The organism is Streptomyces sp. NPDC001068 (assembly GCF_042897315.1).
GTDB lineage: Bacteria > Actinomycetota > Actinomycetes > Streptomycetales > Streptomycetaceae > Streptomyces.
The window spans coordinates 43,258-98,978 of sequence record NZ_JBIAYD010000008.1 but is presented as its reverse complement, the minus strand read 5'-3'; the positions used below and the strand labels follow the sequence as shown (position 1 = coordinate 98,978).

The window sequence follows — 55,721 nt, the reverse complement described above, 5'->3', positions numbered from 1 at the left end:
GGCGTTGGCCTGGTCGGCCAGGATCCGTACCAGGGTGTTGCGGGTGGTGGAGCGGATCTTGGCGATCGTGTTGAAGATCGACCCGTGCGTGACCCGCAGGATGTTGGCGAAGTCCGTGTCGAACTTCTTGCCGCTGTCCGCGCTCAGGGTGTTGACGAATCCCTGCTGCTGCGGGGAGGGCAGGTTCGGGATGCTGATGTTCAGCATCGGCGCGATCTTGCGGCAGCTGGCGTCCAGTGCCGCGTGCCCGTCGATCAGGTGCTTGCTCGCGGTGATGACCGCCTGGCTCTGCCCCTTCTTCAGACCGAGCTGGCCCACGGGGTACTCCCACAGTCCGGCCGCGCGCACCTTCACCACGAAGTCGCGGTCGCCCTCGGTCAGCGGTCCCCACTGGGTGTTGGCGATCACCCGGTTGGTGTCGCTGGAGACGGTGTTCACGCCCAGCATGCTCGGGTAGGCGAGTGCCGCGAGGGTGATGCTCAGCGCTCCGCCCACGAAGAGCGTTCCCGTCGCGTTCCGCGAAAAGCGCACCGGTGCCTCCTGCCGGTAAGGGATCCCGCGCAGGGGCGGGGTAGGTCGCCGATGAATACGGATGAGGGAACGGCCGGAAACCTTTTGATTTGGCAAAGAAACTGTGAGGGCTTGCTCTGCCCGGGGGGCCGTCTTCCCATGTCTTGGCCAGAGGAAGGTGATGACTTCACCTGGTGAGTGTGGCCATGACAAGGCTGCGCCTAGCTTCGCCGCATGCCCCCACAGCCCCCCTTCCCGCGCGTTCCCCACGGCGGCGCCCCCGGCCGTGGGCCAGGCCGCGGACCCGGACCAGGTCCCGCCGCGCTGCCCGTACTCCCCTACCGCAAGCCGACCAGGGGCCGCGACTACTGGGTGTTCGACGACGTCCTGCCGGACGTGGACGCCGTGCGCGAGCGCTGCCTGGACAGGGACGACTGGGTCCAGGGATACCCGTACACCGCGGAGACCTGGCCGGGCCTGCGCACCATGCCCGGCCTGGAGCCCGACGAGATCGCCGTCGTGGAAGGCCTGGTGCGGAAGGCGACCGGCGCCGGGAAGCTCTGGGTGCAGCGGGCGCCCGGCGGCGGCACCCTCAACCACAACTGCGTCCAGGTCGTCGGCGCGGGCGAGAGCGAACCGCGTCCGCACACCGACTCGCGGGCGCTGTGCCGGTACGCGGCGGTCCTGTATCTCAACCCCGGTGTCGCCAAGGACTGCGGCACCGCCTTCTACCGCCAGTCGCTGCCCGGCGGCCGGCTGGGCGGCAACATCGTCCAGGCTCCGCACAACAACCTCGTCGAGGCGCTCGGGACACGGTTCGTCCCGGCCGACCACTTCGAGGAGGACGTCCGCGTCCCGCACCGGTACAACCGGCTGCTCCTCTACAACGCCAACCTCGTGCACAGCGCCACCGGTTACGCCGGCAGGACGCTGGAGGAGAAGCGGATGACGGCGGTCTTCTTCTGGATGGCCTGACGGCGCGCGGCGAACCGGGCCGCCTGACTCCGTAACGGCGGGCGTGACACGACCACGACGGTGCCGTGACGGCGGACCCCGAACTTCCCTGTCCGGGGCCGCATCGAAAGGGGTGTCCGGCAGAGAGCCGGGAAGGCACACCACCGCTGGGGACCCCATGTCGAACCGTCACCGCAACCTGAGCAGGACCGCCGCCGCGCTGACCGGTGCCGCCGCGCTGGCGGGCCTGCTGACCGCCTGCGGCGGCGGCGCGTCCGGCTCCGTCGCCTCCGAGGGCGGTACGGCGGTTCCGGCCGCGGGCGACGCGGCGAGCGGCACGGGCACCGGCACGGCGAGCGGAACCCCCGGCCGTGCGGCGGGTTCGGGCGGCACGGCCGGGACCGGAGCGACCGGGACCGGAACGAACGGCTCGACGGGGTCCGGGGCCACGCCCGACGGGAACACCGGGTCGGGGAGCGGCACCGGCGGGAGCACCGGCTCGTCCGCCGCGGGCGGTTCCTCGGCGGCCGGCGGCACGGCCGGCGCCTGCCAGGCCTCCGGGCTCGGTTACTCGTGGGCGGACACCGGCAGCGGCAGCGGCCAGCGGCACGCCGTCGTGGCGCTCACCAACAAGAGCGGCCGCACCTGCACGCTCTACGGCTTCCCGGGCGTCGACCTGGTCAACAGCGGCCGGCAGTGGTCGCTGCGGCGCACCGACGCCACCCCGCAGCGGGTCACCCTGGCGAGCGGCGCCGCCGCCCACTTCACCCTCACCTACCTGACGTCGGACGCGGACGACTCCACGGCGTTCACGCCGACCACGGTCGTCATCACGGCGCCGAACCAGCGCACCTCGTACGACCTGCCGTGGCGCGGCGGTGCCGTGGTGCTCCAGGACGGTGCGACCCACCCGGGCACGTACGTCGGCCCGGTCGGCAGGTGAGGGCCGGGGTGCGGGGCCCGCGTTCACCCGTTCGGAGCAGCCCCCGTGGTGAGGGGCCGAGGGCGGCCGGATCGTCGTACCCATGACACAGCAGACGCATCCGGCGCCGGCACCGGCGCCCGCACCGACCAGCGGCTGGGCCACCGGCGGGGTGGTCTTCGCGGGGGTCCTCCTGCTGATGAACGGCATCTTCGCCATCCTGCAGGGCATCTCCGCCATCGCCACCGACGACGTGTACACCCGCATCCACGACTACATCTACAAGATCAACCTCACCGGCTGGGGCTGGATCCTGGTGATCCTGGGCGCACTCGGCGTCATCGCCGGCGCGGCCCTGCTCAGGGGCGCCCCCGGCTGGGCCCGCGGCGTCGGCATCTTCCTGGCCGCGCTGAGCATGATCGCCCAGTTCCTGTTCCTGCCCTACGCCCCGCTGTGGGCGCTCATCATGATCGGCATCGACTTCTTCGTGATCTGGGCGCTGGCGGTCCACCGGCCCGAGCACGCCTGACCGGGCGGCTCCCCGCGCGCTCAGCCCGCGTCGCGGACGCAGCGGAAGCCGGTGTGACCGGTCGAGCTGTCGGGGGTGTTCGCGGTGCGGGCGGCGACCCGGTAGCGGTTGCAGTAGGAGGCGTGGCACAGATGCGAGCCGCCCCGGACGACCCGGGCGGCTTCGTGCCCGGTACCGGGGGCGTGCCCGGCCGTCCACCGGTCGGCGCACCACTCCCACACGTTGCCCGACATGTTGTGCAGGCCGTACCCGTTGGGCGCGAACGCGTCGACGGGAGCGGTGCCCGGGTACCCGTCGGCCGCGGTGTTGCGGGTGGGGAAGGTCCCGCGCCAGATGTTGCACCGGTACTCGCCGTCCATGTCCAGCTCGTCCCCCCAGGGATAGCGGGCCTGCACCAGACCGCCACGGGCCGCGTACTCCCACTCCGCCTCGGTGGGCAGCCGCTTGCCGGCCCAGGCCGCGTAGGCGGCGGCGTCGTACCAGGAGACGTGCACGACGGGGTGGCGGCCGAGCCCGTCCAGCCCGCTGCCGGGCCCGCCCGGCTCGTGCCAGGCGGCTCCCGCGACCGCGCACCACCAGGGCGTCCCGGGCGGCCGGGGCGCGTCCCGGGCGCGCGCGGCGGGCAGGAAGCCGGCGAACACGTAGGACCAGCCCAGCCGTTCGGCGTCGGTGACGTACCCGGTGTCGGCGACGAACGCGGCGTACGCGTCGTTGCTCACCGCGCAGGCGTCGACGAGGAACGGCGCCACGCGCACGGTGCGCACCGGCCCCTCCCCGTCCGCGGGAAAGCCCTCCGGGTCCTCGGCCCCCATGAGGAAGTCACCGCCGGGGAGTGCCACCATGCCGCCGCTCTCCCGGGCGTCTCCGGAGGCGAGGTCGGCCGCGTCACCCGTGCGGGGACCGGTGTCGGGGTCGGCCGTGGTGTCCGCGGAGGTTCCGGTGGCCGGAAGGGACCGTGCCGCCGGGTGGCCGGCGGGGGCGGGGGGTGTGCAACAGGCGGACGGCGGACGGGAGGAGGGCTCCATGTGCGGAGTGTGCCGCAGGGGTCCGCGGCGACGCGACGCCGGGTCCGCGGGACCCGTCCGCGCCGTACGACGGGACGCGGTCCGGACCGCGCGGTCGCGCGCCCGCCCCCTCCGACCGGCGATAATCCCCCACATGGCACTTCCGGCACCCCTCACGGCAGTCCGACCCGCCCGCCGCGCACCGGCCGCCTCGTGAACGTCGGCCTTCCCGAACTCCACCGCCGGCTGCTGCCCGACCTGCTGTCGGCCGGTGCCGCCTACCCCCTGGCCCTGACCGGCGACTACGCGGCCCTGGCCCACGGCCTGTGCGACCGCCCCGGCCGCACGCTGGAGGCCGCCACCCAGCACCCGGCGCCGATGCGGACGATCGCCGGGACGGTGTCCGCGGTGCTGCGCGACCGGGGCTGGAGCGTGGACCCGCGCGAGACGGACCCGCTCTCCGCCCGGCTCCTCGTCACCGACGCGGTGTCGGAGGAGTCGGCCGAGGTCGACCTCCTCAAGGAGGCCCTCTGGCACCCGCCGGTCCGCACCGGACTCGGCCTGACCCTCTCCGCAGAGGACACGGTCGGCATGCGGGTGTGGGCACTGACCGACCGCGGCCTGCCCGGCGACCTGGCCGTCGTGCACGCGGCCGCGGACCGCTGGAGCCTCCCCGATCTCGAGGACCTCGGCCGCCGCCACGCCCGCGACACCTTCGACCTCGCCGACCTCCAGTCCCGTCTCACCGGCACCGACTGGATGGACGACCGCCGGTTCACCGCCCAGGGCCTGGACGACCAGGCGGTCCTGAACCTGCGCCGCTGGGCCCAGACCTGGGCTGACGACATCGCGGAACGCCTGATGGAGGCCCGGCCGCCCGAGGAGTGACACCGCACTAGGAGGAGTGACACCGCACTAGGGCGCGGCCGGACGCTCCCGCTCCGCCAGGAACTCCACCACCGCCAGCGCGAACAGCAGGCACAGCGCGATGCCCACCACCACCCAGCCGGTCGGATACGACCACAGCAGGTAGACCAGGAGGGACACCGCGACCAGGAGCCGGCCGATCCAGGCGCGGTGGCGGCCGACGAAGGGTCCGACCGGACCGGTGCGCAGGCCCGCGTGGTCGGCGGTGGCACGCACCGCGCCGATCCCGGAGGACCACAGTCCGCGTACCAGCCCGGCATACCGGCCGGGGCCGGTGAGCCAGGCCCCGACGGCGACCACCACGGCCAGGGCCACCACCATGCGCACGGTGGTGCGCAGGAAGCGGACCAGCGCGTCGTAGACGGCGGCGGCGGCGTCCGGGGAGACGTCCGCGGGCAGCCGGTCGAGATAGATCGCCCGGAACACGCTCAGCCCGACGCCGAGGAGCCCGGTGGCGACGGCGACGCCGACGCAGCCCGCGACCAGGGCCCGCCGGCGCCGGACCGCGAGCAGCACCCCGGCGGCGACCAGCAGGACGGCCAGCACCGGCAGCCAGTTCCCGGCGAGTTGGAGCAGCCGCACCCAGGTCCTGACCTTGCCGATCTGGTCGGACCTCACCAGGGTGAAGTCCGCGTGCACGGCGGGGATGTGCTCGGCGGGGGTCAGACCGGCGTCCACCAGCCGTTGTTTCACCTGGTCCACGAGGGGGCCGAGGTCGAGCGTGACGGCGTCGCCGGTCAGCCGGACCGCGCCGCCGCCGCTGCCGGTGAGGGCCTTGTCGACGCTGCTGTGGATCCGGCGGTTGGCGTCGGTCCAGACGGTTTCGAAGGCGCGCGACGAGGCGACCTTGAGGGCCTGGTCGTGGACGAAGCCGCGGACGGCCCCTCCGAGTGCGCCCCCCAGCCTGCCGCCGAGCGCCTGCTGCAGCCGGGGCCGGTCCGCGGGGGTCACGTCGGCGAGGAGGGCCGGCAGGTCGAGGCGGGTCATCAGCGCGTCGGTGGCCCGGTTCGCGACCGCGTCCCGCACGGCGGGGTCGGAGGCGAGCGGGGCGACGGTGGCGACGTAGCGGTCGGTGTCGCCCACCACGTCGGCGGCCCACGCCGCGACCACGGAGAGCGGGGCGAGGAGGCAGCCGAGGACGACGAGCACGGCACCGAGGAGGGACCTGCCGTGATGCCGGGAGACCCGCAGGGCCCGCTCGTTCTCCAGCGCCGTCAGACGCCCCCTCAGCTCCGCCAGCTCGTCCCGCGGCGCGCCGTCGCCGTCCTCCATCGGTGCCTCCTCCCGGCCGCCGGCCGGACCGCGGGCCCGGCGTCGGTCGGAGGGCCGCGCACGGGCGTGGCGCACACCGCGCCGACACGGCGGGCGCGGCCACTGCCACCCTCACCCGGCGCGTCCGCGCCCACGAGCGCACGAGGGCCGGACGGGTGACACGGCCCTCGTCGCCCGCCCGTGTGTCGTCGCGGGGGGTGCCGGTACGCGCACGTGTGAAGTCCGGGGCCGCGCGGTACGGAGCTAGTGCTGTGACCGGAAGGGTTCGCTGGAAGGGTTGGCCGGAAAGTTCGTGCCGCGCCGGGCGTCGCGAGCCGGTGGGCCTTTCCGGTCGCAGCACCGGGTACACCTCGCCGTTCCAGCCGTCAGGAGTCACGTCGTGAGCAGTGTCGCCATCGTGGGTGCCGGGCCGGGTCTGGGCGCCGCCGTCGCCCGGCGGTTCGGGCGGGAGGGGTTCGGTGTCGCGCTGCTCGCCAGGGACGCGGACCGGCTGGCCGCGATCGCCGGGGAACTCGCCGGTCACGGCGTCGACGCGCGCGGGTACTCCGCCGACGTACGGGATCCGCTCGCCCTCACCGGTGCGCTGGAGCGGGCCGCCGAGGAACTCGGGACCGTGGAGATCCTCCAGTACAGCCCGGTGCCGCAGCGGGACTTCATGCGGCCGGTGCTGGAGACCGGCTACGCGGACCTGCTGGGCCCGGTCGAGTTCTCGGTGTACGGGCCCGTCGCCGCGGTGCGGCAGGTGCTGCCCGGGATGCGCGAACTGGGCCGCGGGACCGTCCTCCTCGTCAACGGCGGGACGGCGGTCATTCCGCATCCGGACCGCGCCGGGACCTCCATCGCCTTCGCGGCCGAGAGCGCCTACGGGCATCTGCTGCACGACCGGCTCGCCGGCGAGGGGATCCACGTGGCGCAACTGGTCATCCCGGGGGCCATCGTCGCGGGGCACGCGCGCAAGGATCCCGCGGTGCTCGCCGAGACGCTCTGGTCGATCCACCGCGACCGGCACGGATTCCGGCACTACGCGGACGACCTGGACGGATAGCCGCCGCTCCGGCGCGGGCCGTGGCCTCCGCCGAGCGCGCCGGGCCGATCTGCGCGAACATCATCTGTGGGTCAATGTGATGTTCGGCCCGATTGATCCCCTCGGGGAACCGGCGACGGCCAAAGGGGGCCAGCGATGGCGGTGGAAATATCTCCTCTCCTCAAGCCCTCCCGACTCAGAAGCCGTGGGGGGCTGCTCGGTGAGTGCATGGCCGAGTTCCTCGGGACCTTCGTCATCGTCTCGTTCGGCGCCGGTGTCGTGGCGATGGCCGTCGCGGCGCTGCCGGGGTCGGGGCGTGCCGCGACCGCCACGACGATCTTCCTGGCCGCCGGTGACTGGCTCCTGATCTGCTGGGGCTGGGCCCTGGCCGTGACGTTCGGCATCTACGTGGCCGGCGGTGTCAGCGGCGCCCATCTGAACCCGGCGGTGACCCTGGCCTTCGCCGTGCGCCGCGGGTTCCCGTGGGCGAAGGTGCTGCCCTACTGGGTGTCGCAGGTGCTGGGCGCCTTCACCGGGGCCGCGTTGGTCTTCCTGGTGTACCACGACGCGATCAACGCGTTCGACGCCTTGTCGAAGCCGCCGAAGGTGGGCGGGCACACCGAGGCCACCTTCTCCATCTTCGCCACCTTCCCGGCGCCGTACTTCCACGGCGGGATCTGGGGTCCGCTGATCGACCAGATCGTGGGCACCGCGTTCCTGGTCATGTTCGTCGTCGCGGTCATCGACCTGCGCAACACGGCCGCGGGGTCCAACCTCGGCCCGTTCGTCATCGGCCTCGCCGTCGCCGCCATCGGCATGTCCTACGGCGCGAACGCCGGCTACGCCATCAACCCCGCCCGCGACTTCGGGCCCCGCGTGCTCACCTGGCTCGCCGGGTGGAAGAGTCTGGCGTTCCCCGGGAACGGCGCCGGTTTCACCGACTACTGGTGGATCCCGATCGTCGGCCCGCTGGTCGGCGGTGTGATCGGGGTGCTGGTCTACGACCTGTTCATCGGCGACGTCCTGCACGCCCGGCTCAAGCGGGGCGAACTGCCGGAGCCGGGCCGGGTCCGCCCCAGGCCGCCCGACAAGTCGTCCTGAGGGCGCGAAAGGAGCGCTCGGGCGTTTCCCGCGACAGGTGACGGTGGAGACTCGACGGGCAAGCACCGCCACCCACGCCTGGAGACGACGCCATGAGCATCAGCCCCCTCCTGACCGGACTCGCCGGGACGCTCCCCGGACTGCGTGCGCTCTACGAGGACCTGCACGCGCACCCGGAGTTGTCCTTCGCGGAGGAACGGACCGCGGGCGTGGTCGCCGAGCGGCTGCGGGAGCAGGGCTGGGAGGTCACCGAGGGGGTCGGCGGCACCGGCGTGGTCGGGGTGCTGGCCAACGGGGACGGGCCGGTCGTGCTGCTGCGGGCCGACATGGACGCGCTGCCCGTGCGGGAGGAGACCGGACTGCCCTACGCCTCGCGGAACGACGGGGTGATGCACGCGTGCGGCCACGACATGCACGTCACCTGGCTGTTGGGGGCCACCGACCGGCTGGCGGCCGTGCGGGAGGGGTGGCGCGGGACGGTGGTGGCGGTGTTCCAGCCGGCCGAGGAGGTGGGCGGGGCGCCGAAGATGCTGGCGGACGGGTTCGCCGAGCGGTTCCCGCGGCCGGACGTGTGCCTGGCCCAGCACGTGGCGGCCGCGCCGGCCGGACTGGTCGGGACCCGGGCGGGGGCGCTGATGGCGGGCGCCGACAGTATGCGGGTCACGCTCTTCGGGCGGGGCGGGCACGGATCCACCCCGGAGGCGACCGTCGACCCGGTGGTGCTGGCCGCCGCCGTGGTGATGCGGCTGCAGACGGTCGTCTCGCGTGAAGTGGGCGCGGGCCAGCAGGCGGTGGTGACGGTCGGTTCGATCCACGGCGGCACCAAGGAGAACATCATCCCGGACACCGTCGAGCTGAAGATCAACGTACGGTCCACCACGGCGGCCGTGCGGGAACGGGTGCTGGCGGCCGTCGAGCGGATCGTGCGGGCCGAGGCGGTCGCGTCCGCCGCGCCGAAGGAACCGGAGATCGTCCCGATCGAATCCTTCCCGGTCACCCACAACGACCCCGCCGCCACCGAGGCCGTACAGGCGGCGATGGCCGCCGCGTTCCCGCACCTCACCTTCGAGTTGACGTCGCCGGTCCCCAACAGTGAGGACTTCGGGGCCTTCGGCACCGCCCTCGGGGTGCCCTCGGTGTTCTGGTTCGTCGGCGGCGCCGACCACGGCCTCTTCGCCGACGTCGACCTGGAGGCCCTGGTCCGGGACGGGATCCCGCCGCAGATCCCCTCCAACCACTCCCCGCACTTCGCCCCCGTCCCGGACCCCACGATCGAGACAGGCGTACGGGCGCTGCTCGCGGCGGCGGGCCACTGGCTCGCTCCCTGACACCGGGCGGCCGCTCGCCGGGGCGGCCGGCCTACGGCTGGGGCGCGCCCCGGTCCAGGGTCGGGCGCAGCTCGGCCCGCCGGCGGATGCCCAGCTTCTTGTACGTGTGGGTGAGATGGGTCTCCACGGTACGGCGGGCCAGATGGAGCAGGGCCGCGATCTCCACGTTGGTACGGCCCTCGGCGGCGAGCTCGGCGATCCGGCGCTCGCTGTCGGTCAGCGAGGCGGTGCCGGTACGGCGTCCGGGGGAGCGGGAGCCGCCCTTTCGCAGCGTCTGCTCGGCCAGCTCCACCAGCCGTACGGCACCGGCCCGTTCGGCGAGTGCCATGGCCTCCCGCAGGCTGGCCCGGGCCCGGGCCGCCTCGCCCACGGCGCCGAGCCGGTGGCCCAGGGCGAGCAGCGCGCGCGCCGGTTCGATGCCGGCGGGGGCGCCGTCGGTCAGCAACGCGACGGCCTCCTCGGTGAGTTCCAGACCCCGGCGGCCGCCGGTCGCGGTACCGAGGACGCGCAGGGCCCGTCCCACCGTGCGCGGAGTGCCCCAGACCCTGGCCAGCCGCAGTTCCTCCTCGGCGAGGGCGATGGCCTCCAGGGGGCGGCCGAGGGCCAGCCGGCACTCGGCGGCCGCCGTGCGCCAGGGAGTGACCACCGGGCTGGTCACCTCACGGGCGGACTGCCGGCGGCCGCACTCCAGGAAGTCGTGGAGCGCCGCCGCCGGATCACCGGCGGCGGCCCGCACCACCCCCCGCGCGTAGAGGAACCGGTTCAGCTCCCAGGAGTCCGCCGCCTCCCGCAGGTCCAGCCCGGCGACCAGGCGCTCGGCCTGCGCGGTCCGGCCGGTCTCCACCAGCTCGACCAGGACGTGCGCGTGGGCGTTGTCCGGCGTCACCGACTCGGGCACGCGCGTCGGGCGGGTGTAGTCGGCGCGGGCGGCCGCGATGTCCGAACGGCAGTTGAGCAGGGCCTGGTGCATGGGGTGCAGCAGGTCGGGGCGCTGGCCGGCCAGCCCGCGGTCCACCAGCCGGCCGGCCTCGTCGAGTTCGTCGGCCCACTGGGCGACCGTGGCGGCCGTACCGACCAGGAACGGCTCGGTGAGCGGGTCGCCGGGTTCGGTGAGCAGGGTGCGCAGCCTCCGCATGGCGTCCCGGGCCGAGACGAGGCCCGCCGACGCGGCGTGCCGTACCAGCAGGGCCTGCCCGGCGGGGCCGACCAGTTCGGGGGAGCGTTCGGCGGTCTCGGACAGCCGGCGGTACACCTCCTGCCGTATCTCCTGGTCCTGGTCGGAGAGGAGGACGGTGGCGGTGTGCAGGGTGCGCACCAGGTCGGGGTGGTCGATCAGCTCGCCGTCCACGGACCGCAGTACCTCGACGGCCTTGCGGGTGCGCCCCCGGCCGGTCAGCGCGGTGCCGAGGGCGACGACGGCGCGCACCCGGTCCTGCGGGGCGGCGGGCAGCCGGACCGCCTCGGCGAGCCGGGGGATCGCCGCGGAGGAGCGGGGTGCCGCGTACTCCAGCGAGCCGAGCTCGGTCAGCACCCGCTGCCGGCGGTCGTCGGAGAGGGGTTCGTCCAGGGCCCGGCGCAGATAGCCGACCGCGTCCGCGTCCCGGCCGTCGAGGAGGGCGAGCGCGGCCGCGTCCTGCAGCAGGGTGACCGCCCAGGGGGCGGTCACCGGTCCGGTCGCGAGCAACTGCCGGGCCACCGCCTCGGCGGGGGCGTCCTGGCGCAGCATCGCCTCGGCGGCCGCCCGGTGCACTGCCCGGCGGCGGCTCGCGGGGACGCCGGCGAGGACCGCGTCCCGCAGCAGGGGATGCGGATAGTGCGGCCGGCTGTCGGGGCCCGGGGTGAGCAGCCCGAGGTTGGTCATGGCGGTGAGCCAGCCGGCCACCCGGGTGGGGTCGGCGCCGGCCAGCTCGGCGAGCAGGGGGGTGATGTCGGCCTCCGGCAGCGCGGCGGCGTTCTCCTCCAGTACGGCGAGGGCACGCGCGACCTCGGTGGTGGCCGGTCCCGCACTGTCCAGCCACCAGTGGACGGCGGCCGGGTAGGCGCCCGGGTACAGCGCGGCGGTGGCGGTGGGCACCGAGGGCTGCCGGGCCTCGCGGAGGTCGTCCAGCAGGGCCCGCAGCAGCAGTGGGCTGCCGGCGGCGGCCCGCACGCAGTCGTCCACCCAGGTCCGGTCCGCGCCGGGGAAGACGTCCCGCACCCGGCCGGCCGCGGCTTCCGGGGTGAGCGGGGCGAGGGTGTGGGTCCGTACGAGCGCCGGGGGGAGGGTGTGGGCGAAGCCGGGGCCGGGCGGGTCCAGGTCGTACTGGCTGCGTTCGCCGACGACCAGGAGGATGGGTAACCGGTCTATGTGGCGGGCGGACTCCACCAGCCAGCGGTGCGAGGCCGCGTCCGCGAGGTGCACGTCGTCCACGGCCACCAGCAGCGGGGAGTCGTCGGCGTAGGAGCGCAGCACCCGCCACAGTCCCGCGGCGGTCGCCCGTTCGTCGCCGTCCACCGCGAGGTCGGCGAACTCCGGCACCGCGCCCAGCAGTTGCAGGACGGTGGAGAAGGAGATGCCGGAGTCGGCGGGCGAGCAGCGGGCGCGGAGGGTGACGAGACCGAGGGCGGACGCCTGCTCGGCGACGGCCTCCAGGACGGTGGTCCTGCCGGTTCCGGTGGCGCCCCGCAGCAGCACGAGTCGGCCGGTCCCGGACCGCGTGCGCGCCGCTTCATCGGCCAACAGGTGCATGGCGTCGACGAGTTCAGGGGACGAATGCATCATTCCTGGCTCCTCGCGGTGCGCTGGTGGGTTCGGGGGGCGTTCGGGGGGTTAGAGGGGGTGCCGGCGGGAGAGGTTGTGGGGAGCCGTGACGACCGCCGGGTTTGTTGCCGGGTCGGCACAATTCGGGGTGGGACCAGTCGCCCGGCCTTCTCGGGGCGCGGGGAACTGCGCGAGCGACCCCCACCGGCCCGCGGTCACCCACCACCCTCGCCGCCCCCCACATCTCGTGGTCCACCTCGTGGTCGTCCACGATTGTCGTTGCCCCTTTGGACCCATCAGGCTGGGTACTCCCGCCCGTCACCATTCCCTCAGGGGTGACGGGCACGTGGACATTGGGGAAGAGGTTGGTCATCAACAGCTCGTCGGCGCCGGGCGTCCGCACGCCCGTCGCGGTGTACGCACCGGACCCGATATCCCGTGAGGGTGCGCTCAGCCAGCTGCGCCGGCACCCGGAGATCGAGTTGCGCGATGAGTCCGAGACCGGCCCCGGTACGGTCGCCCTGCTCATCAGCGACAGCCTGGACGAACCGGAACTGACCCGGCTGCGCCGCGTCGTGCGCAGCGAGGGCGCGCGAGCCGTGCTGGTGGTCGGGGCGCTGCGCGAGACCGAACTGCTCGACGTCATCGAGTGCGGGGTCGGCGCCATCGTCTGGCGGCACGAGGCCACCGAGCTGCGGCTCGTGCAGGCCGTGCTCGCGTCCGCCCGCGGCGACGGCGACCTGCCGGCCGACCTGCTCGGCCGGCTGATCAACCAGGTCGGTACGTTGCACCGTAACGCCGCGGGCCGCCCGGGCGCCCCGGCCTCCGGGCTGTCCGCCCGCGAGGTCGACGTACTGCGGCTGGTCGCCGAGGGACTCGACACCGGTGAGATCGCCAGCAAGCTGTCCTACTCCGAGCGCACCGTAAAGAACGTCATGCACGGGCTGACGACCCGGCTGCACCTGCGCAACCGGGCACACGCCGTGGCCCATGCCCTCCGGGAAGGCTACATCTGACCGAACGGGCAGCACGCACCGGTTCCCGGGCAGCGTGGTCTGCCCGGCCGTTCCTGCGGGTGCGGCGGGCGTGAAGGGCAGGATGGGGACGAGTGCGTACAGGTCCATGGGGTGGTGAGTGAGGCGTGATCCACGAGGTGGACCAGGTGTTGCGGAACCTGCTGACCGGCGGTGCGCTGGCGGGTTCCGGTATCGACGTCGCCTTCGACGCCCCGACCCGCGACTGGGCGGCCCGCCGCAACGGCCCGGTGATCAACACCTATCTGTACGACATCCGCGAGGACGTGAAACGGCGTCAGCGCGGGCACATCGACGTCCGCGACGACCGGGACGTCGTCGTCAAGCGCAGGCAGCCGCCCCGCTGGTTCCGGCTGTCGTACCTGGTGACGGCGTGGACCAAACGGCCCGAGGACGAGCACCGGCTGATCAGCGCCGTGCTGGCGACCCTGATTCCGAGGGAGCTGATCCATCCCGGCGAACTGCCGCCCTCCCTGCGCGAACTGGGGCTGACCGTGCAGCTGTCGGTGGCCGGTATCCAGACCGAGGCCCGTTCGCTGGCGGAGATCTGGTCCGCGCTCGGCGGTGAGCTCAAGCCCTCCCTGGACGTCGTCATCACGGCCCCCTTCCCGGCCTACCCCGAGTACGACGCCGGTCCGCCGGTCACCGAGGGCGCCGCCGTCCGCGTCCGCTCGGGGCTGGAGGAGGACGCCCCGGTCCTGGAGGAGCGGGCCCACCGGCCCGGCCAGATCGAGCAGGCCAAGGCCGCCCGGGGGACCCGGGCGTGACCCTCGACGTCTCCCTGACGCCGGCCGCACCGCTGCTCACCAGGCTCGCGGAGCTGCGGGACCGGGTCGCCGCGCTGGTCGCCCACCGGTCGGCCGACGATCCCACGGCCACCGACCCGCTGCGCGGCCTCTACCTGTCCGAGGACGCGGTACGGCACTTCCTGCGTCCGGTGACCCCGGCCGAACTGCCGGACCTGAAGGCGGACTTCCCCGACCGGCTGGCCGAGCTCGCCGCCCGTCTCGGGCTCACCCCGCTCGACATTACGATCCTGCTCATCGCGCTCGCCCCGGACCTGGACCGCGCCTTCGAGCCGTTGTACGGCTACCTCAACGACGACGTCGGCCGCCGCCGCGCCACCATCGCCCTCGCCCTCGACCTGTTCGGCGTCCCGGCCCACCTCGCCGAGGCGCGCGCCCGCTTCCACCCCACCGCCCCGCTCACCGCGCTCGGCCTGCTCGTCGTGGAGGAACCCGAACGCCCCTTCCTCAGCCGGTCGTTGCGCGTACCCGACCGGGTCCTGTCCCACCTTCTCGGCGACGACACCCCCCACCCGGCGCTGGCCGGGCACCTGCGCGTGCCGTCGTACGACGGTGCGACCGCCGTCGAGGAGGACGCGGAGTTCGTCGGGCGGCTGGCCGCACGGATCGCCGCCGGGCCGTTCTTCGGGTACCTGCGGGAGCGCCGGGAGGGCGAGGGCCTCGGCTGCGCGGGCGCCGCCCTGCGACTGGCCGGCCGTGAGGCCCTGCACTACACCGGCCCCGAGGAGCACGTTGCGGAGCTGCTCCGGGAAGCCCGCCTCGGCGGCCGCGCGGTACTCGTGGACACGGCTCGGCCCCGGCCGTTCGCGGTGGAACTGAGCGGCCTCTCCGACGTGACGGTGCTGATCACCACCTCGCACCCCTACGACCCCCAGTGGTGCGACCACCGCGACCCGCTCGTCCTGGAGGTGCCGTCCCGGCGCGCCGTCGCCGTGGACGCCTGGGCGGCCGCACTGCCCGACTCGGCCGGGTTCGACCTGGCCGCCACCGTCGCCCCGTACCACCTGGGCGGCGACCGGCTGGCCCGCGCGGCGCGGGCGGCGCGGGCGCTGGCCGCCTTCGACGGCACCCCGCTGTCCGCGAACCACCTGCGGCTGGCCGCCCGCCAGCAGTCGGCGTCCGGGCTCGAACAGCATGCCCGCCGGATCCGGCCGGCCGTCGACTGGCGGGACCTGGTCCTGCCGGAACGCCCGCTCACCGAGCTGCGCGAACTCGCCCTGCGGGCCCGGCACCGCGACCGGGTGCTCGGTGACTGGCGGCTGAGCGCGGGCGGCGGCCGGGGCCGTGGCGTCCTCGGCCTGTTCGCGGGCGACTCGGGCACGGGCAAGACCCTGTCGGCGGAGGTGGTGGCCGCCGAGCTCGGACTCGACCTGTACGTCGTCCAGCTCTCCTCGGTGGTCGACAAGTACGTCGGCGAGACCGAGAAGAACCTGGAGCGCATCTTCACCGAGGCCGACCGCACCGACGCCGTGCTGCTCTTCGACGAGGCGGACGCCGTGTTCGGCAAGCGCTCCGAGGTCAAGGACGCCCACGACCGGTACGCCAACCTGGAGTCGGCCTATCTCCTCCAGCGACTGGAGGCCTTCGACGGCATCGCGCTGCTCACCACGAACCTGCGCGCCAACATCGACGAGGCCTTCACCCGCCGCCTGGACCTGGTGATCGACTTCCCGTTCCCCGAGGAGGAGCAGCGGCTTGCGCTGTGGCGGCACGGGCTGGTCCATGTGCCGAGCGAGCCGGACATCGAACTTGGCCCGCTGGCGCGTGACTTCGAGCTGGCCGGCGGTGCCATCCGCAGTGCCGTGGTCACCGCCGCCTACCTGGCCGCCGGGTCCGGTCAGCCGGTCTCCGCGGCGGATCTCCTGGAAGGCGCCCGCCGCGAATACCGCAAGGCGGGCCGCCTGGTGCCGGGCACCTGGTGACGGGCCGTCTGGTGCCGGGCACCCGCTGACGGGCGCCCGGTGCCGGACCTAGGGCGCCGAGGGGTGCACGATGTGCCACTCCTGGTCGTCGCTGACCGAGCAGTTGAACAGGGTGAGGTCGGTGTCGTTGCCGCCGGTGCTGGAGCCGGCCACGTCCAGGCAGAGGTTGTCGCTGGCGAAGTTGCGGATCCAGTAGGCGCCGCTGGGTGTCTTCTCGATCCACCAGAGCTGGTTGTCGTTCTTGGTGCCGTCGCACTTGAACTCGGTGATCGGTGTGGACAGTGCCGCCGGACCGTTGTACGGCAGGTCCATGCAGAGCTGGTCCTTCACGTTGCGGATCTGGAAGAGCGCGGCCGAGCCCGGTCCGTCCTTCGGGTAGCGCACCTCCAGGTTCCACAGCTGGTTGTCCGCGGTGGTCTCGTTGCAGGTGTACTCCCGCACCGGTCCGTTGCTGGTCCCCTTCTCGTATCCGGGGATGTCCACGCACTTCTTGGTGGTGGTGTTGCGCAGCAGGACGTTGTACGCGGTTACGACGGGCTTCGGCGCCTTCTTCTTCGTGGCCTTGGGGGACGGCTGGGCCTGGCCGCCGCCGCCCGCCTTGGTCCCGGACGGTGCGCTGTCCTCGTGGGGCGGCTGCTCGACCGGTGCCGGTGAGGGCGGCGGCGCGGCGGCCAGGGGTGCGTTCGGGGTGGCACTGGGCGGGAGCGAACTGACGACCCCCGTCTCCTGGACCTCCTGGGCGAGGGTCTTCACCTGGGGTTTGTAGGCGAACCAGATCAGGGCGAAGGTGATGGCGAGTGCCAGCAGGGTGCCGAAGAGGGTGGCCAGCCAGCGGGGCAGGAAGCCGCGCTGGACGTACGTCCCGTCCACAGGCTGTGGACTGACTCCGGTGCGCAGCACGGTGAGGACGTAGGGCCGCTGTTCCTTCGGCCCGAACCAGATGATCTTCCGGGGCTTGAGGGTGGCCTTGATGAAGGCGGCGCGGCCGGGTTCGATCTGGACGTTGCTCGGGTGCAGGTCGTAGGCGAGCTGGTCGCCGTGGTCGCTGCCGCTGACGGAAGCGGTGAGCCTGGTGTTGCCGAGGTTGTCGATGGCGAGCTTCGGACGGCCCCGGAAGCGGCCCTTGACGACGGGCGGGACCAGCTCGGCCCGCAGCTCGGTGAAGGGCGTGATGGTCAGGTTGCCCTCGGGGACGGTGACGGCCTCGGGGTGTTCGGTGGGGGTGATGCGGACCGCGTACGGGTTGGGTCCCGCCGCCGCGTCCGGAGTGCGGGGCGGGGCGAAGGCCAGCTCCACCGTGCCGGTGGTGCCGGGGTAGAGCCGGAGCGTCCGCGGCTCGACGGCCGTCCAGGGGGAGACCGGCCCGACGGGCTCGAAGTGGTACTCGTCGACGACGTCCCCGGTGTTGCGCAGCCGCAGCCGCACCCGCGTGCTGCCACCCGGGTCGACGGTCGCCGAGGCGGGTTCGAGGGAGGTCCACAGGGTCACGGGGTCACCGTCAGCTTGAAGGCTTCCAGCCACAGCGTGTTGTCGAGGGTGCCGACGAAGTCGAGGTCCGGGCGTGCGCCCTTGCACCACTGGTCGCCCCAGTCGTGGTCGCGGACCTTCGCGTAGTTGCAGCCCTGGCCGTTGCCGACGTTGAAGGCGAAGCCCTCGATGTAGGGATCGGCCGCCTTGGTGCCGCCGATGTAGTTGTCCTTGCCGTCGGGGACGATCGCCGTCCAGTTCGGCTTCCACCTGCCCTGGCCGTTGGTGGACTGGGGGTCGTAGACGAAGGCGTTGGCCGCGGAGCCCTGGACGCCGTACACCGCGATGTTGATCGCCTTGATCGGTACGTTCTTGCCGACCGTGCCAGCCATGGTGCCGTCGCAGACGGGCTTCTGCCAGCCGCGGCCCTGGACGTAGGCGCGGTAGCAGATGTGCCGGCCGGACGGGTCGTCGGCGGCCAGGCGGTTCACGGCGGTGGCCGCGGTGTCCTGCTTGGGCTTGGCGGTCACGGTGGCCGTCGCACCGCCGCCACCGCCACCCCCGCCGCCTCCGCCGTTGCCGCCGCCGTCCCCGGCGTCCGGGGCGACGGGCGGGGTGGAGGCCGTGAAGCTGGGCGCCGGCGGCGGGGTCGGCGTGGCCGAGGGGCTGGGCGCGAGCGAACTCACCCCCGCCTCCTGGATCTGCTCCTCGGCGAGGGTCCTGACCTGCGGCTTGTAGTTGAACCAGATCAGGGCGAAGGTGATGGCGAGTGCCAGCAGGGTGCCGAAGAGGGTGGCCAGCCAGCGGGGCAGGAAGCCGCGCTGGACGTACATCCCCTCCACGGGCTCCGGCTTGAGGCCCGAGCGCTGGATGGTGAGCCGGTACGGCCGCTGCTCCTTCGGCCCGAACCAGATGATCTTCCGGGGCTTGAGCGTGGCGTCGACGAAGACCGCGCGGCCGGGTTCGATCTGGACGTTGCTGGGACGCAGGTCGTAGGCGAGCTGGTCGCCGTTGTCACTGCCGCCCACCGAGGCGGTGAGCCTGGTGTTGCCGAGGTTGTCGATGGCGAGCTTCGGGCGGCCCCGGAAGCGGCCCTTGACCGTCGGCGGGACCAGCTCGGCGCGCAGCTCGGTGAAGGGCGTGATGGTGAGGTTGCCCTCGGGGACCGTGACGGCCTCGGGGTGCTCCGTGGGCGTGACGCGCACGGCGTACGGGTTCGGCCCGGCCGTCGCGTCGGAGGTCCGCGGCGGGGCGAAGGTCAGCTCGACCGTGCCGGTGGTGCCCGGATAGAGCCGGAGCGTGGCAGGCTCGACGGTCGTCCACGGGGAGACGGGACCGACCGGTTCGAAGCGGTACTCGTCGACGACGTCACCCGTGTTCCGCAATCGCAGACGGACGCGGGTGGAGGACCCGGGGTCCACGGTCGCGGAGGCGGGTTCCAGGGAAGTCCACAGGCTCACGCGTCGACGCTATGCGGGGCGCGAAGCGGACGCAGCGGACCACGGGGCAGACCGCGGTGCCGCAGGGGCCGGGCTCGTTGCCCCCGCGGCCGGTCCAGGGGCCGGATCGCCCGCCGGCCGGGTCCCGGTGGAGGGCCGCCCTCCCCTCGCCGGCCGCCGCCCCGGCGAGTTCGGCCCTCCGGGCCGCCTCCGGGTCCTCGAGCGGGGGTCCGGCCGCCCGGCCCGGTGGTCTCGGTCCCCACCTGAAGTGCCCCGCCGCGAGGCCCTCGGCAAGGGCGTCCCTCCTCCGTACCCGGCGGGCGCCGGACACCGGAAGGTCCGCACGGGCAGCCCCCGGGGCAGTTCCGTCCCCCGGCCGGGCAGGGGGAACGGGGCACCTGCCCTTGGGGGCAACGACGTTGCCCGCGAACAGGCACCGGAGGACGTTTCGGGATGCGCGCTTCGCGCGTGAGGGTGGGAATGTTCCTGTCTCGTACCCCGAGGAGAGCAGAGCATGCCGTCCTACCTGTCGCCCGGCGTCTACGTCGAGGAGGTGGCCAGCGGCTCGCGCCCCATCGAGGGGGTGGGCACGTCGGTGGCGGCCTTCGTGGGCCTGGCCCCGACCGGTCCGCTGAACGAGCCGACGCTGGTGACCAACTGGACGCAGTACGTCGCGTCCTTCGGTGAGTTCACCGACGGGTACTACCTCGCGCACTCCGTCTACGGCTTCTTCAACAACGGTGGCACGGCCGCCTACGTCGTCCGTGTCGGAGGCACCAAGGAAGGCGCCGAGGGCGCCGTCGACGCGCCCGCCGCCGTGTCCGGTTCGGCCACGCCGGCCGCGCTGCCGCCCGGCGAGGCCAAGCAGCTGGGCACCTTCACGGTGAGCGCGGTGGCCTCGGGCGACCTGAGCGTCGAGGTCTCCGACCCGGAGGGCGAAGGCCCCGCCGAGCGCTTCAAGCTCGTCGTCAAGGACGGCGGCAAGGCCGTCGAGTCCTTCGACGTGACCGCGAAGAAGGGCGGCCGCAACTACGTCGTCACGCAGGTCAAGGAGCGCTCCAAGCTCATCACCGTGACCGAGGCGGCGCCCGCCGCGCAGCTGGCCCGTCCGGACAACCAGACGGTGGCCCTGGTGGCCCCGACCCCGTCCCCGGCGTCCGCGTCCCCCGTCGCGGACGCCGGCTCCCACCCCGGCCCCGCCACCTACCTGGGCGACTCGGCCGACCGCACCGGCTTCGGCGGCCTGGAGGCCGTCGACGAGGTGTCCATGGTGGCCGTGCCCGACCTGATGGCCGCCTACCAGCGCGGCGCGATCGACCTGGAGGCCGTCAAGGCCGTCCAGCTCGGCCTGATCGCGCACTGCGAGCTGATGGGCGACCGGGTCGCGGTCATCGACCCGCCGCCGAGCCTCAACGCCCGCCAGATCCGCGTCTGGCGCCAGGAGACGGCCGGCTACGACTCCAAGTACGCGGCCCTGTACTACCCCTGGATCAAGACCTTCGACCCGGCCTCCGGTCAGTCCCGGCTGATCCCGCCGTCCGGCCACGTGGCCGGCGTCTGGGCCCGCAACGACGCCGAGCGCGGTGTCCACAAGGCCCCCGCCAACGAGGTGATCCGCGGCGCGGTCGACCTGGAGCTCCAGATCACCCGCGGCGAGCAGGACCTGCTGAACCCGATCGGCGTCAACTGCATCCGTGCCTTCCCGGGCCGCGGCATCCGCATCTGGGGCGCGCGCACGCTCTCCTCCGACCCGGCCTGGCGCTACCTGAACATCCGCCGGTACTTCAACTACCTGGAGGAGTCGATCCTGATCGGCACCCAGTGGGTGGTCTTCGAGCCCAACGACCACAACCTCTGGGCCCGCATCCGGCGCAACATCTCCGCGTTCCTGGTCAACGAGTGGCGCAGCGGCGCCCTCTTCGGGCAGCGGCCCGAGGAGGCGTACTACGTCAAGTGCGACGAGGAGACCAACCCGCCGGAGTCCGTCGACGTCGGCCGCGTGATCTGCGAGATCGGCATCGCGCCGGTCAAGCCCGCCGAATTCGTGATCTTCCGGCTGGCCCAGTTCTCCAGCGGCAGCGGCGAACTCCAGGAGTAGCGGACCCCCGGGTCCCCAACCCCTTATTTTCCAGGCATCTTGAGAAGAACGGGCAGTAACACATGAGTCTCCAGCCGGGTGACGCCCTCACATCGCACAATTTCGGCCTGCAGATCGACGGCGTGATGGTCGAGTACCTCGCCGAGGTCAGCGGCATGACGATGGAGCAGGACGTCATCACCTACCAGCAGAACACGCCGGACGGGAAGAACCACGTCCGCAACCTGCCGGGCGTGAAGAAGAACGGCACCTGCACGGTCGTACGCGGTATGACCCAGTCCTCGTCGTTCACCCAGTGGATCAACGAGTCGATCAACGGCCAGATGGCCACGGCCCGCAAGAACGCCTCCATCATCATGATGGACTTCGAGAACAACCCGGTGAAGCGCTACAACCTGCGCAACGCCTGGTGCAGCAAGATCGACACCAGCACGGTCAAGGCGGGCGAGGCGTCCGCCCTGACCGAGTCGGTGACCATCACGTTCGAAGAACTGGTCATCGAGTAATGAGGCGTTCGGCTGTCAGGGCCCAGGGCGTGGGCGCGCCGCTCGCATCGGAGGAGCCCGCGCCCCAGGCCCCTCAGCAACCGGAGACACCCGTCGAGGTGCTGCGCACGGAGTTCCCGTTCCAGCTGCCCCGCGGGTACGTCGACGAGCAGGGCACCGTCCACCGCGACGGCGTGATGCGGCTGTCGACGGCGCGGGACGAACTGATCCCGCTGCGGGACGTGCGCGTCCAGGAGAACCCCGCGTTCCTGTCGGTGGTGCTGCTCGGCCGGGTGATCACCCGGCTGGGCACGCTCGCCTTCGTCCACGACGGGGTGGTGGAGAACATGTTCGCCTCCGACCTGGCGTTCCTGCAGGACTTCTACCGGCAGATCAACGCGGAGGGCCACACCCGGGCCGCGGTCAACTGCCCGCACTGTTCGGAGCCCTTCGAGGTGGAACTCGGCGGGAGCCGCCTGGGGGAATCGTGACGTACGCGACCGACCGGCTGCACGAGGAGATCGCGTACGTCGCCTACCACTTCCACTGGAGCCTGGAGGACATCCTGGACCTGGAGCACGCCGATCGCCGCCGGTACACGGCGGAGATCGCGTCCCTGGTGACCCGGGCGTCCTCCGCAGGGGCGGAGGGCTGAGCAAGTGGGCTTGTGGGAACGGATGCGGGGACGCGGGGCGGCGGAGAGCACGCCCGAAGCCGTCGTCGAGACGCCGCGACCCGCGCAGGCGGCGCCACCCGTGGTGGCGGCGGCCTGGTCCGGGCTGCCGCCGATCCAGCGTGCGCTGGGGCGGGCCGGCGGACCGGTCGCCGACTCCGGGTTCGGCGGCAGGCTGCCGACCTGGCAGAACCCGTCGTTCATGGGCACGCGTTCGCACGCGGTCCTGGACGGCGAGTCGAGCGCGGGCCTGTCCGGCCGCGGCCGCACCGGCCTGACGGGCACGGGAGCCGTGTCCGGCCTGGAACGCCCGGTGCAGCGGCTGCCGGTGTCCGGCCCGGCCGGCCCGGCCGCCGCGACGGGCCCGGTCGCCGGCCGGGCGTCGACCGTCCCTCTGGTGCCGCTGCGGGCGGTACGGGCACCGTCGGCGACGCCGGCCGCGACCGGCGGCCCGGCTTCGGCGCCGGGACCTTCCGCCCCGGCCGGCCCGGCCGGCGGCGGGCGTTCCGCCGGTGGTGCGGGTGCCGTTCCGGGGGTGGTCGCGAGGTCGGCCGCCCCGGCGAGCCCGGCCGCCGCGAGTCGTCCGGGTGCCCTTCCTGCGGTGGCCGCGAGGCCGGTCGCCTCCGCGAGCCCGGTCACGTCCACGCGCCCGGCGGCCTCCACGCGCCCGGCCGCCTCCGGTGCCGGGAGTCCCGGCACCGTCCCGTCCGGGACCGCGGCTACGACCACGGCGGGTGCCGTGCGGTCGTCCGGGTCCGCCGGTGGCAGCGGGTCCGCCGGTTCGGCCGGTGGCAGCGGGTCCGCCGGTTCGGCCGGTGCGGCGGTCCAGCGGGCCGTGGCGGTGCAGCGGGTGCCGTCGGCGGGGCGACCCGCTGGTGGCGCGACCGCGGGGCCGACAGCGGCCGGAGCGGGCGCGGGAACGGTACAAAGCGGGGGGAGCACGCCGTCCGCGTCCTCGTCCCCGGCGCCTTCGGTCCCGTCGGCGTCCGCCACACCGTCCGCCTCGTCCGCCTCCTCGGCTCCCACGGGACCCTCCGCCGGGCCGGTCTCCTCGGCCCCGTCGGTCCGGTCGGCGTCCGCCGCCGCCTCTTCCTCCTCTTCCGGCTCGCCGGCCTCCACCGGCTCGCCGGCCAACACCGGCTCGCCGGTCTCCGCCGCCCCGTCGGCCTCCGCGGCACCCGGCGTCCCGAGGAACTCAGGGGCCGGGACGCGGGCGGTGCCGGCTGTGCAGCGGGCCGTCGCTCCGGCAGCCGTGCCGGTGGCATGGGCGCCGCAGTCGCTTCCCGTCGCGCCCGCTCCGGCCACCGGCCCGCGGGTCGCGGCCGCGCCGCCCGTCCCGGCTCGCCGGGGCGCCCTGACCCACGCGCCGGTGGGCCCGGCCGTGACGGCCGTGCAGCGGCGGACGCTGCCGTCGGCACCCAGGAGGCCGGCCACCGAAAGCGCGGTGCCGCCGTCCGGCGAGGGCGACCGAACCGGAGGCGTACGGCGCGCGGCCGACGCCGGGGAGCCGGCGGTGAGCGACGGCCGGCCCTCGCCCCCGGGCGGCGGCGGTGGTACCTCCGTAGGCACCGACCCGGTGACGGCACCGGCACCGGCCGTCGTACAGCGCTCCCTTGGCGCTGCCGCGGTGTCGGCTCCCGAGGTTCCCCGGGATCCCGGGGGAACGCGGAAGCCCGGGGGCGCGCCGTCCTCCCCGCCCGCGCCGGCATCTCCGCGCCCGCCGTCCCCGACGCCCGCGCCCTCCACCGAGTCCCCGGACCGTGGTGGGCCCTCCGGCATGTCCGGCGCCGGGACGCTGCCCCCGGTCCAGCGCCGTACGGAAGCCACCGCCGCCGTCCCGCACCGCCCGGCCACGGCGAGCCCCGCACCGCCGCCGGTGACCGGCACCGCCGCCGAGGCCGCGCCTGCCGCCGGGTCACCGAGTGAGCGCGCCGCGGCCCCTCGGGCCGCGATCCGTGGCCGCGGGACGACCGTGCAGCGCCGGGTTCCGGAGAACCCGGCCGTCCCCGATGCCGTTCCGGCTGCCGTGCCGATGCCGTCGCGTGGGCCCGACCGGGCCATGCCGTCCGGCAGTTCGACGTCGTCCCCGGCCGGGGTTCCGGCTCCCGGCGCCCCCCGCCCGGGTCTCGGCGCTCCCGTCGCGGGTCCGGCCGGTGCCTCGGTGACGGACGGCGGCAGGGACGGCGGGGGCGGAACGGCCGCGACCGTGCAGCGGCGGCGGACGACGGGGAACGCCTCGGTGCCCTCCTCATCCGCTGCCCCTACCCCGGCGCGTGCGCGGGCGGACGTCCCGGCCGCGACGACCGGGCCGACCTCCGTGCCGCCGTCCCCCGTTACGTCCACCCCCACCACGTCGACTCACACCACGTCCGACCCCGTATCGACGTCCGCACCGGTGTCCGGTCCGCCGTCCGGTCCTCCGTCCGGCCCGGCCCCCGTGCAGCGGGCCGTGCCGACCGCGGCCCGTGCCCCCCGCCTCGGTCTCGGCGCCCCCGTGGCCGGTCCGGCCGCGAGCGCGGCTCCCGCGCAGCCGGCCGGTCGTGGGGCCGCGGTTCCGCCCGTGCAGCGCAGGCAGGCCCCGGGCGGCCCCGTGGACCGGCCGGCCACCGTCCCCGGTCCGGCTTCCGAAGCGCCCCGGCGGGAACCGCGGGCCGCCGCGGCAGGTCTGCCGGGTCCGGCGCCCGAGGCCGTCGGACCCGCCCCCGCCGCTCCGGTGAAGCCGCCGACCCCGTCTCCCTCCGCACCCGCCACGCCAGGTCCCTCGCCGATGCCCCCCTTCGTCCAGCGTGCCGCGGCCGATGCCGCGGGCGGTCGCCCGGCCGCCGCTCCGCGCGGTCCGCTGCCGGCCCCGCCCGCGACCGCGCCGCCGTCCGTCGCCGGACCCGGGCCGGTCACCCGGTCCCCCTTCGTGCAGCGGGCGGTGGCTCCTCCCGCCGCGTCGCCCGTCGGGCGGGCCGGCACCGCCACGCCACCCGCGCACCCCGTGGCCCTGCGCGCCACCACCCCGATCTCCGCCACCGCGCCGCTCCCGGTCGCGCCCCTCGGCCGTCCGACCGTGCAGCGCGACGCGCTCCCCGTCACCGCCGTGAAGGAGCCGCCGGTCACCGTCGCGGGTCCCAAGGCCACGGTGACCCGGGCCGAGCGGCAGCCGCCGCACCCCAACGGTCCGCCACCCCCGTTCCCCGGCTCCGGGTCCGGATCGTCCGGGTCGTCCGGGTCGTCCGGCTCCTCGGCCGAGGAGCCCCCGCCCGGGTACTCGGCGGTCGAGGCGGGCGGCTTCGATCCGCGTGCCCTCACCGAGTTCCAGGTCGACGCCCTGGTCCACCGGATCATCGACCGGATCACCCGGCACGTCCGCACCGAACTCCGCCGCGACCGCGAACGCGTGGGAAAGCTCCGCGACTTCCGCCCCTGACCACGACTTCAGCGCACCCACCCCACAGAAAGGCCCCCGATGGATCGCCAGGACCCGGGAACCACGGTCTGGTTCAGCCTCTCCATCGACGGCGAGGACCTCGGCTACTTCAACGGGTGCGAGGGACTGTCGTCGCAGGTGGAGATCGAGCAGCGGCAGGAGGGCGGCAACAACGGGTTCGTGTGGCAGCTGCCGACCCGTGTCACCTTCTCCCACATCCGGCTGACCCGTCCCCTCACCCCGGACACCTCGAAGGTGGCCAAGTGGATCTCGTCCGTGCAGACGGGGATCGAGCGGCCCACCGGGCAGATCACGGCGCTGCGCGCGGACGGTTCGGAGGTGGCCCGGTGGGGGCTGCTGGACGTGCTGCCGGTGAGCTGGCAGGGGCCCTCCCTGGACGCGGGCAATCCGTCCGTGGCCACGGAGGTCCTGGAGATAGCCCACCACGGCTTCACGGACTGACACAGAGGCGGACGGAGACATCATGGCCAGGAGCAGCCGGGGCGCCGGCAAGAGCCTCGTACGGGCCACCCTCGCGATCCATGAACCGCCCGTGGGCACCAGCACCAGCCCGGGCGGCATCATCAAGACGTTCGGGTTCGAGTTCAACCCGGCGGAGCTGTCGATCGGCCGCCGGGCGGACTGGAAGTCGTCGGCGGCGCCGATCGAACGGGACGGCGCGCTCCCGGAGTTCCTCGGCACCCACCCGCGTCAGATGAGCGTGGAGATCTTCCTGGACCGGTCCGACGACCCGGACAGCAACGACGTGATGAAGAAGGTGGAGTCGCTGCTGGCCTGCTGCGAGGTCACCGGCAAGAGCATCGCCGCCAAGCAGCCGTCGCCGCCCTGGGTGGTGTTCCAGTGGGGTTCGTTCTCGACCGCCCACTTCACCGCGTACGTGGCCTCCGTCGACGTCTCCTACTCGCTGTTCGGGACCAGCGGGATGCCGATCAGGGCCAGTTGCCGGCTCCAGCTGCACGAGATCCCGAGCAAGACCGCGGGCCAGAACCCGACCTCGGGCGCGCTCACCGCGCAGCGCGTGCACCGGGTCGTGGCCGGGGACTCGCTGCAGTCGCTGGCCTGGCGGGAGTACGGCAACGCGGCCGCCTGGCGGGCCATCGCCGACGCGAACGGGATCGACGACCCGGGGTGGCTGCCCACGGGGACGGAACTGGTGTTGCCGGCCGCCGAGGAGGTGCGGTCCTGATGGTGAAGCACGCTTTCTCGAACGTCGTCAAAGTCGTCATCGGCGGCAAGGAACTGACCGCCACCTCGGAGTACGGGCGGTATCTCGTCGACGCCCACGTGGACCAGGGCGTCGGGGTGCCCGCCGCCTTCCAGCTGACCTTCCGCGACCCGGGGCGCAAACTGCTGGGCAAGCTGGGCGTCCAGTTCGGCACCCCGGTGGTCATCACGCCGGTGTCCGACGGCCAGGGCACCGGCGACCCGCTGCTCACCGGCGAGGTCACCGGGATGGAGGCCGAGTACGACGGCACCGGCAGCTACGCGGTGGTCCGGGGCTACGACTACGGGTTCCGGCTGATGCGGCAGCGCCGGGTGGTCGCCTACCGCAACCAGACCGCCTCCGACATCGCCCGCAAGCTGGCCGCGCAGGACGGGGTGCCGATCGGGCGGATCCAGGCCACCAAGACCGTCTACGAGTTCATCTCCCAGTCGAACGTCACCGACTGGGACTTCCTGGCCAGGCTCGCCGACGAGAACGAGATGGTCATGTCGGTGGACGCCGACGGCAAGTTCCAGTTCGTGAAGCAGAAGAGCGCCTCCGGGGCGCCGTCGCCGCAGACCGACGGCGACAAGAGCCCGTTCGTGCTGGAGGCCGGGCACGACATCCTGCGGCTGCGCACCGCGGTCACCGCCTCCGACCAGGTGAACAAGGTCGAGTCGCGGGGCTGGGACGTGCGGACGAAGAAGACGCTCACGGCGACCGTGACCCCTGCCTCCAACACGAGCTACAGCATCGGCACCACCCCGGGCGCGGCGGCCGGCGAGTTCAAGACGACGAAGCTGGTCGAGACGCGCACGCCGTACGACAAGCAGTCCGAGGTGAAGTTCGCGGCCGACGCCCTCTCCGACGACGTCACCTCGACGTTCGCCGAGGTGGAGGTGGTCGTGCGGGGCAACCCGAAGCTGCGGCCGGGGGTTCCGGTGGCGCTCGCGGACGTCGGCGACCCCTTCGAGGGGAAGTACACGGTCACCTCGGTACGGCACGTCTTCGGCGACGCCAAACACTACGAGACCTGGGTGACGGTCAGCGGCCGCCAGTGGCGGTCCCTGTACGGTGTGGCCTCCGGCGGCGCCTCGGACGCCGGGACCGACCGGCAGCTGAGCGTGGCGCAGGCCCTCGTCACCGACGTGCAGGACCCGCTCCAGCAGGGGCGGGTGAAGCTCAAGTTCCCGTGGCTGGACGACACCTACGTCAGCGACTGGACGCGGAGCATGCAGTGGGGCGGGGTGCGCGGCGGCGGAGTGTTCCCGATGGACGTGGGGGACGAGGTGCTCGTCGCCTTCGACCGGGGCGCCCTCGACCACGCGTACGTCATCGGCGGCCTCTACAACGGCAAGGACAAGCCGACCCGGGTCAAGGACGTGCCGCTGCACGACGGCATGCGCGGCCGGGCCACCCGGCACACCGTCTCCGACCGGACCGGCAACCGCATGGACCTGCTCGACCAGCGGGGCCGTAAACAGGGCGTCCGGCTGGCCAGCGGCGACGACAGGCTCACCGTCTTCCTGGACCGGCAGAAGACCGAGATCACCGTGGACAGCAAGGGCAGCGTCTCCATCAAGGGCAGCAGGTCGGTGTCGGTCGAGGCCGGTGCCGACCTGTCCCTGAAGGCGGGGGGCGCGCTGAACATCACGAGCGGGGGACCGCTGTCCCTGCGGAGTGCGGCACTCGTCGACATCAAGGCGGGCGGCGCGGTCTCCATGACCGCCGGCGGCGCCGTGAACATGACGGCGGGCGGTGCGGCCTCGCTCACCGCGGGCGCCACGGTCCAGCTCACCGCGGCCCTCAACGTCGGCATCAAGGGCGCCACCTATCTGCTCATGGGCAAGGGCAGCGCCAACGGCCTGCCGCTGCCTCCGCCCTTCTGAGACGACCGACAGATCTGAGACGCCCCCGAACTCGAAGGAACACACATGGCAGAGCAGTTCGTAGGCTCCGGCTGGTCCTTCCCCCTGCGTATCGGCCCCACCGGAGGCATCGCCCTGGTCAGCGGGGAGAAGGAGGTGGAGGAGGCCATCCGCCTCATCCTCTCCACGGCCCCCGGCGAGCGCCCGATGCGGCCCGAGTTCGGCTGCGCCATCCACGACCTCGTCTTCGCGCCGGTCAACGAACAGACCGCCGGCCGTATCCAGCACGAGGTGCACGCGAGCCTCGACCGCTGGGAGCCCCGGATCGAGGTCGAGGACGTGGAGGTGACCACCGGCGCCGACCCGAGCGTGCTGATGATCGACGTCCGCTACTCGATCCGCGGCACCAACAACCCGCGCAGCCTGGTGTTCCCCTTCTACGTCATCCCCTCCCACGACGAGCCGGACCTGCCCCCCGCCTCCTCGGACTCCTCCGAAAGCGACCGCTGATCCCGATGGCCCTGCCCTCCCCGAACCTCGACGACCGCCGCTTCCAGCAGTTCGTCGACGACGCCAAGCGTTACATCCAGCAGCGCGCCCCGGAGTGGACCGACCACAACGTCTCCGACCCCGGCATCACACTGGTGGAGACGGTCGCGCACATGGCCGACCAGATCGTGTACCGCCTCAACCGGGTCCCGGAGAAGAACCACCTGGCCTTCCTGGACCTGGTCGGCATCACCCTGTTCCCGCCGTCCGCCGCCCGCACGGAGGTGACGTTCTGGCTGTCGGCGGCCCAGGAGGAACCGGTCCCGGTGCCGGTCGGCACCGAGGTGGCGACCCGCCGCACCGAGACCCAGGAGGCGGTGGTCTTCGCGACCGAGCGTGAACTGACCGTCGTGCCGAGCGAGCTGCGGCACCTGCTGCGCCAGCAGGAGGGCTCGGCCGTCGTCGACCTCACGCACGAACTCGCCGAGGGCAAGGACCTGTTGTGCTTCACCGAGTCGCCGAACCCCGGTGACTGCATGCTGCTCGGCCTGTCCGCCGCCGTCCCGCACTGCGCGGTCGCCCTGGACCTGGACAGCCGGGTCGACGGTGTCGGCGTGGACCCGCGGCAGCCGCCGCTGGTCTGGGAGGCGTGGACGGAGGACGGCTGGAAGGAGTGCGAGGTCGACCGGGACGGCACCGGCGGCCTGAACCGGCCGGGCGAGGTGGTGCTGCACGTCCCCGGCGGTCACGTGCTGTCCCGCAACGGCGGCCTGGAGGCCAGCTGGCTGCGCTGCCGGGTCACCGAGCCCCGCGCCGACCAGCCCTTCTACACCACCTCCCCGACGGTCAGGTTCGTCGAGGCCTGCACGGTGGGCGGCACCACCCGCGCCGTGCACGCGGAGACCGTGGAGGACGAGGCGCTCGGCGAGTCGACGGGCCTGCCCGGCCAGCGCCTGCGGCTCGCCCACGCCCCGGTGGTCGGGGACACCCCGCCGCTGCTCCTGCAGACCGCCGAACACGACGGCGACGGCGGCTGGGTGGACTGGCAGGTCGTCCCGCACTTCGCGGCCTCGGGACCGCGGGACCGGCACCTCACCCTCGACGCGACGACCGGTGAGATCGCCTTCGGCCCCGCGGTCCGGGAACCGGACGGCTCGCTGCGCCAGTACGGCACGGTGGCCCCGAAGGGCGCGGTCATCCGGGCCCGCCGCTACCGCACGGGCGGCGGCCGGGACGGCAACGTGGCCCGCGGGGCCGTGCAGATCCTGCGCTCCTCCATCCCGTACGTGGCGGAGGTCGTCAACCGGGAGGCCGCCCGCGGCGGGGTGGACGGCGAGACGGTCGCCGAGGCGAAGGTCCGCGCGCCGATCACGCTGCGCGCCCAGGAGCGTGCGGTGACCCTGCGCGACTACGAGGAACTGGCTCGCCGCGCCGCCCCCGAGACGGCCCGGATCACCTGCCTGGAGGGCGAGGAGAGCGAGCACGGGTCGTACGCGGTACGGGTGCTGGTGGTGCCGCAGGCGGTTCCGGACCCCGGTGGCCGGCTCCGGTTCGAGCAGCTGGTCCCCGGTGACGCCCTGCTGGACCGCATCACCCGCTACCTGGACGAACGGCGCCTGATCGGGACCCGCCTGGCGGTCGGGCCGCCCTTCTACCAGGGCGTCACGGTCGTCGCCACGGTCCACGCCTTCCGTGGCGTGGACGTCGACCGGGTCCGCCGCCAGGCCCACGACGCCCTCTACCGCCACCTGGACCCGCTGACCGGCGGCGCGGACGGCAAGGGCTGGCGGTTCGGGCGTCCCGTGCAGTCGGGCGAGGTCTTCGCGGTGCTGCAGCGCGTCCCCGGCATCGAGCTCGTCGACGAGGTGGTGCTGCACCCCGCCGACCCGCTCACCGGCAAGCGCGGCGACCCGACCGACCGCATCGACCTGGACGCCCCGTCCCTGGTCTTCTCCTACGACCACCGGGTCCGGGTGATCGGCGAATGACCGCGAACGACCGGATGGGAGTCGTCCGTTGAGAGGTTCCATCGACGGTCTCGGCTCCTCCGTCCCGATCGGTGCGATGCTCCCGGCGGTCTTCGCCGACGACGACCTGGCGCTGCGCTTCGTCGCCGGCCTGGACGACGTGATCGCCCCGATCCCGAACGCCCTGGACTGCCTGCCCAGTTACTTCGACCCGGCGCTGGCCCCGCTGGACTTCGCGGAGTGGCTCGGCACCTGGGTCGGCGCCGAGACGGACGGCACCGAATCCGAACCGCTGCTCCGCGCGGCCGTGGCGGCGGCCGCCTACCTGCACCGCATCCGGGGCACCCGGCTGGGGCTGTCCGAGACGGTCCGCCTGGCCTTCGGGGTGACCCCGGACATCACGGAGAGCGGCGGCGCCGAGTGGAACGCCCGGCCGCTGGGCTCCTTCCCCGGCCGGCCCCGCCCCGGCCTGCACGTCCACCTCGCGCTGCCTTCCCCCACCCCGGCCGACGAGGTCCGCCTGGAACACCTCGTGGCGGCCGCCCGCCCCGCGCACATGCCCTACACGGTCCAGGTGACCGCATCTTCTCCGTCCGCCGAAAGGACCCCGCAGCAATGACGACCAACCGGAACTGCACGGAGTGCGGCACGGTCGCCGACCCGGGGCAGTCCTTCTGCGACGCCTGCGGCTCGGTACTGACCTGGGCCGTCACCGGGGAAGACGCCCCGAAGCAGTCGGCCACCCCTGAGCCGACCCCGACCCCGACCCCGGCTCCGGCTCCGGCTCAGACCCCGATCCCGACCCCGGCTCAGACCCCGACTCCGGCTCCTGCCCCTACCCCGGTTCCCGCTCCGGCTCCGGCTCCGGCCGCCCCGGTCTGGGACGGTTTCGCCCGCCGGGACGCGCTGGCCACGGCCACGGCCGCGCCCCGGGAGGGTCGTGAGGCCGACCCGGAGGCGCGGCTGCCGTCGCGTGAGCGCGACCAGCCCGCACCCGCCGTGACCTCTCCCACGGCGGAGACCACTCCCATCCCCGCGCCCGCCCCGCGGGCCGCCGACACCGTTCCCCAGCCCACGCAGCCGCAGGGTCCCACCGAGGACGAGCAGGACCGAGCCCGCCGTCTCCTCATCCCCGTGACGGACCCCACGCCGCCCGCACCGGCGCCCGCCTCCGTCAGCCCCGTCCTGCCCGGCCGCCCCACACCCCAGCGGCCGCAGACGGTCCGTGCCCCCGGCGAGGACCTCGGCGCCCACGGCGGCACGCCCTGTCCCTGGTGTGCCACTCCCAACCGCCCCGACCGCCACTTCTGCACCCGCTGCGCGATGCCCATGGCCGGCGGCGGACCCGACGCCGCCACGGCACGCCGGCCGTGGTGGCGCCGCATCTTCGACTGGCGCAACCGGGAGACCCCCTGGGCCGGCGACCGTCCCCGGCTGCGCCGCACCTTCGACCGCGTGCTGACCTGGATCGGTGCGGCCGTCGCCCTGACCCTGGTCACCGTGCTGGCGATCAACATCCCGAACGCGGTGAGCGCCACCCGCGACCACTTCGCCAAGCGCGCCTCGGTCTCCCCGGACAAGGTCAGCGCGTCCCGCTCCTACGCCGGTCACAAGCCGGACCTGATGTTCGACAAGCTGAGCAACACCTGGTGGGGCCCCGGTGTGAACGAGGGCGGCCAGGGCGAGTGGGTCGAGGCCCGCTTCGACGAGCCGACCCGCCTGCTCAACGTCATCGTCACCTCGGGCGAGTCCAACCACTTCGACCAGCTGAAGAAGTCGGCCCTGCCGCACCGGATGGAGGCGGTCATCAAGACGTCCGACGGCAAGACGGAGACCCGGGAGATCGTCCTCGACCAGGTGCCCGGCGGGCAGACCCGCAACTTCCGCGCGCAGAACGTCCTCTCGGTCAGGTTCACCGTCGAGTCCTCCTACCAGGCCTCGCCCAAGACCCAGGTGGCCATCGCCGAGATCGAGTTCTTCGGCCCGTCGAGCGCGAACTCCTCCTGATGTCATAATCCGGCCATGGCCGAAAAGGACACGGGCGGGCGGCGTTTCGCGCGCACACTCCGGCGCAACACCTCGCTCGCCCACGTGGCCTTCGTGCTCGTGACCCTCCCGATGACCAAGTTCGTCGTCGCCGTGGTGTCTCTCGCCGTCGGTGCCGTCCTGGGGCACGGGTTCTCCACGGGGAAGCTGCTGCACGACGTGGGTGACCTGGTGGCCGGTCTGGTGTTCGCCTGCCTGTTCGTCCTGGTCGCCGTCCCCGTGCGGTCGAGATGGCGGAGGCGGCGGCCGGTCCCGGAGGGGTGAGGATCCCTACTTCCTCATCAGGGACCGGTAGACGGCCGTGGACCTGGGGTTGCCCCGGCAGCCCCACACCCCGTGCGGGCAGTAGTCGGTGATGGTCTGGTACAGCGGCCGGTTGGCGGCGAACCACTCCACCATGCCCCTTATGTACGCCGGGTCGTCGCCGTTCTCGAAGAGCCCCCACTCGGGGTAGGAGACCGGCTTGCCGTGCGCGCGGGCGAAGTCGACCTGCGCCCGCAGCCCGTACGGCTCGGTCACCTGTTCCGCGAAGGGCAGGCCGCGCGGGGAGTCGTAGGCGTCCATGCCGATGACGTCGACGAACCGGTCCCCCGGGTAGCAGCGGGTCCAGGGGATTGCGTCCCGCCCGCGGTTGGGCGCGAAGTCGAACCGGAACCGCTGGCCGGGCACCGACCGCATCGCCGTGACGATCCGCGCCCAGTAGGCCTTCCAGGCGGCCGGGTCCGGTCCGCAGCGGTGCGTGTACGTCACCCCGTTCATCTCCCAGCCGAGCACCACCACCGTGTCCGGCGCGCCGACCGACACCAGCCGCCGGGCCAGTGTCCGGAAGTGACCGTCGTAGTCCCCCGCCGCACCGGAACGCAGCCGGCGGCGCACCTCCGCGTCCGGCAGGTGCGCCTCGGTCCCCTCCAGCATCGGCACGTTGAGCACCAGGAGCCGGTCCGGCGCGGCCCGCCGCCACTGTGCCCACAGCCGGACGAAGCCGGGGGCGCCCTCGATGTTCCGCCACACGTCACCGGGGAGGTAGGTGTGCCCGACCCGGGGTTCGTCGCGGCCCAGCCAGCTGCCGAGCGCGCTCACCCGGCGCACGCCCTCGGCGCCGTAACCGAGGTACGCCCCGAACGGGCCGGGTGCCGCGGGCCGGGCGGTCTCCGGGCGGGAGACGGGGAACAGGAACAGCGCGGCCAGCGCGGCGACCAGGAGCAACCTCAGACGTGCCATGGGGTGCAGTCTGGCCGCTCGGGCAGGGCGAGTTGCCCGTTGTGGGCATCTTGGACTGCTGTGCGAGGGCCGGGGTCGTGGCGGTGGCGCCGCGGTCACGGCGGCACGCGCACCCCGTGCCGGCGCAGCCACGGCAGCGGGGGCACCGCGGAGCCCATGGCGGGGCCGGTGCGGACCTCGAAGTGCAGGTGGGGGCCGTCCGCGTTGCCGGTCGAGCCGGCCGAGCCGATGCGCCGGCCGGCCCGGACGATGTCGCCGGGGCGGACGCTGATGACGGACAGGTGGGCGTACTGGGTGTAGAACCCGTCCGGGTGGTGCAGGACGACCTGGTTGCCGTAGCCGTCGCCGCAGGACGCGGTCACGACCCGGCCCGGTCCGACGGCGTACACCGGGGTGCCTGCCTTGACCGCGAAGTCCTGCCCGGTGTGCCGGTGTCTCCAGTGACGGCCCTCGGCGGAGTAGCCGGCGGAGAGCCGGTAGTGGACCGTGGGCGCGGTCCAGCGGCCGGCGGAGGCCCCGGCGGACGGGGGACTGAGCGGCCCGAAGGCGCAGTGTCCGGTGCCGAGGGCGGGGTCGGTGCCGAGGCCGGCCCGGAGATCGGAGTAGGGGTCGGTGCCGAGGCCGGCGCGGAGATCGGAGTAGGGGTCGGTGCGGAGACCGGTGCCGAGGCGGGAGCGGAGGCCGGTGCGGACATGGGTGCCGGTGCTGTGGCCGGTGCGGACACCGGTGCCGGTGCGGAGGGCCGCGGGGGCGGCCTTCGCGGGCGGGATGAGGAAGGCGCCCGTCATGAGGAGGACGACCGCGGCCGTCACGAGTCGTTGGTCATCCGTTCTCATTGTCGGATCCTCGGACGGACGGCCGGGCCCCGGGCGGCCTCACACGCCGGGTGCCGTCACTTTCGCCCGTTCGGGTCCGGCGGTCAGATCGGCGTGTGGTGGCCGACCAGGGCACTGGCGAGCAGGGAGAGCGTGCCGCGCTGGTCGTCGGTGAGGTGCGCGGTGAGTTCCCGGATCGCGCGCTCGACCTCGGCCTCGCAGCGCCGGATCAGCTTCCGCCCCTCGGGGGTGACCGAGACGAGGGTGCTGCGTTTGTCGTGCGGTGAGGGGGACCGGCGGACCAGGTCCCGGCGTTCGGCGCGGTCGACCAGGCCGGTCATGGACGACTTGTCCAGGCCCAGGTGGTGGGCGAGTTCCTGCATGCCGGGGGTGCGGTCGCGCAGCACGCCGAGCAGCCGCAGCTGGACGACCGACAGGCCGTGCTCCGCCGCCACCGCGCCGAGCGCGGCCTGCACCAGGAACGACAGCTGGGCGAGGCTGTCCACGATCCCCAGGTCCGTCACGTTCTCCGGTTCGTCCGACATGGCAGTCATCCTACGAGGATTAGTACGTGGCGCCAACCACTTGACTCGGTACGTGACACGAACTAATTTAATTGGTGTCACGTACTAAATCTGGAAGGGGTCGTCATGCACGCAGCCGTGGTCCACTCGTTCGACCGAGCCCCCCGGTTCGAGGAGTTCGCCGCTCCCGAGCCCGCCGAGGGCACACTGCTGGTGGAGATGGTCGCCGCCGGCCTGCACCCCCGGGTGCGCTCGGGCGCCGACGGTACGCACTACACCAGCGACGGCCGGCTCCCCCTGGTCCCCGGCGTCGACGGCGTGGGCAGGCTGCCCGACGGGCACCTCGTCTACTTCGTCGCCGGCGACGAGGGTCCGGGAACCATGGCCGAGCGGGCCCTCGTCGACCCCCGCCGGTCCGTCGCCCTCCCCGCCGACGCGGACCCGGTGACCGTCGCCGCCGCCATGAACCCGGCGATGTCCTCCTGGGTGGCACTGCGCCGCCGGATCACCTTCAGGTCCGGGCAGAGCGTTCTGGTCCTCGGCGCCACCGGCAACGCGGGCCGGATGGCCGTACAGATCGCCCGGCACCTCGGCGCCGCCCGGATCGTCGCCGCCGGCCGCGACCCGCGACGGCTGGAACTGCTCCCCGGCCTCGGCGCCACCGACGTGGTCCCGCTGGCCGGGGACCCGGACCAGGCCTTCGCCCGGCTCGGTGAGGCCGCCGCGGACGTCGACGTCGTCCTCGACTACACCTGGGGCGAGCCCACCGAGCGGGCCCTCCCGGCCGTGCTGACCCGGCGCACCGACCGCAGCGCCGCTCTGGACTGGATCCAGATCGGCTCCCTGGCCGGACCGGAGATCACCCTGCCGTCCGCCGCGCTGCGCGCCGCCAACCTGCGGCTCATGGGCAGCGGCCAGGGCTCGGTCACCGCCCGCGGGATCGTCGCCGAACTGCCCTCCCTGATCACCGAACTCACCCGGGGCACCCTCACCGCCGACGCCCTGCCGATGCCGCTGTCCCAGGTCGAGGAGGCCTGGACCGCACCCGTCGAGCCCGGCCGGCGGATCGTCCTGACCATGACCGGGAACTGAACACCGGCCCCCGCTCCGACCGTACTTGCGGGGACAGCGTTCGTCCGCAGATCGGAGTCCCCCGTGCACGCATCCGCAGCCATCGGCGTGACCGGCCTCGGAGTGATGGGCCGCAACCTGGCCCGGAACTTCGCCCGGCACGGCTACCCGGTCGCCGTCCACAACCGCACGCCCGCCCGCACCCGCGCCCTGGTCGACGAGTACGGGCACGAGGGCACGTTCGTCGGGGCCGAGACCGCCGCGGACTTCGTCGCCGCCCTCGAACGCCCCCGGCGAATCATGATCATGGTGCAGGCGGGTGCCGCCACCGACGCCGTCATCGACGAGTTCGTACCGCTCCTGGAACCCGGTGACATCGTCATCGACGGCGGCAACGCCCACTTCGCCGACACCCGCCGCCGCGAGGCCGCCCTGCGCGCGAAGGGCCTGCACTTCGTCGGGGTCGGGGTGTCCGGCGGCGAGGAGGGCGCGCTCAGCGGGCCGTCGGTCATGCCCGGCGGTTCCGCCGAGTCGTACGCCGTCCTCGGGCCGATGTTCGAGGACATCAGCGCCAAGGTCGGCGGCGAGCCGTGCGCCACGCACGTCGGAGCGGACGGTGCCGGGCACTTCGTGAAGATGGTCCACAACGGCATCGAGTACGCCGACATGCAGCTCATCGCCGAGGCGTACGACCTGCTCCGCCAGGTCGGCGGGTACGAACCCGCCGAGATCGCGGACATCTTCCGCCAGTGGAACGGCGGCCGGCTCGGCTCGTACCTCATCGAGATCACCGCCGACGTGCTCGCCCACGTGGACGCCGCCACCGGCGAGCCGTTCGTCGACGTCGTCGCCGACGCGGCCGGGCAGAAGGGCACCGGGCGCTGGACCGTGCAGACCGCGCTGGACCTCGCCTCGCCGGTCACCGCCATCGCCCAGGCGACCTTCGCCCGGGCCGCCTCCGGCCGCCGCGAACTGCGCGCCGCCTACGCCGGGCTGCCGGGCGGCACCACACCCCCGCTCAGCGCGACCGAGGCCGACCGCTTCGCCTCCCGCGTCGAACACGCCCTGTACGCGTCGAAGGTCATCGCCTACGACCAGGGCATGACGATGATCCAGGACGCGGCCGCCGAGTACGGCTGGAAGATCGACCTGGGCGCGGTGGCCCGGATCTGGCGGGGCGGCTGCATCATCCGGGCGTCCTTCCTGGACCGGATCCGCGCGGCCTACCGGGCCGACCCGGACCTCGTCAGCCTGCTGGCCGAGCGGGAGTTCGCGCGGGAGATGGCCGACGCGCAGGTGCCGTGGCGGGAGACGGTCGCCTCCGCGGCCCGCCGGGGCATTCCGGTGCCGGCGTTCTCGGCGGCCCTGTCCCACTACGACACCCTGCGGTCACCGCGCCTGCCGGCCGCCCTCCTCCAGGGCCAGCGCGACTACTTCGGCGCGCACACGTACGGCAGGATCGACCGCGCCGGGTCCTTCCACACCCACTGGGCGACGGCGGGCCGCCCCGAGACAGAGGGCTGACAAGCGCCCCCGCCTTTCAGGGGCGCGGGGAACTGCGCGGCGAACCACGACGGACCCGCGGTTCGCCGCGCTCCCCCGGGGCGCCGATTCAGACGCGGACGCCGAACATGAACGGTCCGCCGATGGTGCTCATCGACTCGTAACGGACGACCGTGCCGGTACGCGGGGCGTGCAGGATCTGCCCGCCGCCCGCGTACAGGCCCACGTGGTGCAGGTCGTTGAAGAAGAAGACCAGGTCGCCGACCTGGAGCCCGGACGTCGAGTAGATCCTGGTGCCGATCGTCGTCTGGGACTCGGAGGTGCGCGGGATGGAGACCCCGGCCTGCGCGTAGGCCCAGGAGGTCAGGCCCGAACAGTCGAAGGAGGACGGACCGGTGGCGCCGTAGACGTACGGGGTGCCGATCTTGGACTGGGCGGCGGCGAAGGCGGCGGCGGCCCGGCCGGTGGCGGAGGTGGCGTTGCCGAGGTCCACCCGCTCGCTGGAGGAGCGGCTGGCGCGGTCCTGCTCGGCGGCGAGCGCGGCCTTCTCGGCGGCGGTGAGGCTGTTCAGCAGCTTCTGCGCCTCGGCCAGCTTGGCCTGGACCTCCTTCTTCTTCGCGCCGAGTTCGGTGCGGGTGGCGGCCAGGTCCTTGAGCTTGCCGGTGGCCTCCGCCCGCTGCTGCGCCAGCTCGCGCTGCTTGGCCTGGATCTTCTTCAGCGTCTCGACCTGCTGGCCGCTCAGCTGGTCCAGCGTGGACGCCTTGTCCAGGTAGTCGTCCGGGTCCGCGGAGAGGAACAGCTGGAGCGACGGGTCGATGCCGCCGCTGCGGTACTGGGCGGTGGCCATGGAGCCGATGCCGTCGCGCAGTTCGTTCAGGTCGTCCTGACCACGGGCGACCGAGTCCTGCAGCGCGGATATCTGCTTCTGGAGCTTGTCCTGCTTCTCCTTGGCCCCGTTGAACCTCTCGGTGGCCTGCTCGGCCTGCTCGTACAGCTTGTCGACGCGGGACTTGACCTCGTCCTTCTTGGGCTTGGCGGCGGGCGCGGCCTCGGCCGCCTGCGAGGAGAGGACCACGGCGGCAGCGGCGGCCGTGGTGAGCACGGTGACCCGAGCACGGCTCGGCTGCTTGGGACGACGGTGGAACGCCACGGAGGCGATCTCCTTCCGAGCAGAGGTTCGGGTAACAGACCTTAATGACTCTCTTATGGTCGGCTCAAATCTTCGCATGAAAATTCCAGACCGGAACTGACCGGAGAGGTACGTCACTTGGCGCCGTAGCGAACGGTCGGGTCTGGGGATCGCAAAGAACCTTGACAGTCAATTGGTCTAGTCCAACTATGGGCGTCCATGAGACGCACTCGTGCACTGCAGGCCGCCCTGACCGCAACCGCCCTGTCCACCGCGCTCGTTGCTCTCGGAACGGGCGCCGCGCACGCCTCCCCGCACCACACCGCGAAGCCCATGCCCGCCCGGGTCGCGGCCCCCTACTTCGAGGCCTGGACCGGAGAGAGCCCCGCCGCGCTCGCCGCCGAGTCCGGCAACAAGTACCTCACCCTCGCCTTCCTCCAGACGCCCGCCGCCGGCTCCTGCGCCGCCGACTGGAACGGCGACGCCACCACACCCATCGGCCGGTCGGCGTTCGGCGCCGACATCACCGCCCTCCAGGCCCGCGGCGGCAACGCCATCCCCTCCTTCGGCGGCTACGCGGCCGACACCACCGGCACCGAACTCGCCGACAGCTGCACCGACGTGGACGCCATAGCCGGGGTGTACGAGAGCCTCGTCACGACGTACGGCATCTCCCGCATCGACCTCGACATCGAGGCGGACTCCCTCGCCGACACGGCGGGGGTCGACCGCCGCAACCAGGCGATCGCCAAGGCCGAACGGTGGGCCGACCGCACCGGCCGCCCGCTCCAGTTCTCCTACACCCTGCCGACCACCACCAAGGGCCTGGCGCCCAGCGGCCTGGCCGTCCTGCAGAACGCCGTCACCCACCACGCGCGCGTGGACGTCGTCAACATCATGACCTTCGACTACTACGACGGCGCCACCCACGACATGGCCGCCGACACCAGGACCGCGGCCGACGGGCTGCACGCACAACTGGCCGCCCTCCACCCGCACAAGAGCTCCAAGGAGCTGTGGGGCATGGTCGGCGTCACCGAGATGCCCGGCATCGACGACTACGGTCCCGAGGAGACCTTCACCACCCGGAACGCCGTGGACGTCGAGCGCTGGGCCGTCGCCCGGGGCATCGACACCCTCTCCCTCTGGGCGCTCCAGCGCGACAACGGCGGCTGCGTCGGCACCGGCGGTGCCAACTCCTGCTCCGGAATCGCCCAGGACACCTGGCAGTTCAGCCGCACCTTCGCCCGCTTCGCCCGTTCCTGGCGGTAGGCGACCCGTCAGCCACAGGAGTTCACCCCGTTCCCGTACAACCCCGGCCCCCCTCCGGAGGTCTTGGCATTGCCACGGCACCACACCCGGTCTGGACCGACCCACGGGGGACCCCTTGCGTACGCGTACCGTTCTGCTCGCCGCCGCGCTGTTCGCCTCCGGGCTGACGCCGCTGGCGCTCACCGCGCCGGCGGCCGCGGCCACCGCGAAGTTCCCGGACGACTTCAACGGCGACGGCCACCGCGATCTCGTCCTCGGCGACAGCACCGCCACCGTGGGCGGCAAGAAGGAGGCCGGGGCGGTGGTCGTCGTCTGGGGCACCGCCCACGGCCCCGACTTCGCCAAGCGTTCGGTGATCACCCAGAACACCCCGTACATCGCGGGCACCGCCGAGACGGACGACTTCTTCGGCACGAAGGTCACCGCGGCGGACGTGAACGGCGACGGCTACGGCGACGTCGTCGTGACCGCTCCAGGCGAGGACGACGGCGCCTACCACGGCACCTTCACCATCCTGTGGGGCTCCAAGTCCGGGCTCACGAACGGCACGTCCTTCGCGAGCCCGGGCTGCAAGGCCTGCGACTTCGCCAAGGACGTCGCGGTCGGCGACTTCACCGGGGACGGCCGGCCGGACGTCGTGGCCGTCACCAGCGACTACGTGTACGTGGAGCGCGGCCCCTTCACCAAGACCGGCGGACACGGCAAGGCCACCAACCTGGACCCCGTCGACGGCGAGAACATCGAGCCGGACCTCGTCGTCTCCGGCAAGGTCACCAAGGACGGCATCGCCGACTTCGCGGTCCTCGGCTACGACCTGGACACCCGCACCAACCGTGTCTGGTTCTACCGCGGCCGCTCGGGCGGCCCCACCGCCCCGCCCCGCAAGATCGGCCTGCCTGCCTCCGCCGACGACACCCACGCGAGCGCCGCCATCGCCGACTTCGACCGTGACGGTTACGGTGACCTCGCGATCGGCGTCCCCCGCTCCGGCAAGGGCGGCGCCGTCCACATCCTCAAGGGCACCTCGGCGGGCCCCGGCACCACCGTCAGGACCATCACCCAGAACACCACCGGAGTGCCCGGCACCAGCGAGTCCCCCGACTACTTCGGATACGACGTCTCGGCGGGCGACGTCAACAACGACGGCTACCCGGACCTCGCGGTGGGCGTCCCCACGGAGCAGTTCACCACCGGCGGCCTCTACCCCGGCGCCGTCACCGTCCTGCGAAGCGGCACCACGGGCCTCACCGGAAAGGGCTCCCGCCAGTACGACGTCAGGACCCCCGGTGTCGCGGGCGAACCCGGAGAAGGCGACAGCGCCTGGTTCGGCGCCTCCGTCCTGCTCCGTGACTTCACCCACGACGGCCGCGCCGAACTGATCGCCTCCGCCGACGAGGCCGGCCGCCTCTACTACCTCCCCGGCACCGCCACCGGCCCCACCGGCACCGGTTCCACACTCCACACGGGTCAGCAGCTCGGCCTGGGCGACCGCCCCTACTTCGGCGCGGTCCTGGCCGACTGAGCGGCCGCCCTCGCCACCGGCGTGGCGGTTCTGGACGACTTCTGGACGACTTCTAGACGACGCAGAACTCGTTGCCCTCGGGGTCCTGCAGCAGGACGGCGTAGGACCCCGCGTCCGGCTCGTCGGTGACCCGGAGCACGCCCGCGCCGGCCGCGACCAGTCTTTCCACGGTGGCGGTGACCCGCCGCGTGCGGACCGCCAGGGGGACCTCGCGTCCGCCGCCCACCTTCAGGTCGAGGTGGATCCGGTTCTTGGCGGCCTTGGGTTCGGGAACGAGCTGGAACCACACCCGGGGCCCCCGCCCGGCGGGATCCACGATCGACTCCGGGACGTCGCCCGCCCCGTCGGGCAGCTCCTCCTCGGGCACCCCGGCGGCTTCCCAGTACGCCCGCCAGGTGGCGTGGCCCGAGGGCGGGGGCTCCGGCACGTAACCCAGAGCCTCGCTCCAGAACGCCACCAGCCGCCGCGGGTCGGCGCAGTCGATCGTCAGCTGCAGAGTCGTCTCCATGACCTGAGGGTGGCAGACGGGTCCGACAGGGCCGTGGGACCGCCGGACGGGCCGTCGAAGAAGGCGTCCAGCAGGCCGGTGAGCGGTGCGGGCGCGTGGTCGGGGCCGAGTGCCTCGACCAGGACCCGGCCGTAACGGATCTTCCGCCCCTTCTTCGTGCCGAGGAACCGGCGGAGTTGCTGCTGCGGGGTGCGGCCCTGCTGGGCGGGCTGGTTCAGGAAGGTGTTCAGCGGGCGCGCGTCGCCCTCGGCCCGGATGAGTTCCGTGACCCGGGGCGGCCCGAGCGCGCGGATCAGCTCGTCCTCCAGGTCGGCGGCACAGACGAAGAACCCGTGCTGCGTGGCACCCGCCCGCTCCAGGCCACGGGCGTAGTAGGGCCACTCCCGCTCGTCGCACAGCCCGGTCAGCCGCAGCCCCAGGCCGGGTGGTCCGAGCAGGCGGGCGTAGCGTCCGATGTTCATCGCCCCGCCCATCGACAGAACGCACACCCCCTCGGCGGCCGGGTCCCGCCCGCGCCGCGCGGCCAGCGCGTCCACGGCGGCGACGTCGCTCGGTCCTTCGAGCAGCACGGCGACCCGCACGCCCAGCCGGTCCCTCAGCCGCACGGCCGAATCCCGGCCGGGGCCACCGCCGTCCCCGCCCGCACCGCCGGCACCGCTCGCGCCGCCCGCCCAGTCGGCGACCGCGTCGCGGAACGTCCTCATGTCGGCCATGGCGCGAGTCTCCGCCCGCCCGGGCGCCGGTGCCACGGAATTTCCCTGTCGGTCACCGCGGTCCGAGAGCGGTTCGCCGGCCGAGGGCGTGCCGTCGGTCCGCCGCCGTTCCCGATCGGGCTGCCGCACACCTAGCGAGTGTTCCTCATGCCCGGCCAAGTCCGGTGACGAGGAGGGCGACGAGCCGGCGGGCGTCGTAGCCGGGGTCGTTCTCCGCGCCGATGCAGAGATTGCCGACGCCGCGCATCAGTTCGACGGCGGCCAGGTCGGTGCGGATCTCGCCGGACTCGGTCGCGGCGTCGAGCAGTCGGGTACAGACGGGGACCAGGCGGTCCAGGAAGTAGGCGTGCAGGGTGTCGAAGCCCGTCTGGTCGGAGCGCAGGGCGGCGGCGAGACCGTGCTTGGTGACCAGGAAGTCCACGAAGAGGTCGATCCACCGGCGCAGCGCCTCGTAGGGGCTGGACGCTTCGGCCAGCAGCGACGGACCGGCCTCGGCGCAGGCCTCCACCTGGTGCCGGTAGACGGCGATGATCAGGTCCGCGCGGGTGGGGAAGTGCCGGTAGATCGTCGCCGTGCCGACGCTCGCCCGGGCCGCGATGTCGCGTACCGGTGCCTCCACGCCCGCCGCGACGAACGCCGCGGCGGCGGCCTCCAGCAGGGTCGTCTCGTTGCGCCGCGCGTCCGCCCGGCGGGGCCGGACCGCCTGCTCCTCGTCCTTCATCGACCGTCCCTCATCTCCGACCGTCTGCCGTCTGCCGTCTGCCGTCTGCCGTCGGCGGTCGTCCGGCGGCCGCCGTCGACCGTCCCGCGTCGGGTGCCTTCTCCGCTGTCACCCTATCGGGGCGTTGCTAAACGGGACAGCGTTCCGTATCGTCGGAGACATGAAACGGGACATCGTCCCGCTTGTGGGTTCAGTCATTCTCATACGTCCGTGAAGGAGACCAGGTCATGCAGTACCGCACCTTGGGCCGTACCGGTGTGCAGGTCAGCGCGTTGGCGCTGGGCGCGATGAACTTCGGCGCGATCGGCCGCACCACGCAGCAGGACGCGACGGCGATCGTCGACGCGGCGCTGGACGCCGGGATCAACCTGATCGACACGGCCGACATGTACGGCCAGGGCGAGTCGGAGCAGATGGTCGGCAAGGCGATCGCCGGCCGCCGTGACGACATCGTGCTGGCCACGAAGGCGGGCCTGCCGATGGGCGACGAGCGCAATCACCGCGGGGGCTCACGACGCTGGCTGGTCACGGAGCTGGAGAACAGCCTGAGGCGGCTCGGCGTCGACCACGTGGACCTGTACCAGATACACCGCTGGGACCCGGCCACGAGCGACGAGGAGACCCTCTCGGCGCTGACCGATCTGCAACGCGCCGGGAAGATCCGTTACTTCGGCTCGTCGACGTTCCCCGCCTACCGGATCGTCCAGGGCCAGTGGACGGCACACGAGCACCGCCTGAGCCGCTACGTCACCGAGCAACCCAGCTACTCCCTCCTCCAGCGCGGCATCGAGGCCCATGTGCTGCCGGTGACCGAGGAGTACGGGATGGGCGTGCTGGCCTGGAGCCCGCTGGCCTCGGGGTGGCTCTCCGGGGCCGTGCGCAGGGGCCGGTCCATCACCACCAGCCGGTCCACGCTCCGTCCCGAGGGCTTCGACCTCGCCCTGCCCGCCAACCAGGCACGGCTCGACGCCGTGGAGCGGCTCGCCGTCGTGGCGGAGGAAGCCGGGCTGACCCTGATCCAGCTCGCGCTCGGCTTCGTCACCGCGCACCCGGCCGTCACCAGTGCCCTCATAGGCCCCCGCACCCTGGGCCACCTGGAGTCGCAGCTGGCCGCCGCCGACACCGTGCTCTCCGCCGACGTCCTCGACGCGGTCGACGCGATCGTCGCCCCCGGCACCGACCTGGCCGCGCACGAGAAGCACGACACCCCGCCCGCCCTCCTCGACCCGGTACTGCGCCGCCGCTGACCGACGGCAGAGAGGCCATCCCATGACATCCACCATCACGACCCCGCCCCGCTTCGGGATCATGACCGCCCCCATGCACGTGTCGTACGAGGACGTCCTGCGCGTCTGGCGAGAGGCGGACGGGATCCCGCGGATCGAGCACGCGTGGCTGTTCGACCACCTCATGCCGATCGGCGGGGATCCCGACGGCCCGGTGCACGAAGGCTGGACACTGCTGTCCGCCCTGGCCGCCCAGACGCGACGGCTGCGCCTCGGTCTCCTGGTCACCAGCAACCGTTTCCGGCCGCCCGCCGTGCTGGCCAAGATCGCCACCACCGTCGACATCGTCTCCGGCGGCCGGCTCGACTTCGGGATCGGCGTGGGCTCACGGCCGCATCCGCCGGAGGCCCGGCGCGAGTACCCGGCGCACGGGCTGGCCTTCACTCCTCCCGCGCAGGCCGTGGAGAGTCTCGCCGAAGCCTGCGCCCTGATCCGCCGTCTGTGGACGGCAGCGGAACCCTTCGACTTCCACGGCAGCCACCATCAGCTCACCGGCGCCTTCGCGAACCCCAAACCGGTCCAGCGTCCCCACCCCCCGATCCTGATCGGGGGCCGGTCGGCGGCGGCCCTGCGGGTGACCGCCGAACACGCCGACCTCTGGAACATCCCGGGCGGCGACATCGAGGACTGCGTCCGGCGCAGCGCCCTCCTGGACCGGTACTGCACGGAGATCGGGCGCGACCCCGCGGAGATCATCCGCTCCGTCCACCTGCCGGTCTCCTACGACCGCCCGGAGACGACCCGCGCGGCGATGGCCGAGGCACTGGAGGCCGGCTTCCGGCACATCGTCCTGGGCCTGCCGGCCCCGTTCCCGGAAGGGGTCGCGCACTGGGTGGCGGAGGAACTCATCGCCAAGGAGGCCTGACCTCCCACGGACATCCCACGGGCATCCCGGGGGCCGCCCGCACGGCGGGGCACCGCACACCGTGCCCTGCACGCCGGACCCCCGCACGCGGGCGACCGGTTGTCGCCGGGCAGCCCCGCGGCGACAACCGGCTGATCGGGTCGCTCAGGTCAGCGCGGTCCGCGGCACGTGGCCGAACCGTCGGCCGCACCGGCCGGAGTCCGGCCCGCTCAGGATCCGAGTGCCACATCCGCGGCCGCCCAACCCACGAACGGCTCACTCCGGCGTACCGCCCAGTCCGGCGTACCGCTCGGTACTCACGGCGGTCCGGAGAGCGTCACCAGCCGAGGATGTCCTCGTCCGCCCGCGTCTCCTGGACCGGCGTCACCGGACGGGCGTCGTGGCAGGTGAAACCGAGCCGGGTCAGCGCGCGGCGCATTTCGAGGGCCGTGAAGTCACGACGGTTCTGCCGGGTGATGACTTCCCCGACCTGCATCACGGGGTAGACGCGGCTGTCGATGGTCACGCTGACGCCGGTGACGGTTTCCGGCGTGTGGCTGCTCATCGACTGCTCGACCTCGCTCTTGGTCAGGTCGAAGGGAAAACGGGCGATGACAACACGCATGGATGCCTCCTCAGAGAGCGACCGCGGGGCGCGGCGGGGGACGGGGTTTCGGACGGCTGTCGAAGGGTGAGGGCGAGAACGCCCGAGGTGTGTCGGTGGTCGTCGATCACGGGGAGGGGGACACGTCCGGGAAGCGGTCCGGCGGTCGGGCCGGGCGGGACACGAGCCTGGTTGGGCCGGTCCGCCGGGAACCGTCCCCATGCTCCGGCCGGGGGCGGCTGGTCCTCCTTCGGCTACGAGTGCTGCGAGTGGCTACGAGTCGGTCCGTGAGGTGCCACGGCGGGTCCGGGCGGCGGACGAGCGGGTTCCGCGGCCACGTCCCCGACCACGGCCGCGGCCGGCGGGGCGTGCGCCCTCGCGGGGTGTGTCGGTGGCCGGTGGGGCCAGGGTGACGGGCACGCCCGAGGGGGTGCGGGCGCCGGTGATGCGGTGCAGTTCGTCCTCACCGGGGCGGACCTGGACGGCACGCGCGGTGATCCCGGCGTCCGTCATCAGGCGGTCCACGGCCCGTCGCTGGTGCGGCAGGACGAGAGTCACGACGGTGCCGGTCTCGCCGGCGCGGGCGGTACGGCCGCCGCGGTGCAGGTAGTCCTTGTGGTCGGCGGGCGGGTCGAAGTTGACGACGAGGTCGAGGCCGTCGACGTGGATGCCGCGGGCGGCGACGTTGGTGGCGACCAGGACCGAGACGTGGCCGTCCTTGAACTGGGCGAGTGTCCTGGTGCGCTGCGACTGGGACTTGCCGCCGTGCAGTGCCGAGGCCCGCACGCCGACGGCGAGCAGCCGCTTGGCGAGCCGGTCCGCCGCGTGCTTGGTGTCCAGGAACATCAGCACCCGTCCGTCCCGGGCGGCGATCTCGGTGGCGGCGGTCTCCTTGTCGACGTCGCGCACGTGCAGCAGGTGGTGCTCCATCGTGGTGACCGCGCCCGCGGACGGGTCGACCGAGTGCACGACGGGGTCGTGGAGGTAGCGGCGGACCAGCAGGTCGATGTTGCGGTCCAGGGTGGCCGAGAACAGCAGTCGCTGCCCGCCGGTGGGCACCTGGTCGAGCAGCGCGGTCACCTGCGGCATGAAACCCATGTCGGCCATCTGGTCGGCCTCGTCGAGGACGGTGATGTCGACCTGGTCCACACTGCAGGCATCGCGTTCGATGAGGTCCCGGAGGCGGCCGGGCGTCGCGACGACCACCTCGGCACCGCCGCGCAGGGCGCTGACCTGGCGGCCGATCGACATGCCGCCCACGACGGTCGCGAGGCGCAGCCGCAGGGCGCGCGCGTAGGGGGTGAGGGCGTCGGTGACCTGCTGGGCCAGTTCCCGGGTGGGGACGAGGATCAGGGCGAGCGGCTGCTTGGGCTGGGCGCGCCGCCCGTCCAGGCGGGCCAGGAGAGGCAGGCCGAAGGCGAGTGTCTTGCCCGAGCCGGTGCGGCCGCGGCCCAGGACGTCCCGGCCGGCCAGCGCGTTCGGGAGGGTGGCCGCCTGGATGGGGAAGGGGACGGTCACGCCCTCGGTGTTCAGGGCGGCCGACAGCCGTTCGGGCATGTCCAGTTCGGCGAAGGTCTCGACGGGCGGCAGCGGCTCGGTGAGGGTGACCGGCAGGGCGAACTCCTGGCGGCCGGTGGCGGGGCGCCGGGTCTGGTGTCCCGATCCCTGGGATCGGACGCGGTTCCCGGAGGGGGCGCCTGCCGAGCGGGCGGCGGTTCGGTCCGTGCGGTGGCGGCCGGAATTGCCGCCGGTGCGGCGGGTGCGGTTCAAGAGGGACCTTCCTCGATGCGGCGTATCGAGGAATTCCGCCTGGGCGGACGGAAGACCGCGCGAGGAATCACAAGAATGAGCCGGGGAAAAAGAGAAAAGCTGGGGCCCGCACCCCAAGAGCGCGGGCCCCAGCCTCAAAACGCGCGAGCCAGTGGCTCGTAGCGGTTCGCGTCAGCTTCAGGCGGGAACGATGTTCTCGGCCTGCGGGCCCTTCTGGCCCTGCGTGACGTCGAAGGTCACCTTCTGGCCTTCCTGAAGCTCGCGGAAGCCCTGGGTGGCGATGTTCGAGTAGTGGGCGAAGACGTCCGGGCCGCCACCCTCCTGCTCGATGAAGCCGAAGCCCTTTTCCGCGTTGAACCACTTCACGGTGCCAGATGCCATATTGAATCTCCCTTGAGGGGCAGTGCCGGACTCCGCACTTTACGAAGCCGAGTCGCCGCGATGATCACCCCTCCGGAATGATCCGGAAAGCTTTACAAAGAAAAAGATTTCTCTGGCAACCAAAACTGCAACTGCTATCACGCTAACACAGGCAGGCTGTAAGCGGCCATGTGTTTTCGGCGCCGTACGCGCATTCTAGTGCCGCCGTCGGGGGTAATTCTGTACCGGCGATGCTAGATATTTGGGCCGTGGCCGCCCTGTCCGCCGTGGGCGCCGTGCCCGCCGTGGGCACCGAGCTTCCGGCTGATTTCCCTGTTGAGCCGCAGGGCGTCCGCCAGTTGGTTCTCCAGGGAGATGATCCGGCACGCGGCCTCGACGGGGGTGCCCTGGTCGACCAGTTCCCGGGCGCGCGCGGCGATGCGCAGTTGCCGCCGCGAGTACCTGCGGTGACCTCCTTGCGAACGCAACGGAGCGATCAGTCCTGTCTCGCCGACGGAGCGGAGGAATGCGGGGGTGGTACCGAGAACGGCGGCGGCCCGGCCCATGGTGTAGGCGGGGTAGTCGTCATCGTCGAGGTTGCCGGCGACCGGGGCGTTCTCAGCGGGCATGACACCTTCGTTTCGGGGACGCGGCGAAGGGCCCGGGCGGGCCTGGCACCGGTCTCCGGAGGATCCGGCGCCATCCGCGTCGCACCGCAACCCTAACTCCGGCGCCGCCGGAGATGTGGCTCCGCCGTGGCAGATTTCCGTCGGCCGTCTCGGCCTGGCGCGAGACGGCCGGTCGGTCCGCGCTCGCCACGCCGTCCGTCCGTTCGGCGTACCGGCCGCGCCGGCGGTGGCTGCGCGGTGTCAGCCCCGGGCGCCGAGCAGGTCGTGGGCGGCGACCCACAGGGTGTAGGGGTTGGCGAGGTCGGGATGGGCGGCCGTCATCCTGTCGATCAGTTCACCGGGCGTGGAGCTGTCCGCCAGGGCCGTCTCGAAGTCGGCCAGGTAGCGGCGGCTCTCGTCGATCTGGCGGCGTGCGTCGTCGTCGGGGGCCGCGGGGTGGCGGTGACCCGCGATCAGCGTGTCGGCCTCCAGCGCCGCCACGGTGTCCAGGGCCCGCGCCCAGTCGGCCCGGGTGCCGGGGGTGGAGCCCGCCAGCCACATGTGGGTCCGGTTGTAGGCGACGTCGCCGGAGACCACCAGACTCAGCGCGGGTACGTGGACGACGCTTGAGTGCCCGGTGTCGGTGGTGCCGACCGGGATGACCGTGGCCGTCGCGGCGCCGACCGGGATGGTGGTGCCCGCCAGCGGTCCCGGCGCGACGGGCGACCCGGTCAGCTCACCGGGGAAGAAGCCGCCCCAGACCCTCAGGTATCCCGGCGAGATCTGCTCCCGCATGGCGGGCACGGAGTCGGCGAGCGCCACCGGCCTGGCCCGCGGGAACGCCTCGAGGATCTCCGACAGCGCGAGGAAGTGGTCGGCGTGCGGATGGGTGATGTAGACGTGGTCGGGCTCGCGGTCGTGGGCCCTCACCCATTCGGCCAGCTCCCGCCCCTCCCGCACGGTGATCAGACAGTCGACCAGCAGGGTGCCCTCGTCGTCGCCGATCAGGGTCGAGGTGCTCGGCGGCCAGGTCGCCGGGCCCACCGCCTCCTCGAAGCCGGGCACCGCGCTCGGGACCGGCTTGGGCTGTGCCACGAACACGTCGAAGTCAAGGCTCATGGCCACATGATCGCGCCGCCACGGCCCGGTACGGCCCCGGCGCGGCCATGGCGTGTCCGCGCGACGGCCGCACGGCCCGCCTCGCCCGGTCCACGGCGCCTGGCGGGTGCGGCTCGTTCAGCGTGCGGCGCGCAGTTCGGCGTAGAGCTCCGGGCCCGTCCAGGTGCGCGGCGCGGCCTCCGCCGCCCGCACCAGGTCGGCGAGGCGGGCGTTCGCGGGCGCGCGGCGCCCGTGGGCGGCGGCCAGGGCGACGATCTCGCCCTGGAGGGAGTCGATCTCCGTGGCCCGGCCGCGTTGCAGGTCCTCCCACATCGAGGAGCGGGCGTGCGCGTCGATCCGCAGGGTCGCCCCCGCCAGCCGCCGGAAGAGGCCGTCGGGCAGCCCCAGCACGTAGGGGGTGACGCCGGGCGCGGTGGGGCCGAGGCGGGCCGGGGTGACCCCGGCGGCACGGTAGACGGCGAGGGCCTCCCGCTGGCACAGCGCGAGGCAGCGGCGGTAGGACCGCCGGCCGAGCTGGTCGCGGAGGGGCAGCCCGGACAGGGCGTTGATCGCGTTGTTGAGGTTCAGCAGCAGTTTGCCGTGCTGCACCTCGGGCATGTCGGCACGGGCCTCCACGGCCAGGTGCGCGGTGCGCAGGGCGGAGACGAGCCGGTCGTCCGGCTCGGTCATCAGCCGGCCGGGCATGCCCTGGTGCACGGTGCCCGGCTCCGACTGCACCACGTTGTAGGGGACCATCCCGGCCAGCACGGTGTGCCCGGGGAGTGCGGCGCGCAGGGTGGCGGGGTTGTGCAGCCCGTTCTGGAAGCTCACCACGACCGTGCCGGGGGCGAGGTGGGCGGCGAGTTCCCGGGCGGCGGCCGCGGTGCCGGCGGACTTCACGGTGACCAGCACGTAGTCGGCGCCGGCGGCGCCCTCCGGGCCGGTGGCCAGCGTCAGGAGTTCCGGCGCGAGCCGGACCGGCGGGCGGACGGAGGTGCTGAGGGTCAGCCCCCGCTCGCGCAGCACCTCCATGGCGGCGGGCCGGCCGATGAACGTCACGTCGTACCCGGCGGCGCGCAGATGGCCGCCGACATGGCACCCGATGGTGCCCGCGCCGAGAACGGCGAAGCGCGGCCCGGGCAGCGGGTTCGCGGGCGGCACGGCTGGTACGGACGGCTCGGCTGGCATCGACGGCTCCTGCGGAAGGCGGCTCACGATCAACCGTATCCACGCGCACACCCCCTTGGCGATGGCGTCGCACGACAGCGGTCCACGACGGCACCGGGCGGCGGCACTCGGCGGTGGCGGCACCCGGCGGCACTTGGCGGTGGCGGCCGACGGCGGCGCCCGGCGGTGGCTGTTCACGGTCCGGGGCGTGACCGTGCCCGTGCCCGGCGGACGGCGTTTCTCCCGGCCGTGGCCGCCCTCCCGCGGTCTGATACAGGCCCGTCCCTGATCAGGCGTCGGTCTTCGCCGGAGGAGCACACACCATGTCCGCGTCCGAGAACATCGCCCTCGTCCGCCGCTTCTACGAGTCCAGGGTGGCGCCGGAGGTCTTCCAGGAGGTCATGGACCCGGAGCTCGTCTGGGACATCACCCCCGGCTTTCCCGGCGGCCGGGTCTACCACGGCCCGGAGAGCGTGGGCCGGGACTTCTTCGGGCCGCTGATGGAGAACTTCGAGACCTTCTACCCCGTGGGCGACGAGTACTTCGCGGACGGGGACGGTCATGTCTTCGCCCTCGGGCACTACCACGCGGTGGGCAGGCGGGGGGCGAGCGCCGACGCCAGGTTCGTGCACGTCTGGACGGTCCGGGACGGCAGGCTCGTCAAGCTTCAGCAGGTCAGCGACAGCCTGGTGGTGGACCGGGTGATCAACGGCTGACTCCGCCGGTGCCGTCGGCGCCGCCGGATGCCTCGAGGCCGTCGAGCAGCATGCCGAGCCCGCCCAGGAACTCCCGGTCCGGGTCGACGGCCTGGGCGGCCCGGGCGGTCTCGGCCATGTGCGGGAAGTCGTCGGGCGACAGCGCGGAGATGGCCGCCGTGCCCGGACCCGCCAGGGGTCCGAGGTGTTCCAGCTGGATCGCCCCGGTGAGGTGGGCGAGCAGGGCGCGCAGGGCGACGACCCGCCGCTCGCCCACCACCCCGGCCTCGTCGAGGACCACGAGCACCGTCTCCGACCAGCGCAGCACCCCGAGGGAGTGGTGCCGGTGGGCGATGACCAGCGGGACGACCGCGGGGTGCGCGCCCACGGTGTCGCGCATGCGCCGCACCAGGACCGTGATCCGTTCCCGCCACGCGGCGGCGGGGTCCGGCGGCTCGGTGTCCACGGCCTCCAGGACCAGTTCCACGACGAGCCGTTCCAGTTCCCCGCGGTCCCGTACGTACCGGTAGAGCCCCATGGTGCTCATGCCGAGTTCCTTGGCGACGGCCCGCATCGACAGCCCGGCGAGTCCCTCGCGGTCGAGGACGGCGAGTGCGGCCGAGGCGAGCTGGTCGGGGGCGAGAGAGCGCGGTCGTGGCATGGCGGTTGACAGCGTACGGCATACGCTTACGCTGGTAGGCGTATGCCGTACGCTTACGGAGGGGAGCAGTCATGCGTACGTCCCGTAACCCGATGACCCCTGGTTCCACGGTGCCCGGGCGCGGTCTCGCCGCGGTCTCCGGCGACCTCGTCCCCGTCCCCGACCCCGACCACCTCGTCCACCTGCAGTTCCGGCGGTTCGCCGGCTGCCCGGTCTGCAACCTGCATCTGCGCTCGGTGGTGCGGCGGCACGACGAGATAGTGGCCGCCGGTGTGCGCGAGGTGGTGGTCTTCCACTCGCCCGCCGACGAACTGCGGCCGCACGCGGCCGACCTGCCGTTCGCCGTCGTCGCCGACCCGGACAAGCGGCTGTACCGGGAGTTCGGCGTGGAGCAGTCGCCCCGCGCCCTGCTGACCCCGCGGGTCTGGGGGCCGATCGTCCGCGCCGTGGTGAGCGGCGCGTGGCACGTGGTCCGCGGCCGAGAACGCCTGCCCGCCAACCGCCCGCACGGCGGCCGGCTCGGCCTCCCCGCCGACTTCCTCGTCGCCCCGGACGGCCGGGTGCTCGCCGTCAAGTACGGCGAGCACGCCTACGACCAGTGGGCGGTGGACGAACTCCTGGCGCTGGCCGCACGGCAGGCGCGCACCCCGTCCCCCGGGCCCCGGCCGGGTGCCGAACGGCCGTGACCGCGCCCGGCACGGCGTGCGGGCCGCCCACCGGCCCGGCCGCCCACCGGCCCGGAGCGGTGCGGTGTCCGCGGCCGGCTCAGGGTGGTGTCAGGCGGGGCGCGACCGCGGCGGTCTGGGCGCCGGACAACTCGTCGAGGGAGCGGCCGCGGGTCTCGACCCGGAAGGCATAGGTGATCACGAAGCCCAGGGCGCAGGTGACGGCCACCCCGAACAGCAGGGTGCTCGCCCCGACGCCCGCCAGCAGGACGGGGAAGAGGAACGTCCCGAGCGCGGCGCCCAGTTTGCCGCAGCCGGCCGCGAAGCCGTGGCCCGCGGTGCGCATCTCGGAGGGATAGACCTCGGCGGGCAGCGTGAACGTGGTGGCGTTCGGCCCCAGGTTCATGAACGTGTTGAACAGCGCGAAGCCGACGGCCACCATGCCGAGGTGGGCGTCGGCGCCGCCCGGGAGCCGGTCGGCAAGGGCCAGCGCGCACAGCGCGACGGCCATCACCGCGAACCCGGTGAGCTGCAACGGCACCCGCCCGACCCGGTCGACCAGCACGATCGCCAGGGCGAAGCCGACGGCCAGGAAGACGTCCAGGAGGGCCGTGCCCGTGGTCGAGGCGATGTCGTCGGCGATGAACGTGGTGTTCGCGCCGGCCAGCGACATCGACGCCAGCAGGGTGGGGGTGAAGATGCCCACCCCGTACGTCGCGATGTCCATCAGGAACCAGGGCGCCGCCGAGAAGACGGTCCGCCTGCGCCAGCGGGGTGCGAACAGCCGCGGCTGGATGAACGCCCGGATCCCCTCGGGCGGCGGCTCCTGCCTGGCCCGGTCGGCGTCGGTCACGGCGACCGGCGTGCCGGTCAGCGCCTCGCCCACCTCGCGGGCCGCCGCGTCCTGTCCGTTCTGGGCCAGCCAGCGGGGACTCTCCGGCACCCGCCGGCGCAGCCAGATGATGACCAGCGCCGGCAGCGCCCCGAACCCCAGCAGGATCCGCCAGGAGCCGGACCGGGGCCAGATCTCCAGGATCACCACCCCGGCCACCGCGCCCAGCAGGATCCCCGCGGCCTGCAGACTGAACGCGGCCACCAGCCACCGGCCGCGGTTCTTCGCGGGCAGGATCTCCGCCAGGTAGCTCGCGGCGATCGGGTAGTCCAGGCCGATCGCGACACCGAGGACGAAGCGGAACGCCATCAGCGACCAGATGTCCCACGCGACCGCGCACAGCAGCGAGAAGACGACGAACATCCACAGGTCGACCCGGAAGATCCGGCGCCGGCCGACCCGGTCCCCGAGCGGCCCCAGCAGCGCGGCCCCGACGACCGAGCCGACGATGGCGGCCGCCGACAGCAGGCCCTTCTGCGCCGCGCTCACGTGGAAGTCGTGGGCCACCAGCGGGTTGGCGACACCGATGACGAAGAAGTCGAAGCCGTCGAGCAGGACGCCCAGTCCGGCCAGCAGCCAGAACAGGACGTGCAGGCGGGACATCGGGGCCCCGTCGAGCGCTTCGCCCAACGGCCGGACCTGAGGGGGAGTCGTCGGCCGCGTGGTCTCGGTGGTCATGGTCCTCACCAGGCCGGGGGCGTGGGGGGGGGGGGGGGGGCCCCCCCCCCCCCCGGGGGGGCGGGGCCCCCCCCCCCCCCGGGCCGGGGGGGGGGGGGGGGCGCCCGCGGGGGGGTTCGCCGCCCCGGGGTGGTTGGTGGGGGGGTTTT

Annotated in this window: 52 protein-coding genes (1 of these 52 running past the window's edge); 31 read left to right on the top strand and 21 right to left on the bottom strand. The window is 73.3% G+C overall.

From position 1 onward, the window contains the following. A protein-coding gene (locus tag ACFY3I_RS23005; RefSeq protein WP_390862312.1) for a DUF4142 domain-containing protein crosses the window boundary here: on the bottom strand, positions 1–531 show its 5' portion. 351 nt of this gene lie to the left of the window's left edge; only the first 531 of its 882 coding nucleotides appear in the window; the start codon lies at positions 529–531; its stop codon lies beyond the left edge, outside the window. A gap of 213 nt (positions 532–744) precedes the next feature. Between ACFY3I_RS23005 and ACFY3I_RS23000 the strand changes: the two genes are divergently transcribed. The 3 genes from ACFY3I_RS23000 (at position 745) to ACFY3I_RS22990 (ending at position 2,915) form a co-directional block, all read left to right on the top strand. Continuing rightward, complete coding sequence (locus ACFY3I_RS23000; protein WP_390862310.1) at positions 745–1,485, top strand: DUF6445 family protein; 741 nt, start codon at positions 745–747, stop codon at positions 1,483–1,485. A gap of 157 nt (positions 1,486–1,642) precedes the next feature. Beyond that, entirely contained in the window at positions 1,643–2,407 is a 765-nt protein-coding gene (locus ACFY3I_RS22995) for a DUF4232 domain-containing protein (RefSeq protein WP_390862308.1), read from the top strand. An 82-nt stretch (positions 2,408–2,489) separates the two neighbouring features. Further along, entirely contained in the window at positions 2,490–2,915 is a 426-nt protein-coding gene (locus tag ACFY3I_RS22990) for a hypothetical protein (protein WP_365292922.1), read from the top strand. A gap of 20 nt (positions 2,916–2,935) precedes the next feature. Here ACFY3I_RS22990 and ACFY3I_RS22985 read toward each other — a convergent pair whose 3' ends face one another. After that, positions 2,936–3,940, bottom strand: a complete 1,005-nt coding sequence (locus ACFY3I_RS22985) for a formylglycine-generating enzyme family protein (protein WP_390862306.1) — start codon at positions 3,938–3,940, stop codon at positions 2,936–2,938. Positions 3,941–4,132: 192 nt separating this feature from the next. Between ACFY3I_RS22985 and ACFY3I_RS22980 the strand changes: the two genes are divergently transcribed. Then, entirely contained in the window at positions 4,133–4,807 is a 675-nt protein-coding gene (locus ACFY3I_RS22980; RefSeq protein ID WP_390862304.1) for a hypothetical protein, read from the top strand. A 27-nt stretch (positions 4,808–4,834) separates the two neighbouring features. Here the strand turns inward: ACFY3I_RS22980 and ACFY3I_RS22975 are convergent, their stop codons facing one another. Beyond that, the gene (locus ACFY3I_RS22975; protein WP_390862302.1) at positions 4,835–6,118 is read right to left on the bottom strand and encodes a hypothetical protein; all 1,284 of its coding nucleotides are present in this window, start codon (positions 6,116–6,118) and stop codon (positions 4,835–4,837) included. A gap of 379 nt (positions 6,119–6,497) precedes the next feature. On the opposite strand from ACFY3I_RS22975, the gene ACFY3I_RS22970 reads away from it, so the two are divergent. The 3 genes from ACFY3I_RS22970 (at position 6,498) to ACFY3I_RS22960 (ending at position 9,571) form a co-directional block, all read left to right on the top strand. Continuing rightward, positions 6,498–7,163 (top strand): SDR family NAD(P)-dependent oxidoreductase, encoded by a 666-nt coding sequence (locus tag ACFY3I_RS22970; RefSeq protein WP_365292926.1) that lies wholly within the window; start codon positions 6,498–6,500, stop codon positions 7,161–7,163. Positions 7,164–7,298: 135 nt separating this feature from the next. Continuing rightward, positions 7,299–8,243, top strand: coding sequence for an MIP/aquaporin family protein (locus ACFY3I_RS22965; RefSeq protein WP_390862300.1), 945 nt, complete (start codon positions 7,299–7,301; stop codon positions 8,241–8,243). A gap of 92 nt (positions 8,244–8,335) precedes the next feature. Then, on the top strand, positions 8,336–9,571 hold the full coding sequence (locus tag ACFY3I_RS22960; protein WP_390862298.1) for an amidohydrolase: 1,236 nt from the start codon (positions 8,336–8,338) through the stop codon (positions 9,569–9,571). Between the two features lie 31 nt (positions 9,572–9,602). On the opposite strand, the gene ACFY3I_RS22955 is transcribed toward ACFY3I_RS22960, so the two are convergent. Continuing rightward, positions 9,603–12,332: a LuxR C-terminal-related transcriptional regulator gene (locus ACFY3I_RS22955; RefSeq protein ID WP_390862296.1), complete on the bottom strand. Its 2,730-nt coding sequence runs from the start codon at positions 12,330–12,332 to the stop codon at positions 9,603–9,605. 344 nt (positions 12,333–12,676) lie between these two features. On the opposite strand from ACFY3I_RS22955, the gene ACFY3I_RS22950 reads away from it, so the two are divergent. The 3 genes from ACFY3I_RS22950 (at position 12,677) to ACFY3I_RS22940 (ending at position 16,073) form a co-directional block, all read left to right on the top strand. Further along, entirely contained in the window at positions 12,677–13,327 is a 651-nt protein-coding gene (locus ACFY3I_RS22950; protein ID WP_365292933.1) for a response regulator transcription factor, read from the top strand. Positions 13,328–13,452: 125 nt separating this feature from the next. Continuing rightward, entirely contained in the window at positions 13,453–14,112 is a 660-nt protein-coding gene (locus ACFY3I_RS22945; RefSeq protein WP_365292934.1) for a DUF4255 domain-containing protein, read from the top strand. Then, on the top strand, positions 14,109–16,073 hold the full coding sequence (locus ACFY3I_RS22940) for an ATP-binding protein (RefSeq protein ID WP_390862294.1): 1,965 nt from the start codon (positions 14,109–14,111) through the stop codon (positions 16,071–16,073). The genes ACFY3I_RS22945 and ACFY3I_RS22940 overlap by 4 nt, the downstream gene beginning before the upstream one ends. Positions 16,074–16,121: 48 nt before the next feature. On the opposite strand, the gene ACFY3I_RS22935 is transcribed toward ACFY3I_RS22940, so the two are convergent. After that, positions 16,122–17,561 carry an RICIN domain-containing protein gene (locus ACFY3I_RS22935; RefSeq protein ID WP_390862292.1) on the bottom strand — a complete coding sequence of 480 codons (1,440 nt, stop codon included), beginning with the start codon at positions 17,559–17,561 and terminating at the stop codon, positions 16,122–16,124. Then, positions 17,558–19,000, bottom strand: a complete 1,443-nt coding sequence (locus tag ACFY3I_RS22930; RefSeq protein ID WP_390862290.1) for a hydrolase — start codon at positions 18,998–19,000, stop codon at positions 17,558–17,560. The genes ACFY3I_RS22935 and ACFY3I_RS22930 overlap by 4 nt, the downstream gene beginning before the upstream one ends. 493 nt (positions 19,001–19,493) lie before the next feature. Here ACFY3I_RS22930 and ACFY3I_RS22925 point away from each other — a divergent pair, with 493 nt between their 5' ends. From ACFY3I_RS22925 to ACFY3I_RS22865, 13 genes are all read left to right on the top strand, one after another. Continuing rightward, positions 19,494–21,077 (top strand): phage tail sheath subtilisin-like domain-containing protein, encoded by a 1,584-nt coding sequence (locus ACFY3I_RS22925; protein WP_365292940.1) that lies wholly within the window; start codon positions 19,494–19,496, stop codon positions 21,075–21,077. 62 nt (positions 21,078–21,139) lie between these two features. After that, the gene (locus tag ACFY3I_RS22920; protein WP_351494137.1) at positions 21,140–21,583 is read left to right on the top strand and encodes a phage tail protein; all 444 of its coding nucleotides are present in this window, start codon (positions 21,140–21,142) and stop codon (positions 21,581–21,583) included. Next, positions 21,583–22,053, top strand: a complete 471-nt coding sequence (locus ACFY3I_RS22915; protein ID WP_365292941.1) for a hypothetical protein — start codon at positions 21,583–21,585, stop codon at positions 22,051–22,053. Before ACFY3I_RS22920 ends, ACFY3I_RS22915 begins: the two co-directional genes overlap by 1 nt. After that, positions 22,050–22,217: a DUF6760 family protein gene (locus ACFY3I_RS22910; RefSeq protein ID WP_365292943.1), complete on the top strand. Its 168-nt coding sequence runs from the start codon at positions 22,050–22,052 to the stop codon at positions 22,215–22,217. Before ACFY3I_RS22915 ends, ACFY3I_RS22910 begins: the two co-directional genes overlap by 4 nt. Positions 22,218–25,002: 2,785 nt before the next feature. Continuing rightward, complete coding sequence (locus ACFY3I_RS22905) at positions 25,003–25,650, top strand: hypothetical protein (RefSeq protein WP_390862287.1); 648 nt, start codon at positions 25,003–25,005, stop codon at positions 25,648–25,650. 39 nt (positions 25,651–25,689) lie between these two features. Further along, entirely contained in the window at positions 25,690–26,112 is a 423-nt protein-coding gene (locus ACFY3I_RS22900; protein ID WP_093500599.1) for a phage tail protein, read from the top strand. A gap of 22 nt (positions 26,113–26,134) precedes the next feature. Continuing rightward, a complete protein-coding gene (locus ACFY3I_RS22895; protein ID WP_362170606.1) occupies positions 26,135–26,857 on the top strand; it encodes a LysM peptidoglycan-binding domain-containing protein in 723 nt (240 codons plus the stop codon). After that, entirely contained in the window at positions 26,857–28,764 is a 1,908-nt protein-coding gene (locus ACFY3I_RS22890) for a VgrG-related protein (RefSeq protein ID WP_390862285.1), read from the top strand. Before ACFY3I_RS22895 ends, ACFY3I_RS22890 begins: the two co-directional genes overlap by 1 nt. A gap of 45 nt (positions 28,765–28,809) precedes the next feature. After that, positions 28,810–29,253, top strand: coding sequence for a GPW/gp25 family protein (locus tag ACFY3I_RS22885; RefSeq protein WP_360480399.1), 444 nt, complete (start codon positions 28,810–28,812; stop codon positions 29,251–29,253). A gap of 5 nt (positions 29,254–29,258) precedes the next feature. Further along, positions 29,259–31,220 (top strand): putative baseplate assembly protein, encoded by a 1,962-nt coding sequence (locus tag ACFY3I_RS22880; RefSeq protein WP_390862283.1) that lies wholly within the window; start codon positions 29,259–29,261, stop codon positions 31,218–31,220. A 28-nt stretch (positions 31,221–31,248) separates the two neighbouring features. Then, positions 31,249–31,818, top strand: coding sequence for a phage tail protein (locus ACFY3I_RS22875; protein WP_365292952.1), 570 nt, complete (start codon positions 31,249–31,251; stop codon positions 31,816–31,818). Continuing rightward, a complete protein-coding gene (locus ACFY3I_RS22870) occupies positions 31,815–33,206 on the top strand; it encodes a zinc ribbon domain-containing protein (protein WP_390862281.1) in 1,392 nt (463 codons plus the stop codon). The genes ACFY3I_RS22875 and ACFY3I_RS22870 overlap by 4 nt, the downstream gene beginning before the upstream one ends. A 15-nt stretch (positions 33,207–33,221) precedes the next feature. Further along, positions 33,222–33,509: a hypothetical protein gene (locus ACFY3I_RS22865; RefSeq protein ID WP_390862279.1), complete on the top strand. Its 288-nt coding sequence runs from the start codon at positions 33,222–33,224 to the stop codon at positions 33,507–33,509. Between the two features lie 6 nt (positions 33,510–33,515). Here the strand turns inward: ACFY3I_RS22865 and ACFY3I_RS22860 are convergent, their stop codons facing one another. The 3 genes from ACFY3I_RS22860 to ACFY3I_RS22850 all read right to left on the bottom strand — a co-directional run bounded on the left by ACFY3I_RS22860 (position 33,516) and on the right by ACFY3I_RS22850 (position 35,826). Then, positions 33,516–34,466 carry a glycoside hydrolase family 26 protein gene (locus ACFY3I_RS22860; protein ID WP_390862277.1) on the bottom strand — a complete coding sequence of 317 codons (951 nt, stop codon included), beginning with the start codon at positions 34,464–34,466 and terminating at the stop codon, positions 33,516–33,518. A 95-nt stretch (positions 34,467–34,561) separates the two neighbouring features. After that, complete coding sequence (locus ACFY3I_RS22855) at positions 34,562–35,302, bottom strand: M23 family metallopeptidase (protein ID WP_390862276.1); 741 nt, start codon at positions 35,300–35,302, stop codon at positions 34,562–34,564. 83 nt (positions 35,303–35,385) lie between these two features. Next, on the bottom strand, positions 35,386–35,826 hold the full coding sequence (locus tag ACFY3I_RS22850; protein ID WP_390862274.1) for a MarR family winged helix-turn-helix transcriptional regulator: 441 nt from the start codon (positions 35,824–35,826) through the stop codon (positions 35,386–35,388). A gap of 105 nt (positions 35,827–35,931) precedes the next feature. Here ACFY3I_RS22850 and ACFY3I_RS22845 point away from each other — a divergent pair, with 105 nt between their 5' ends. Continuing rightward, positions 35,932–36,897, top strand: coding sequence for a zinc-binding alcohol dehydrogenase family protein (locus ACFY3I_RS22845; protein ID WP_390862272.1), 966 nt, complete (start codon positions 35,932–35,934; stop codon positions 36,895–36,897). A gap of 63 nt (positions 36,898–36,960) precedes the next feature. Then, on the top strand, positions 36,961–38,400 hold the full coding sequence (gene gndA, locus ACFY3I_RS22840; RefSeq protein WP_390862270.1) for an NADP-dependent phosphogluconate dehydrogenase: 1,440 nt from the start codon (positions 36,961–36,963) through the stop codon (positions 38,398–38,400). A gap of 88 nt (positions 38,401–38,488) precedes the next feature. On the opposite strand, the gene ACFY3I_RS22835 is transcribed toward gndA, so the two are convergent. Beyond that, a complete protein-coding gene (locus tag ACFY3I_RS22835; protein ID WP_390862269.1) occupies positions 38,489–39,529 on the bottom strand; it encodes an NlpC/P60 family protein in 1,041 nt (346 codons plus the stop codon). Between the two features lie 198 nt (positions 39,530–39,727). Here ACFY3I_RS22835 and ACFY3I_RS22830 point away from each other — a divergent pair, with 198 nt between their 5' ends. Together ACFY3I_RS22830 and ACFY3I_RS22825 are read left to right on the top strand one after the other, a co-directional pair. After that, positions 39,728–40,780 (top strand): chitinase, encoded by a 1,053-nt coding sequence (locus tag ACFY3I_RS22830; RefSeq protein WP_390862267.1) that lies wholly within the window; start codon positions 39,728–39,730, stop codon positions 40,778–40,780. A gap of 115 nt (positions 40,781–40,895) precedes the next feature. Next, the gene (locus tag ACFY3I_RS22825) at positions 40,896–42,302 is read left to right on the top strand and encodes an FG-GAP and VCBS repeat-containing protein (protein WP_390862265.1); all 1,407 of its coding nucleotides are present in this window, start codon (positions 40,896–40,898) and stop codon (positions 42,300–42,302) included. A gap of 52 nt (positions 42,303–42,354) precedes the next feature. Here ACFY3I_RS22825 and ACFY3I_RS22820 read toward each other — a convergent pair whose 3' ends face one another. The 3 genes from ACFY3I_RS22820 to ACFY3I_RS22810 all read right to left on the bottom strand — a co-directional run bounded on the left by ACFY3I_RS22820 (position 42,355) and on the right by ACFY3I_RS22810 (position 44,244). Further along, positions 42,355–42,810, bottom strand: a complete 456-nt coding sequence (locus ACFY3I_RS22820; RefSeq protein ID WP_390862263.1) for a VOC family protein — start codon at positions 42,808–42,810, stop codon at positions 42,355–42,357. Next, positions 42,789–43,523 carry a TOPRIM nucleotidyl transferase/hydrolase domain-containing protein gene (locus tag ACFY3I_RS22815; protein WP_390862261.1) on the bottom strand — a complete coding sequence of 245 codons (735 nt, stop codon included), beginning with the start codon at positions 43,521–43,523 and terminating at the stop codon, positions 42,789–42,791. Before ACFY3I_RS22815 ends, ACFY3I_RS22820 begins: the two co-directional genes overlap by 22 nt. Before the next feature lie 145 nt (positions 43,524–43,668). Beyond that, complete coding sequence (locus tag ACFY3I_RS22810) at positions 43,669–44,244, bottom strand: TetR/AcrR family transcriptional regulator (protein ID WP_390862259.1); 576 nt, start codon at positions 44,242–44,244, stop codon at positions 43,669–43,671. A gap of 227 nt (positions 44,245–44,471) precedes the next feature. On the opposite strand from ACFY3I_RS22810, the gene ACFY3I_RS22805 reads away from it, so the two are divergent. Both ACFY3I_RS22805 and ACFY3I_RS22800 read left to right on the top strand, forming a co-directional pair. Further along, on the top strand, positions 44,472–45,491 hold the full coding sequence (locus ACFY3I_RS22805; RefSeq protein WP_390862258.1) for an aldo/keto reductase: 1,020 nt from the start codon (positions 44,472–44,474) through the stop codon (positions 45,489–45,491). Positions 45,492–45,513: 22 nt separating this feature from the next. Then, the gene (locus tag ACFY3I_RS22800; protein ID WP_390862256.1) at positions 45,514–46,395 is read left to right on the top strand and encodes an LLM class flavin-dependent oxidoreductase; all 882 of its coding nucleotides are present in this window, start codon (positions 45,514–45,516) and stop codon (positions 46,393–46,395) included. Between the two features lie 316 nt (positions 46,396–46,711). Here the strand turns inward: ACFY3I_RS22800 and ACFY3I_RS22795 are convergent, their stop codons facing one another. The 6 genes from ACFY3I_RS22795 to ACFY3I_RS22770 all read right to left on the bottom strand — a co-directional run bounded on the left by ACFY3I_RS22795 (position 46,712) and on the right by ACFY3I_RS22770 (position 52,002). After that, positions 46,712–46,999, bottom strand: coding sequence for an SCO5918 family protein (locus ACFY3I_RS22795; protein ID WP_365292980.1), 288 nt, complete (start codon positions 46,997–46,999; stop codon positions 46,712–46,714). 252 nt (positions 47,000–47,251) lie between these two features. Beyond that, on the bottom strand, positions 47,252–48,748 hold the full coding sequence (locus ACFY3I_RS22790) for a DEAD/DEAH box helicase (RefSeq protein WP_390862254.1): 1,497 nt from the start codon (positions 48,746–48,748) through the stop codon (positions 47,252–47,254). A 177-nt stretch (positions 48,749–48,925) separates the two neighbouring features. Then, on the bottom strand, positions 48,926–49,129 hold the full coding sequence (locus tag ACFY3I_RS22785; protein WP_031482971.1) for a cold-shock protein: 204 nt from the start codon (positions 49,127–49,129) through the stop codon (positions 48,926–48,928). Between the two features lie 233 nt (positions 49,130–49,362). Next, positions 49,363–49,737 (bottom strand): helix-turn-helix domain-containing protein, encoded by a 375-nt coding sequence (locus ACFY3I_RS22780; RefSeq protein ID WP_390862252.1) that lies wholly within the window; start codon positions 49,735–49,737, stop codon positions 49,363–49,365. A 240-nt stretch (positions 49,738–49,977) separates the two neighbouring features. Then, the gene (locus tag ACFY3I_RS22775) at positions 49,978–50,835 is read right to left on the bottom strand and encodes an MBL fold metallo-hydrolase (protein ID WP_390862250.1); all 858 of its coding nucleotides are present in this window, start codon (positions 50,833–50,835) and stop codon (positions 49,978–49,980) included. Between the two features lie 117 nt (positions 50,836–50,952). After that, the gene (locus ACFY3I_RS22770; protein WP_390862248.1) at positions 50,953–52,002 is read right to left on the bottom strand and encodes a 2-dehydropantoate 2-reductase; all 1,050 of its coding nucleotides are present in this window, start codon (positions 52,000–52,002) and stop codon (positions 50,953–50,955) included. 302 nt (positions 52,003–52,304) lie between these two features. On the opposite strand from ACFY3I_RS22770, the gene ACFY3I_RS22765 reads away from it, so the two are divergent. After that, a complete protein-coding gene (locus ACFY3I_RS22765; protein ID WP_390862246.1) occupies positions 52,305–52,697 on the top strand; it encodes a nuclear transport factor 2 family protein in 393 nt (130 codons plus the stop codon). On the opposite strand, the gene ACFY3I_RS22760 is transcribed toward ACFY3I_RS22765, so the two are convergent. Beyond that, positions 52,687–53,337, bottom strand: a complete 651-nt coding sequence (locus ACFY3I_RS22760) for a TetR/AcrR family transcriptional regulator (protein WP_390862245.1) — start codon at positions 53,335–53,337, stop codon at positions 52,687–52,689. The genes ACFY3I_RS22765 and ACFY3I_RS22760 overlap by 11 nt on opposite strands. Before the next feature lie 71 nt (positions 53,338–53,408). Here ACFY3I_RS22760 and ACFY3I_RS22755 point away from each other — a divergent pair, with 71 nt between their 5' ends. Continuing rightward, complete coding sequence (locus ACFY3I_RS22755; RefSeq protein ID WP_390862244.1) at positions 53,409–54,023, top strand: peroxiredoxin-like family protein; 615 nt, start codon at positions 53,409–53,411, stop codon at positions 54,021–54,023. A 79-nt stretch (positions 54,024–54,102) separates the two neighbouring features. Here ACFY3I_RS22755 and ACFY3I_RS22750 read toward each other — a convergent pair whose 3' ends face one another. Beyond that, positions 54,103–55,572 carry an MFS transporter gene (locus ACFY3I_RS22750; protein ID WP_390862242.1) on the bottom strand — a complete coding sequence of 490 codons (1,470 nt, stop codon included), beginning with the start codon at positions 55,570–55,572 and terminating at the stop codon, positions 54,103–54,105. Positions 55,573–55,721 lie beyond the last annotated feature (149 nt).

Bases quoted from the DNA above. Each gene is read 5' to 3' on its own strand.
- ACFY3I_RS23000 (WP_390862310.1), top strand. From the start codon at position 745: ATGCCCCCACAGCCCCCCTTCCCGCGCGTTCCCCACGGCGGCGCCCCC.
- ACFY3I_RS22775 (WP_390862250.1), bottom strand. From the start codon at position 50,835: ATGAGCCTTGACTTCGACGTGTTCGTGGCACAGCCCAAGCCGGTCCCG.
- ACFY3I_RS22805 (WP_390862258.1), top strand. From the start codon at position 44,472: ATGCAGTACCGCACCTTGGGCCGTACCGGTGTGCAGGTCAGCGCGTTG.
- ACFY3I_RS22955 (WP_390862296.1), bottom strand. From the start codon at position 12,332: ATGATGCATTCGTCCCCTGAACTCGTCGACGCCATGCACCTGTTGGCC.
- ACFY3I_RS22900 (WP_093500599.1), top strand. From the start codon at position 25,690: ATGGATCGCCAGGACCCGGGAACCACGGTCTGGTTCAGCCTCTCCATC.
- ACFY3I_RS22985 (WP_390862306.1), bottom strand. From the start codon at position 3,940: ATGGAGCCCTCCTCCCGTCCGCCGTCCGCCTGTTGCACACCCCCCGCC.
- ACFY3I_RS22860 (WP_390862277.1), bottom strand. From the start codon at position 34,466: ATGGCACGTCTGAGGTTGCTCCTGGTCGCCGCGCTGGCCGCGCTGTTC.
- ACFY3I_RS22960 (WP_390862298.1), top strand. From the start codon at position 8,336: ATGAGCATCAGCCCCCTCCTGACCGGACTCGCCGGGACGCTCCCCGGA.
- ACFY3I_RS22765 (WP_390862246.1), top strand. From the start codon at position 52,305: ATGTCCGCGTCCGAGAACATCGCCCTCGTCCGCCGCTTCTACGAGTCC.
- ACFY3I_RS22990 (WP_365292922.1), top strand. From the start codon at position 2,490: ATGACACAGCAGACGCATCCGGCGCCGGCACCGGCGCCCGCACCGACC.
- ACFY3I_RS22770 (WP_390862248.1), bottom strand. From the start codon at position 52,002: ATGCCAGCCGAGCCGTCCGTACCAGCCGTGCCGCCCGCGAACCCGCTG.
- ACFY3I_RS22905 (WP_390862287.1), top strand. From the start codon at position 25,003: ATGCCCCCCTTCGTCCAGCGTGCCGCGGCCGATGCCGCGGGCGGTCGC.
- ACFY3I_RS22810 (WP_390862259.1), bottom strand. From the start codon at position 44,244: ATGAAGGACGAGGAGCAGGCGGTCCGGCCCCGCCGGGCGGACGCGCGG.
- ACFY3I_RS22795 (WP_365292980.1), bottom strand. From the start codon at position 46,999: ATGCGTGTTGTCATCGCCCGTTTTCCCTTCGACCTGACCAAGAGCGAG.
- ACFY3I_RS22855 (WP_390862276.1), bottom strand. From the start codon at position 35,302: ATGAGAACGGATGACCAACGACTCGTGACGGCCGCGGTCGTCCTCCTC.
- ACFY3I_RS22915 (WP_365292941.1), top strand. From the start codon at position 21,583: ATGAGGCGTTCGGCTGTCAGGGCCCAGGGCGTGGGCGCGCCGCTCGCA.
- ACFY3I_RS22870 (WP_390862281.1), top strand. From the start codon at position 31,815: ATGACGACCAACCGGAACTGCACGGAGTGCGGCACGGTCGCCGACCCG.
- ACFY3I_RS22975 (WP_390862302.1), bottom strand. From the start codon at position 6,118: ATGGAGGACGGCGACGGCGCGCCGCGGGACGAGCTGGCGGAGCTGAGG.
- ACFY3I_RS22830 (WP_390862267.1), top strand. From the start codon at position 39,728: ATGAGACGCACTCGTGCACTGCAGGCCGCCCTGACCGCAACCGCCCTG.
- ACFY3I_RS22750 (WP_390862242.1), bottom strand. From the start codon at position 55,572: ATGACCACCGAGACCACGCGGCCGACGACTCCCCCTCAGGTCCGGCCG.
- ACFY3I_RS22995 (WP_390862308.1), top strand. From the start codon at position 1,643: ATGTCGAACCGTCACCGCAACCTGAGCAGGACCGCCGCCGCGCTGACC.
- ACFY3I_RS22800 (WP_390862256.1), top strand. From the start codon at position 45,514: ATGACATCCACCATCACGACCCCGCCCCGCTTCGGGATCATGACCGCC.
- ACFY3I_RS22760 (WP_390862245.1), bottom strand. From the start codon at position 53,337: ATGCCACGACCGCGCTCTCTCGCCCCCGACCAGCTCGCCTCGGCCGCA.
- ACFY3I_RS22880 (WP_390862283.1), top strand. From the start codon at position 29,259: ATGGCCCTGCCCTCCCCGAACCTCGACGACCGCCGCTTCCAGCAGTTC.
- ACFY3I_RS22780 (WP_390862252.1), bottom strand. From the start codon at position 49,737: ATGCCCGCTGAGAACGCCCCGGTCGCCGGCAACCTCGACGATGACGAC.
- ACFY3I_RS22925 (WP_365292940.1), top strand. From the start codon at position 19,494: ATGCCGTCCTACCTGTCGCCCGGCGTCTACGTCGAGGAGGTGGCCAGC.
- ACFY3I_RS22755 (WP_390862244.1), top strand. From the start codon at position 53,409: ATGCGTACGTCCCGTAACCCGATGACCCCTGGTTCCACGGTGCCCGGG.
- ACFY3I_RS22845 (WP_390862272.1), top strand. From the start codon at position 35,932: ATGCACGCAGCCGTGGTCCACTCGTTCGACCGAGCCCCCCGGTTCGAG.
- ACFY3I_RS22965 (WP_390862300.1), top strand. From the start codon at position 7,299: ATGGCGGTGGAAATATCTCCTCTCCTCAAGCCCTCCCGACTCAGAAGC.
- ACFY3I_RS22820 (WP_390862263.1), bottom strand. From the start codon at position 42,810: ATGGAGACGACTCTGCAGCTGACGATCGACTGCGCCGACCCGCGGCGG.
- ACFY3I_RS22865 (WP_390862279.1), top strand. From the start codon at position 33,222: ATGGCCGAAAAGGACACGGGCGGGCGGCGTTTCGCGCGCACACTCCGG.
- ACFY3I_RS22815 (WP_390862261.1), bottom strand. From the start codon at position 43,523: ATGGCCGACATGAGGACGTTCCGCGACGCGGTCGCCGACTGGGCGGGC.
- ACFY3I_RS22895 (WP_362170606.1), top strand. From the start codon at position 26,135: ATGGCCAGGAGCAGCCGGGGCGCCGGCAAGAGCCTCGTACGGGCCACC.
- ACFY3I_RS22785 (WP_031482971.1), bottom strand. From the start codon at position 49,129: ATGGCATCTGGCACCGTGAAGTGGTTCAACGCGGAAAAGGGCTTCGGC.
- ACFY3I_RS22850 (WP_390862274.1), bottom strand. From the start codon at position 35,826: ATGTCGGACGAACCGGAGAACGTGACGGACCTGGGGATCGTGGACAGC.
- ACFY3I_RS22920 (WP_351494137.1), top strand. From the start codon at position 21,140: ATGAGTCTCCAGCCGGGTGACGCCCTCACATCGCACAATTTCGGCCTG.
- ACFY3I_RS22885 (WP_360480399.1), top strand. From the start codon at position 28,810: ATGGCAGAGCAGTTCGTAGGCTCCGGCTGGTCCTTCCCCCTGCGTATC.
- ACFY3I_RS22890 (WP_390862285.1), top strand. From the start codon at position 26,857: ATGGTGAAGCACGCTTTCTCGAACGTCGTCAAAGTCGTCATCGGCGGC.